Annotated in this window: 43 protein-coding genes and 2 pseudogenes (2 of these 45 running past the window's edge); 18 read left to right on the top strand and 27 right to left on the bottom strand. The window is 59.8% G+C overall.

The window, feature by feature from the left end; all coding sequences use genetic code 11:
* The 4 genes from ACYZT7_RS18255 to ACYZT7_RS18240 form a co-directional block, all read left to right on the top strand.
* Nucleotides 1–1,093, top strand: partial view of a sugar diacid recognition domain-containing protein gene (locus ACYZT7_RS18255; RefSeq protein ID WP_462037659.1) — the 3' portion only. The gene continues 41 nt to the left of window position 1, outside the view; only the last 1,093 of its 1,134 coding nucleotides appear in the window; its start codon lies beyond the left edge, outside the window; the stop codon is at nucleotides 1,091–1,093.
* 106 nt (nucleotides 1,094–1,199) lie between these two features.
* Nucleotides 1,200–2,342 (top strand): glycerate kinase, encoded by a 1,143-nt coding sequence (locus ACYZT7_RS18250; protein WP_462037658.1) that lies wholly within the window; start codon nucleotides 1,200–1,202, stop codon nucleotides 2,340–2,342.
* 370 nt (nucleotides 2,343–2,712) lie between these two features.
* Nucleotides 2,713–4,338 (top strand): methyl-accepting chemotaxis protein, encoded by a 1,626-nt coding sequence (locus ACYZT7_RS18245; RefSeq protein ID WP_462037657.1) that lies wholly within the window; start codon nucleotides 2,713–2,715, stop codon nucleotides 4,336–4,338.
* A gap of 41 nt (nucleotides 4,339–4,379) precedes the next feature.
* Entirely contained in the window at nucleotides 4,380–5,567 is a 1,188-nt protein-coding gene (locus ACYZT7_RS18240; protein ID WP_462037656.1) for a pyridoxal phosphate-dependent aminotransferase, read from the top strand.
* Between the two features lie 113 nt (nucleotides 5,568–5,680).
* Here the strand turns inward: ACYZT7_RS18240 and ACYZT7_RS18235 are convergent, their stop codons facing one another.
* From ACYZT7_RS18235 to ACYZT7_RS18215, 5 genes are read right to left on the bottom strand one after another with little or no spacing between them, the layout of a single operon-like run.
* On the bottom strand, nucleotides 5,681–6,658 hold the full coding sequence (locus ACYZT7_RS18235) for an NAD(P)-dependent oxidoreductase (RefSeq protein WP_462037655.1): 978 nt from the start codon (nucleotides 6,656–6,658) through the stop codon (nucleotides 5,681–5,683).
* A gap of 21 nt (nucleotides 6,659–6,679) precedes the next feature.
* Nucleotides 6,680–7,978, bottom strand: coding sequence for an MFS transporter (locus ACYZT7_RS18230; protein WP_462037654.1), 1,299 nt, complete (start codon nucleotides 7,976–7,978; stop codon nucleotides 6,680–6,682).
* A gap of 45 nt (nucleotides 7,979–8,023) precedes the next feature.
* Nucleotides 8,024–9,085, bottom strand: coding sequence for a sugar kinase (locus ACYZT7_RS18225; protein ID WP_462037653.1), 1,062 nt, complete (start codon nucleotides 9,083–9,085; stop codon nucleotides 8,024–8,026).
* A complete protein-coding gene (locus tag ACYZT7_RS18220; protein ID WP_462037652.1) occupies nucleotides 9,078–9,860 on the bottom strand; it encodes a sugar phosphate isomerase/epimerase family protein in 783 nt (260 codons plus the stop codon). The genes ACYZT7_RS18225 and ACYZT7_RS18220 overlap by 8 nt, the downstream gene beginning before the upstream one ends.
* 56 nt (nucleotides 9,861–9,916) lie before the next feature.
* Nucleotides 9,917–10,939 carry a LacI family DNA-binding transcriptional regulator gene (locus ACYZT7_RS18215; RefSeq protein WP_462037651.1) on the bottom strand — a complete coding sequence of 341 codons (1,023 nt, stop codon included), beginning with the start codon at nucleotides 10,937–10,939 and terminating at the stop codon, nucleotides 9,917–9,919.
* Between the two features lie 248 nt (nucleotides 10,940–11,187).
* Between ACYZT7_RS18215 and ACYZT7_RS18210 the strand changes: the two genes are divergently transcribed.
* Both ACYZT7_RS18210 and ACYZT7_RS18205 read left to right on the top strand, forming a co-directional pair.
* Nucleotides 11,188–14,007 (top strand): hypothetical protein, encoded by a 2,820-nt coding sequence (locus ACYZT7_RS18210; RefSeq protein ID WP_462037650.1) that lies wholly within the window; start codon nucleotides 11,188–11,190, stop codon nucleotides 14,005–14,007.
* 557 nt (nucleotides 14,008–14,564) lie between these two features.
* Nucleotides 14,565–16,781 carry an autotransporter outer membrane beta-barrel domain-containing protein gene (locus tag ACYZT7_RS18205; RefSeq protein ID WP_462037649.1) on the top strand — a complete coding sequence of 739 codons (2,217 nt, stop codon included), beginning with the start codon at nucleotides 14,565–14,567 and terminating at the stop codon, nucleotides 16,779–16,781.
* Between the two features lie 87 nt (nucleotides 16,782–16,868).
* Here the strand turns inward: ACYZT7_RS18205 and ACYZT7_RS18200 are convergent, their stop codons facing one another.
* The 5 genes from ACYZT7_RS18200 to ACYZT7_RS18180 all read right to left on the bottom strand — a co-directional run bounded on the left by ACYZT7_RS18200 (nucleotide 16,869) and on the right by ACYZT7_RS18180 (nucleotide 23,486).
* On the bottom strand, nucleotides 16,869–17,480 hold the full coding sequence (locus ACYZT7_RS18200) for a LysE family translocator (RefSeq protein ID WP_462037648.1): 612 nt from the start codon (nucleotides 17,478–17,480) through the stop codon (nucleotides 16,869–16,871).
* Between the two features lie 51 nt (nucleotides 17,481–17,531).
* Nucleotides 17,532–18,371 (bottom strand): AraC family ligand binding domain-containing protein, encoded by an 840-nt coding sequence (locus ACYZT7_RS18195; RefSeq protein ID WP_462037647.1) that lies wholly within the window; start codon nucleotides 18,369–18,371, stop codon nucleotides 17,532–17,534.
* 76 nt (nucleotides 18,372–18,447) lie between these two features.
* On the bottom strand, nucleotides 18,448–19,089 hold the full coding sequence (locus ACYZT7_RS18190; RefSeq protein ID WP_462037646.1) for a DUF1345 domain-containing protein: 642 nt from the start codon (nucleotides 19,087–19,089) through the stop codon (nucleotides 18,448–18,450).
* A gap of 125 nt (nucleotides 19,090–19,214) precedes the next feature.
* Nucleotides 19,215–22,313, bottom strand: a complete 3,099-nt coding sequence (locus ACYZT7_RS18185; RefSeq protein WP_462037645.1) for a multidrug efflux RND transporter permease subunit — start codon at nucleotides 22,311–22,313, stop codon at nucleotides 19,215–19,217.
* 15 nt (nucleotides 22,314–22,328) lie between these two features.
* Entirely contained in the window at nucleotides 22,329–23,486 is a 1,158-nt protein-coding gene (locus ACYZT7_RS18180; RefSeq protein ID WP_462037644.1) for an efflux RND transporter periplasmic adaptor subunit, read from the bottom strand.
* Between the two features lie 169 nt (nucleotides 23,487–23,655).
* On the opposite strand from ACYZT7_RS18180, the gene ACYZT7_RS18175 reads away from it, so the two are divergent.
* Both ACYZT7_RS18175 and ACYZT7_RS18170 read left to right on the top strand, forming a co-directional pair.
* Nucleotides 23,656–24,357, top strand: a complete 702-nt coding sequence (locus ACYZT7_RS18175) for a response regulator (protein WP_462037643.1) — start codon at nucleotides 23,656–23,658, stop codon at nucleotides 24,355–24,357.
* A gap of 4 nt (nucleotides 24,358–24,361) precedes the next feature.
* A complete protein-coding gene (locus ACYZT7_RS18170; protein ID WP_462037642.1) occupies nucleotides 24,362–25,663 on the top strand; it encodes an ATP-binding protein in 1,302 nt (433 codons plus the stop codon).
* 180 nt (nucleotides 25,664–25,843) lie between these two features.
* Here the strand turns inward: ACYZT7_RS18170 and ACYZT7_RS18165 are convergent, their stop codons facing one another.
* The 12 genes and pseudogenes from ACYZT7_RS18165 to glgA all read right to left on the bottom strand — a co-directional run bounded on the left by ACYZT7_RS18165 (nucleotide 25,844) and on the right by glgA (nucleotide 41,881).
* Entirely contained in the window at nucleotides 25,844–26,620 is a 777-nt protein-coding gene (locus ACYZT7_RS18165) for an anti-sigma factor family protein (protein WP_462037641.1), read from the bottom strand.
* Nucleotides 26,617–27,114, bottom strand: a complete 498-nt coding sequence (locus ACYZT7_RS18160) for an RNA polymerase sigma factor (protein WP_462041821.1) — start codon at nucleotides 27,112–27,114, stop codon at nucleotides 26,617–26,619. Before ACYZT7_RS18160 ends, ACYZT7_RS18165 begins: the two co-directional genes overlap by 4 nt.
* Before the next feature lie 54 nt (nucleotides 27,115–27,168).
* Nucleotides 27,169–27,432, bottom strand: a pseudogene (locus ACYZT7_RS18155) (tetratricopeptide repeat protein); the annotation flags it as partial.
* A 256-nt stretch (nucleotides 27,433–27,688) separates the two neighbouring features.
* Complete coding sequence (locus ACYZT7_RS18150; protein WP_462037640.1) at nucleotides 27,689–28,762, bottom strand: autotransporter domain-containing protein; 1,074 nt, start codon at nucleotides 28,760–28,762, stop codon at nucleotides 27,689–27,691.
* A 428-nt stretch (nucleotides 28,763–29,190) separates the two neighbouring features.
* On the bottom strand, nucleotides 29,191–29,991 hold the full coding sequence (locus ACYZT7_RS18145) for an endonuclease/exonuclease/phosphatase family protein (protein ID WP_462037639.1): 801 nt from the start codon (nucleotides 29,989–29,991) through the stop codon (nucleotides 29,191–29,193).
* Between the two features lie 72 nt (nucleotides 29,992–30,063).
* The gene (locus ACYZT7_RS18140) at nucleotides 30,064–30,822 is read right to left on the bottom strand and encodes a PIG-L deacetylase family protein (protein ID WP_462037638.1); all 759 of its coding nucleotides are present in this window, start codon (nucleotides 30,820–30,822) and stop codon (nucleotides 30,064–30,066) included.
* A gap of 187 nt (nucleotides 30,823–31,009) precedes the next feature.
* Nucleotides 31,010–33,169: a glycogen debranching protein GlgX gene (gene glgX, locus ACYZT7_RS18135; RefSeq protein ID WP_462037637.1), complete on the bottom strand. Its 2,160-nt coding sequence runs from the start codon at nucleotides 33,167–33,169 to the stop codon at nucleotides 31,010–31,012.
* 114 nt (nucleotides 33,170–33,283) lie between these two features.
* Nucleotides 33,284–33,601 (bottom strand): DUF2934 domain-containing protein, encoded by a 318-nt coding sequence (locus ACYZT7_RS18130; protein WP_462037636.1) that lies wholly within the window; start codon nucleotides 33,599–33,601, stop codon nucleotides 33,284–33,286.
* A 21-nt stretch (nucleotides 33,602–33,622) separates the two neighbouring features.
* On the bottom strand, nucleotides 33,623–36,409 hold the full coding sequence (locus tag ACYZT7_RS18125) for a malto-oligosyltrehalose synthase (protein WP_462037635.1): 2,787 nt from the start codon (nucleotides 36,407–36,409) through the stop codon (nucleotides 33,623–33,625).
* Nucleotides 36,406–38,484: a 4-alpha-glucanotransferase gene (gene malQ / locus ACYZT7_RS18120; RefSeq protein ID WP_462037634.1), complete on the bottom strand. Its 2,079-nt coding sequence runs from the start codon at nucleotides 38,482–38,484 to the stop codon at nucleotides 36,406–36,408. The genes ACYZT7_RS18125 and malQ overlap by 4 nt, the downstream gene beginning before the upstream one ends.
* Entirely contained in the window at nucleotides 38,481–40,277 is a 1,797-nt protein-coding gene (gene treZ / locus ACYZT7_RS18115; protein WP_462037633.1) for a malto-oligosyltrehalose trehalohydrolase, read from the bottom strand. The genes malQ and treZ overlap by 4 nt, the downstream gene beginning before the upstream one ends.
* A gap of 17 nt (nucleotides 40,278–40,294) precedes the next feature.
* Nucleotides 40,295–41,881: a glycogen synthase GlgA gene (glgA, locus tag ACYZT7_RS18110; protein ID WP_462037632.1), complete on the bottom strand. Its 1,587-nt coding sequence runs from the start codon at nucleotides 41,879–41,881 to the stop codon at nucleotides 40,295–40,297.
* A 563-nt stretch (nucleotides 41,882–42,444) separates the two neighbouring features.
* Between glgA and ACYZT7_RS18105 the strand changes: the two genes are divergently transcribed.
* A complete protein-coding gene (locus ACYZT7_RS18105) occupies nucleotides 42,445–43,257 on the top strand; it encodes a crotonase/enoyl-CoA hydratase family protein (protein WP_462037631.1) in 813 nt (270 codons plus the stop codon).
* A gap of 6 nt (nucleotides 43,258–43,263) precedes the next feature.
* Nucleotides 43,264–44,094, top strand: coding sequence for an NAD(+) diphosphatase (gene nudC / locus ACYZT7_RS18100; RefSeq protein WP_462037630.1), 831 nt, complete (start codon nucleotides 43,264–43,266; stop codon nucleotides 44,092–44,094).
* Here the strand turns inward: nudC and ACYZT7_RS18095 are convergent.
* The gene (locus tag ACYZT7_RS18095) at nucleotides 44,062–44,841 is read right to left on the bottom strand and encodes a TSUP family transporter (RefSeq protein WP_461971998.1); all 780 of its coding nucleotides are present in this window, start codon (nucleotides 44,839–44,841) and stop codon (nucleotides 44,062–44,064) included. The two genes, nudC and ACYZT7_RS18095, sit on opposite strands and share 33 nt — an antisense overlap.
* Before the next feature lie 348 nt (nucleotides 44,842–45,189).
* Between ACYZT7_RS18095 and ACYZT7_RS18090 the strand changes: the two are divergent.
* Nucleotides 45,190–45,555: pseudogene (locus ACYZT7_RS18090) on the top strand (dimethylsulfone monooxygenase SfnG); the annotation flags it as partial.
* A gap of 118 nt (nucleotides 45,556–45,673) precedes the next feature.
* On the opposite strand, the gene ACYZT7_RS18085 reads toward ACYZT7_RS18090, so the two are convergent.
* Together ACYZT7_RS18085 and ACYZT7_RS18080 are read right to left on the bottom strand one after the other, a co-directional pair.
* Nucleotides 45,674–46,150 (bottom strand): nuclear transport factor 2 family protein, encoded by a 477-nt coding sequence (locus tag ACYZT7_RS18085; RefSeq protein ID WP_462037629.1) that lies wholly within the window; start codon nucleotides 46,148–46,150, stop codon nucleotides 45,674–45,676.
* Nucleotides 46,151–46,206: 56 nt separating this feature from the next.
* A complete protein-coding gene (locus ACYZT7_RS18080; protein WP_462037628.1) occupies nucleotides 46,207–46,770 on the bottom strand; it encodes a TetR/AcrR family transcriptional regulator in 564 nt (187 codons plus the stop codon).
* Between the two features lie 216 nt (nucleotides 46,771–46,986).
* On the opposite strand from ACYZT7_RS18080, the gene pssA reads away from it, so the two are divergent.
* The 7 genes from pssA (at nucleotide 46,987) to ACYZT7_RS18045 (ending at nucleotide 55,362) form a co-directional block, all read left to right on the top strand.
* Complete coding sequence (gene pssA / locus ACYZT7_RS18075; protein WP_462037627.1) at nucleotides 46,987–48,330, top strand: CDP-diacylglycerol--serine O-phosphatidyltransferase; 1,344 nt, start codon at nucleotides 46,987–46,989, stop codon at nucleotides 48,328–48,330.
* Nucleotides 48,331–48,484: 154 nt separating this feature from the next.
* Nucleotides 48,485–49,501: an AraC family transcriptional regulator gene (locus ACYZT7_RS18070; protein WP_462037626.1), complete on the top strand. Its 1,017-nt coding sequence runs from the start codon at nucleotides 48,485–48,487 to the stop codon at nucleotides 49,499–49,501.
* 151 nt (nucleotides 49,502–49,652) lie between these two features.
* Complete coding sequence (locus ACYZT7_RS18065) at nucleotides 49,653–51,317, top strand: AMP-binding protein (RefSeq protein ID WP_462037625.1); 1,665 nt, start codon at nucleotides 49,653–49,655, stop codon at nucleotides 51,315–51,317.
* A 16-nt stretch (nucleotides 51,318–51,333) separates the two neighbouring features.
* Nucleotides 51,334–52,095 (top strand): SDR family NAD(P)-dependent oxidoreductase, encoded by a 762-nt coding sequence (locus ACYZT7_RS18060; protein WP_462037624.1) that lies wholly within the window; start codon nucleotides 51,334–51,336, stop codon nucleotides 52,093–52,095.
* A 12-nt stretch (nucleotides 52,096–52,107) separates the two neighbouring features.
* On the top strand, nucleotides 52,108–53,301 hold the full coding sequence (locus tag ACYZT7_RS18055) for an acetyl-CoA C-acyltransferase (RefSeq protein WP_462037623.1): 1,194 nt from the start codon (nucleotides 52,108–52,110) through the stop codon (nucleotides 53,299–53,301).
* A 145-nt stretch (nucleotides 53,302–53,446) separates the two neighbouring features.
* Complete coding sequence (locus ACYZT7_RS18050) at nucleotides 53,447–54,574, top strand: acyl-CoA dehydrogenase (RefSeq protein WP_074876733.1); 1,128 nt, start codon at nucleotides 53,447–53,449, stop codon at nucleotides 54,572–54,574.
* A gap of 14 nt (nucleotides 54,575–54,588) precedes the next feature.
* Nucleotides 54,589–55,362, top strand: a complete 774-nt coding sequence (locus tag ACYZT7_RS18045; protein ID WP_030131385.1) for an enoyl-CoA hydratase — start codon at nucleotides 54,589–54,591, stop codon at nucleotides 55,360–55,362.
* A gap of 109 nt (nucleotides 55,363–55,471) precedes the next feature.
* Here the strand turns inward: ACYZT7_RS18045 and ACYZT7_RS18040 are convergent, their stop codons facing one another.
* Together ACYZT7_RS18040 and ACYZT7_RS18035 are read right to left on the bottom strand one after the other, a co-directional pair.
* On the bottom strand, nucleotides 55,472–56,623 hold the full coding sequence (locus ACYZT7_RS18040; protein WP_462037622.1) for an acyl-CoA dehydrogenase family protein: 1,152 nt from the start codon (nucleotides 56,621–56,623) through the stop codon (nucleotides 55,472–55,474).
* A gap of 3 nt (nucleotides 56,624–56,626) precedes the next feature.
* A protein-coding gene (locus tag ACYZT7_RS18035; RefSeq protein ID WP_462037621.1) for an enoyl-CoA hydratase/isomerase family protein crosses the window boundary here: on the bottom strand, nucleotides 56,627–57,671 show its 3' portion. The gene runs 62 nt beyond the window's last position; 1,045 of the gene's 1,107 nt are visible here — the last part of the coding sequence; the start codon falls outside the window, past its right edge; the stop codon is at nucleotides 56,627–56,629.

The raw sequence follows: 57,671 nt of genomic DNA, 5'->3' as shown, positions 1-57,671 counted from the left end.
CCGGGCGATGGCCATCCTGCCGTACAACGTCAACGTCATGGACAGCCAGGGGCTGATTCTCGGCAGCGGCGAACCGGAGCGCGTCAACACCCGTCATGAAGGCGCGCAACTGGTGCTGGCCAACGGGCGGGTGGTGGAGATCGACGCCCAAACAGCGATTCATCTCAAAGGTGTGCAACCGGGCATCAACTTGCCGCTACTGCTCGATCAGCGCTTGATTGGCGTGCTGGGCATCACCGGTGAACCCGAGCAATTGCGCACCTACGCCGAACTGGTGCGGATGACCGCCGAGATGCTGGTCGGCCAGCGCAACCAGCAGGCTGAACAGCAATGGCGGCGGCAGCGTTGCGACGATCTGCTGGCGTTGCTGCTCAGTGAGGCCGGGGATTCGCCGCGGCTGATCGATGAAGCGCAACAGCTTGGGCTCAAGCCGCAGATGACGCGGGTGCCATATCTGTTCGAGTTAGGGATGGAACACGGTCCGGGGCAAACCGTCGAAGCACTCAGCGCCTGGCTGATGTCGCGCTACCCGGACAGTTGGTGTGTGAGTTCGGCCAAGTCCTCGTTGCTATGGTGCCGGCCGGCAAGCCCGGCGATCGAGAATGATCGGCTGTTGGAGAAACTCGACGGCCTGGGCTGGAACATCCTGCGCATCACCGTGGGTGGGCAGGCCGATGGGCTGTCGGGACTGCGCCGCTGCTACCGCCGCGTCGGCGACTTGCTGGCCTATGGACGAGATGTGTTGCCGCACTCCCGCTTGCTGACGCTCACCCGTTACCGATTACCGGTGATGCTCTGGCGGCACCGCAACGACGACGCGCTGGACGAGTTGCTCAAACCGCTGCGCAAAGTCATCGCCAAGGATGGCAACGGCCAATTGCTGGCAACCCTGCGCAGCTGGTGCGATCACGACGGCCAGAGCCAGGCCTGTGCCGATGCACTGGGCATCCATCGCAATAGTTTGCGTTACCGGATGGAGCGGATTGCCGAGCTCAGCGGCGTCGACCCGCTAAGGCTGGACGGGATGCTCGCGCTTTATCTCGGTGTGCAACTTTTGCCTCAAACCGATGCGCCTCCAACGTCTGGCGCTTAAGGTTTTGTGGAAATGAACAATAATCGGCATGCCCGCTTGTGCAGCGGACCGGCGTTATTGTTCTTGCCTGCTGGCAGCATTAGGGCATTGGAACTGGAGAATTCGCATGAAAATCGTCATCGCCCCCGATTCGTTCAAGGACAGCCTGAGTGCCCAGGGTGTGGCTGATGCCATTGCTCTGGGGTTGGCGCAGGTTTGGCCCGATGCGCTCCTGGTCAAATGCCCGATGGCTGACGGCGGGGAGGGCACCGTCGAGTCGATTCTGGCGGCGTGCGAGGGCGAACTGCGTCGCACCCCGGCTCGCGGGCCGCTCGGCGCGACGGTTGACGCCGCCTGGGGCTGGTTGCCCCAGAGCCACACCGCGATCATCGAAATGGCCGAGGCCAGTGGCCTGCAACTGGTTCCGCCGGGCAAGCGTGATGCGTGCTTCAGCAGCACGTTCGGCACCGGCGAATTGATCCGCGCGGCGCTCGATGCCGGGGCGCAACGGGTCATTCTGGCGATTGGCGGCAGCGCCACCAACGACGGCGGGGCGGGTGCAATGCAAGCCTTGGGCGTCAAACTGCTGGACGCACACGGTCGAACACTGGCACCGGGTGGTCTGGCGCTTGGACTGCTTGCCCGCATTGATCTGAGTGAAATCGATCCGCGTCTGGCCGAGGTGCGCTTCGACATCGCCGCCGACGTCAACAATCCACTGTGCGGACCTCATGGTGCCTCAGCGATTTTCGGCCCGCAAAAAGGGGCATCACCCGAGCAAGTCGAGCAACTGGATCGCGCGCTCGGGCACTTTGCCGAACGGTGCGCGCAAGTCCTGAGCAAAGACGTACGTGACGAACCGGGCAGCGGTGCGGCAGGCGGACTGGGGTTTGCCGCCAAGGCGTTTCTGGGGGCGCAGTTCAAGGCCGGTGTTGAAGTGGTCGCCGAACTGGTTGGCCTGGACGATGCGGTCAAGGGCGCCGACCTGGTGATCACCGGAGAAGGCCGTTTTGATGCTCAGACACTGCGCGGCAAGACGCCGTTTGGTGTGGCGCGTATTGCTCGACAGCACGGTGTGCCGGTGATCGTCCTCGCCGGGACGCTGGGTGAGGGTTATCAGGCGCTGTACGAACATGGCATCGATGCCGCGTTTGCCTTGGCAAGCGGACCGATGACGCTGGAGCAGGCGTGTGCCGAGGCACCGCGGTTGTTGCGGGAGCGGGCGAGCGATGTTGCGCGGGTTTGGCGGGTGGCTTTGCGTAAGGCTTGAGTCTTGCGTTGAAGTTTAGATCCACCCCTCCAGCCCAGCCCTCTCCCCACGGGGGAGAGGGGAAAAGGGAGCAGATCTTCAAGCTTTTCAGAACCTGAGTTCGGCTCAAAACTTTCAGGTCGCAGAACATCGGAAGAACAACACGGTCAGTTCCCTCTCCCCCTGGGAGAGGGTTAGGGTGAGGGGCAGTTCCAAACTTGAAATAAATTTCTCAACGCCCCGCAGGAATCCTCATCCCCAGCCGATACAGATAACAGGCCCACACAAACCTATTCCAACAGTGGCGCCAAACTGAAAGCGCGTGCGCCACCGCCCGCCCTTCAGCGATCACGCAAGGATGCTCGTAGCCCCATCACCCGAGAATCATCCTATGTCACTGCGTAATCTGAATATCGCGCCTCGAGCTTTCCTGGGTTTTGCTTTCATTGCCTTGCTCGTCATCGTGCTGGGTGTGTTTGCCGTAAACCGCATGACGACCATCCAGCAAGCCTCCATCGACATGGAAACCACACAACTGCCCAAAGTCGGGTTTCTCGGTAACCTGACGGAAAACGTCCTGCGTCTGCGCATTCTCTCTTTCCGGGTGTTGGTCAACCGTGATCTGAGCGCGTTGCAGGAAGCCCAGACGCGTATCGGCGTGCTGGTCGACAAGGTTCGCAGCGCACAATCGAGTTATGCCGCGTTGTCGGCCACCCCGGAAGAAGCTGCGCTGTACAAGACGTTCACGGCAACGCTGGACAGCTACCTGCAAGCCCAGACCCAGATGCTTGAGCTGTCGCGACAGAACAAGCTTGATGAGATGCGCGCGCTGATCAACACCCGGATCAAGGAAGGTACGGACCAGATGGGCGAGCAGCTGAACAAACTGGTGGCGCTGAATAATTCCGATGCGAAAACCGCATCGGCCGCAGCGGGCGAGCAGTACCGCAGCGCCATTACCGGCATCATTGCCGTGGCGGTCATCGCGGCGCTGATGACCGTGCTGCTGGCCTGGCTGTTGACCCGCAGCATCGTCACACCGCTGAACCGTGCGTTGCTGGCGGCGCAAACCATTGCGGGCGGTAACCTGACCAACGTCATCGAGGTCGACGGCAAGGACGAACCGGCCCGTTTGCTCGGTGCCTTGTCCGCGATGCAGGCCAGCCTGCGCAAAACCATCGAACAGATCGCCGGTTCCGCCACCCAACTGGGTGCCGCCGCTGAAGAACTCAGCACGGTCACCCAAGAAGCGTCCCGCAGTCTGCAACAGCAGACCAACGAAATCGAACAGGCCGCCACCGCGGTCAACGAAATGACCGCCGCCGTGGAAGAAGTGGCACGTAACGCGGTGTCGACGTCCGAAGCCTCGAACCAGTCGACCCAGGCCGCCCGCGAAGGTCGCGACCGTGTGGTGGAAACCGTCGGCGCGATCCAGACCATGACCCACGATGTGCAAAACACCTCGGTGATGATCGAAGGCCTGGCCGCTCAGGGGCGCGACATCGGCAAGGTGCTGGACGTGATCCGCGCCATCGCCGAACAGACCAACTTGCTGGCGCTCAACGCTGCAATCGAAGCCGCCCGTGCCGGTGAAGCCGGGCGCGGTTTTGCGGTGGTGGCGGACGAAGTTCGGGCGCTGGCCCATCGCACCGCGCAATCGACCCAGGAAATCGAAAAAATGGTCGCCGGCATCCAGAACGGCACCGGCCACGCGGTCGCGTCGATGCAGCAAAGCAATCAACGCACCCAAAGCACCTTGGAAATGGCCCGCGCCGCCGGTGTGGCGCTGGAGCAGATCACTCAGTCGATCCAATTGATCAACGAACGCAATCTGGTGATCGCCAGCGCGTCCGAAGAACAGGCTCAGGTGTCCCGCGAAGTTGACCGCAACCTGGTGAACATCCGCGACCTGGCCACCCAGTCTGCCGCTGGCGCCAACCAGACCAGCGCCGCCACTCACGAACTGTCGCGCCTGGCTGTGGATTTAAATGCCATGGTGGCGCGTTTCGTGATTTGAGATAGGGTTGAGGCTTGGAACCCGCGCGACTGGAGAATTACATGCGCTATTCAGCCTTGACCAAACGAATCGCCGGTGACGGCGCTGCGGCCTGGCAGATTCATGACCGAGCACTGGAATTACGTGAGCAGGGCATTGATGTGCTGCTGCTATCGATCGGCGATCCTGACTTCGATACGCCGCAGCCCATCATTCAGGCGTGCGTCGACAGCTTGCTGGCCGGCGATACCCACTACCCGGCAGTACGCGGCAGTCAGGGATTGCGCAACAGCATCGCCACCCGTCATCGACGCCGCAGCGGTCAAGTCGTGGATGCCGACCATGTGATCGTGCTGCCGGGTGCGCAATGTGCGGTGTATTCGGTCGCGCAATGCCTGCTCGACCCGGGCGATGAAGTGATCGTCGCCGAGCCGATGTACGTGACCTATGAAGGCGTGTTCGGTGCCTGCGCAGCCAAAGTGGTGCCGGTGGCGGTACGCCCCGAGAACGGCTTTCGGGTCGATCCAGCGGATGTCGCGGCACTGATCACGCCTAAAACCCGCGCCATCGTGCTCAACAGTCCGAACAATCCTTCCGGCGCCAGTTTGCCGCTAATGGTCTGGCAGGAGCTGGCGTCGCTCTGTGTTCGTCACGACCTGTGGCTGATCAGCGACGAGGTCTACAGCGATCTGTTGTATGAAGGCGAGCACATCAGCCCGGCGAGCCTGCCGGGCATGGCCGAGCGCACTGCGACCATCAATAGCCTGTCCAAATCCCACGCCATGAGCGGTTGGCGAGTGGGCTGGGTGATCGGGCCGAAACCTTTGGCCGAACACTTGGTGCACCTGTCGTTGTGCATGCTCTTTGGCATTCCGGACTTCATTCAGAACGCCGCGCAATTGGCGCTGGATGAGGATCTGCCGGAAGTGGCGTTGATGCGCGAGGAGTATCGCCAGCGTCGCGACCTGGTGTGCGCGAGCCTCAGTGATTGCCCGGGCGTCCGGCCGATCCGGCCTGATGGCGGGATGTTCGTGATGATCGATGTACGCCAGACTGGGTTGTGTGCCCAGAGTTTTGCCGAGCGGCTGCTGGAAGGTTACGGCGTGTCGGTGCTGGCCGGTGAAGCGTTTGGGCCGAGTGCGGCGGGGCATATTAGATTGGGGTTGGTGGTGGATCAGTTGAAGCTGGCGGATGCGTGCCAGCGGATTGCGTTGTGTGCGGCGGACCTTCTGGAGGCTCGTCGGGCCTGAAGGATTAGGCCTCATCGCGAGCAAGCTCGCTCCCACAGGGGATATGTGAACGTCGCAGATCCAGTGTGGGAGCGAGCTTGCTCGCGATGGCTGACTGACAGGCGCCGACGTCGTCAGGCCTGCCACGCCCCGACGTTCACCAGATTCCTCGGCCGCTCACCCGCCAGTGCCGCCAGCAGATTGTCCACCGCACACGTGGCCATCGCTTCGCGCGTTTCATGCGTCGCCGAGCCAATGTGCGGCGTCGCCACCACGTTGTTCAGCTGCAACAGCGGCGAGTCAGTGTTCAGCGGTTCACGTTCGAACACATCCAGCCCCGCAGCGCGAATCTGCCCATCGCGCAAGGCCTGAATCAGCGCCGCCTCGTCCACGACCTTGCCCCGTGAAATGTTGATGAAGATGCTCTCCGGGCGCATCAGGGCAAACTGCTCGGCCCCGATCAGTCCTTCGGTTTCTGCTGTCAGCGGCAGGGTCAGGCAAATGAAATCAGCCTGCTGCAACAAGGCTGTGAGGCTGCGGTATTGCGCGCTGAATCGCTGTTCCACCGCCGGTTTTGGCGCGTGGCTGTGATAGATAACCGGCATGCCAAAACCGAAATGCCCACGCTGGGCCAGGGCCTCACCGATCCGCCCCATGCCAATGATGCCCAGGATTTTACCGTGCACATCGCTGCCGAGCTGCGCCGGGCCGATGTTGCGGTTCCACTGACCGGCGCGAACCATGTTCGCCAGTTCCACTACGCGCCGGGCGGTCGCCAGAATCAGCGCGAAACCGGTGTCGGCAGTGGTTTCGGTGAGCACGTCAGGGGTGTTGCTGAGCAGGATTCGCCGCTCGGTCAGGTAGTCGATATCGTAGTTGTCGATCCCTACGGAGACGCTGGCAATGGCTTCCAGATCCGGTGCCAGATCGAGCAACCCGGCGTCCAGCTTCAGGCTGGCACCGAGCAACCCGTGGGCGCGGGGCAGGGCCTCACGCAGCGTTGCCAGGCCTTCCGCGTTGAGGTTGTCGATCAGCGTTACCTCGGTCTGCTCGTGAAGGCGAGCCATCAGCAGCGGCGAGAGTTTCTTGTACAACACAACCTGCTTTTTCATCGTAGTCCTCTCAACTTCAGTTCAGGAATGAGCAGCCGTCGGCCGTTGCACAACGGCCTTGGCCACGACCCGGTCGCTGGCGCCGGGCTTGAGGAGAATCGTCAGCACCACCGAGAGCATCAACGCGCCGCTCATCAACAGGTACGACGCACCCGGCGAACCGGTTGAGCTGTTCAGGTAGCCGACCAGGTAAGAACCGCCAAACGAGCCAAGCGCACCCATGCTGTTGATCAGCGCCATGGCGCCACCCGCGACGTTGGCCGGGAGGATTTCCGGGACGATGGCGAAAAACGGTCCATACGGCGCATACATGCAGGCGCCAGCGATCACCAGCAGGGTGTAGGACCACCAGAAATGTTCGGCGCCCAAAGCGTAGGAGCCGTAGAACGCAATCGAGGCGATCAGCAGTGGCGGCCAGACAAAGCGTTTGCGTTTCTGCAATTTGTCCGAGCCCCAGGACACCAACAGCATGCCGATCACGGCGGCCAGATACGGCAGCGAGGAGAGCCAGCCGGCCTCGATCATGTCCATCTGCGCACCGGCCTTGAGGATCGACGGCAGCCACAGCACGAAGCCGTAAACGCCAATGCTCCAGCAGAAAAACTGCAAGGCGAGGATGATCACCTTCGGCGAGCGAAAGGCTTCGGCGTAGTTCTTCACCGCTTTGATACCCACCTGTTCGGCAGCCAGAGCGCTTTCCAGATCCTGCTTCTCTTGATCGCTCAGCCACTTGGCTTGAGCGGGACGGTCATCGGCCAGACGCCACCAGATAAACGCCCAGAGTACGGCCGGCAAACCTTCGATGATGAACATCCAGCGCCAGCTGTAATGCTGCACCAGATAGCCCGACACCACCGACATCCAGAGCATGGTCACCGGGTTGCCAAGGATCAGGAAGGTGTTGGCGCGCGAGCGTTCGGCACGGGTGAACCAGTGGCACAGGTACACCAGCATCGCCGGCATCACCGCGGCTTCGACCACGCCGAGCATGAAGCGAATCACGATTAGCCAGTAGGCGTTGGAGACGATCCCGGTCAAGGTGGCCAAACTACCCCAGAGAATCAGGCTGACGAAAATCAGCTTCTTCACGCTGTGCTTCTGGGCGTAGATCGCGCCCGGAACCTGGAAGAAAAAGTAGCCGAGGAAGAACAGTGCGCCGAGCATCGACGACAGGCCCGGCGTGATCATCAGGTCGGCAGCCATCCCGGAGGCGGCGGCGAACCCGTAGTTGGCGCGGTCCAGGTACGCCAGGCTGTAGGTGATGAACACGATGGGCATGATGTACCACCAGCGGCGGGCGACGAGTGTTGCGGTTTTCATAGTGGTGCTCCTGAGCTTGTTGTTTTTGTCGCAGCAGGTAACGGGTTAAAGATTTTCGGTGATTGGGCGGGCCTCATCGCGAGCAAGCTCGCTCCCACAGGTGATTTGTGTTTGAACCCGATCCAATGTGGGAGCGAGCTTGTCTCCGGGCGGCGATCCGACGATGGCAGCCGCAAACTCGGCAGACATTTCGAGGCGATTGGGCAACCCCTCCATATCCCCACGGCTCTGCACCGCGCGGCTGCCAATCCAGTTGGCACGCTTCACGGCGTCGGCAAAGCTGTGGTTTTCCAGCAGGGCGCTGATCATGCCAACGGCAAATCCATCGCCGGCACCGACCGTGTCGACTACCGTTTCCACCGGCACGCCCGCCACGAAACCCTGGTCCAGATGGGTGCGGTAATACGCACCGTGAGGACCAAGCTTGATCGCCACGGCTTCGGCGCCCAGGTCGAGGTAGAACGCCGCGATGTCGGTGGGGTCTTCGAACCCGGTCAACAATCGGCCTTCGCTCAAACCCGGCAGCACCCAATGGGCGAGGGCGGCGAGGCGGTTGATCTCGGTAATCATCTGCTGCGTACTGGCCCACAGACTCGGGCGCAGGTTCGGGTCGAAGGACACGCTGCGCCCGGCATCACGCATGCGGCTCATCAACTCGAAAGACATTTCCCGAGCCGTTTCGGACAGTGCCGGGGGAATGCCGGTGGCGTGCAAGTGCCGGGCGTTGAGTAACTCAGGAGCGATCGACTGCCGCGACAGATGACTCGCTGCCGACCCACGGCGGAAATACTCGACCACCGGATCGCTGCCGTCGTCGGTGCGCGACTTGAGTTGAAAGCCGGTTGGGTGCGCGGTGTCGATGGCGACGTTACTGCAATCCAGGCCTTCTTTCTCCAGGGTGTCGATGACGAACCGGCCCAGAGAGTCAGCGCCAACCCGGCTCAGCCAGGCGACATTGAAACCTAGCCGCGACAAGCCGATCGCGACATTGCTGTCGGCCCCGGCAATGCGTTTGTGGAAGTGGCCGACTTCGGCGAGGTCACCGTTCTGTTCGGCGACGAACATTGCCATGGTTTCGCCGAACGACAGAATATCGAACTCAGACATGAGCGCTCTCCAACCGAGACTGACCGAGGTGGGCGAGGGTGGCGACATGCTCGGTGGTCAACTGCACCAGGTCGTCGCCTTGCAGCGAATATTCCGCCGCCCGCATGACGCCCTGGGCCATGTGCCTCAGCAGTTGTTCCCACAGATGCAAGTCACTGGCGGCAGGGGGTATGGCGACCAGTTTGCCGTCGGCCCGTCGCGACACGGCTTTGCAGTGCACATAGCCGACGTGACGACCGAGCAACCGTGCGGCGCTGGCCGCGGACTGGTCTTGCCAATGCCAGTTGCCGATATCGAAGGTCATTTTGACCGGCAGCTTGTGTTGCTCGACTTCAGTGAAAAAGCGCTGGAAGGGTTCGATACGGCCGCCGTGCAAGGTCTGATCGTTTTCCACCAACAGTTGCACGGCGCTTTTGCCCAGTACGCGGGCCAAGGTTTGAAGGTCGCTGTTGTCGGTGAAATAGCCCAGGGACACTTTCAGCCATTTGGCACCGAATGCCTGGGCGCGCTGCAACGCAGAGATCAGTTCGGGATTGGGTTTGGACTGGCCGGCCAGCCACAATTCCATCGGCGAGGAATACACGCTTTCGAGGCCTTTGGCCTGAGTGGCGTCGGCTAGTTGAGTAGGGTCTTCGACTGTCAGCAACTCTTCGCGCCATTCGATGCGTGTGGCGCCAGCGGCGGCCAACACGTCGATAAACGATCCCTGGCCGCGCTCGCGAACAAGGTCGGCGCTGTAGCTCGACAGGCTGATGGAAACGGGTGGTTTATTCATTGTTGTATACCTCTGAAACCGGTTTCATTTTTGTTAAAAAAAAAGGGGTTGCTGGGTTACGTGACGATTTTCGTCGACCCGCGCACAATCAACCGCGCCGAAAAATCCAGTGTCCGCACCGGCCCTACATCCCCACGCAAGCGCCTGAGCAAACACTCGAACGCACTTGCGCCAATCTCGGCCGTCGGTTGGGCGAGGGCGGTGATGCCGCTGCCTACCAGTGGGTACCAATCCAGATCATCGAGGGCAATCAGGCCGACGTCTTCGAACAGATTGCACTTCAGTTCACGCAACGAATGGGTGCTGGCCAGCGCGGCAATGCCGTTGGCGCAGAACAGTGCTTTCGGGCCGGGGCCGGGCGTTTCGAGGAAGGTTTTCAGCTGAGCGGTGAGTTCGCTGCCTGTTTCGATGAGGCTGCCGCGCAGGGTCGGGCGTTGTTCGATCTGCGCCTTGAAGCTGCTGACCCGCTCTATCCGCGAACTGGTGCCGTCATAGGGTTCAGTGACCAGCAGCACGTCGCGATAGCCGCGTTCTTCAAGGTGCGCGAGGGCGATCTCGACTGCTGCCGGATTGTCCAGCCCGACCAGATCACTCTCGAGTTGTTCGAGCTTGCGATCCACCAACACCAGCGGCATCTCCCGATGCAGCTCTCGCAATTCGTCGCGGTGATGACCAAGGGTGTTCACGATCAAGCCTTCGATGTTGTACGAGCGCAGCAACGCCAGGTGCTGACGCTCCTGCTCGTCATCGCGATCGGTGTTGCACACCACCAGGCTGTAGCCGTGCTGACGGCAGGCGGTTTCCACCCCGTGCATTACGGCAATCGAATAAGGGTTACGGATATCGGCTACCAGAATGCCGATCAAGCGGGTGCGCCCGCGTTTCAGGCCACGTGCCATTTGGTTTGGGCGATAGCCCAGTTCGGAAATCGCCTGCTCGATGCGCAAGGCAATGGCATCGGAGAGCAGGGCGCGATCGTCACCGATGAAACGCGAGACGCTGGCCTTGGAAACGCCAGCGTGTTCGGCGACATCAAGCATGGTGACGCGGCTGCGCTGGGCGGCGGAAAAGTCGTTCACGGTGGTGGACCTTGTTATTAGTGTTTTCGGAGATCCGGCTGCGAAAGCCTGAAACCGGTTTCAGGTAACACCATTTTATCCATTTGAGTCAAGCGAGCGCTTTCGGGGAACACCGTAGAGAGCGCCGGCATAACCGACGAGTGGTAGCAAAACCTGTCAGATATGACAGTAGGCAGCCTGAGTAGCTAAGTGCTTAATTTGTCCATGCAGAAGCCACATTTAATTCAGCCGCAACACGGGAGCCATTGATGGCATGTCCAAAGCCTCTATTACCCCTGAGCACTTCTATTGGGCTTTTTGCCGATCCTCTGAGTGTGGAGGGTGTTGATGATAACGATGCAAACGGCCATGTGCCGTTGGACCTGCTACAAAAAGGGACTCGCATTGTTATCCCGCTGTGGGCTGATCCTGGTGTGAAAGACGAACTTGGGGTGACGTGGCGTCAGGATGGAATTGAAACCCGGATCTTCACCGAGACATACGATCCACCGGAGAGTGATCCATTTATTTATGTTCCATTGACGCCGCAACAGATGGCCATCAACGGCGAAGCATTTGTCTATTACAACGTATGGAAAGGCGGTGGTGGTAATCCGGATGATTCTCCGCTTCGTAAGCTGACCATTGATCACACGCCATCGCTGGAAATGGAAGAACCCTATTTCCCCAATGCAACACTATGGGGGTACCTTAATAATAATACAGTCCCGCCATTGACTCAGGGTGTCTTTGTAGAAATCCCGCCTAGCAGCAATATTGCTCTTGTCGGTGATCTCAATGAAGTGCATTGGACGGGGTATTCAAGTCTTAATGGCACTGGCAACCCAGTGCCAGGTACTTATGGTGCATGGTCTAAACTATTAAATTCGAACGATATTGAAAAAGGCTATTTGCAGATAATTCCATTCGAAAGTCACGTGCGACCGCTGATTGATAACGACTCGGCAGTTGTTCTTTGTCGCCTGTTTAGAGGCAGTCGCCTGATTGCTAAATCAAAGAAAGGACTAGTAAAAATCGACAGGGTAACACCTGGAGAAAATGGGCCGTATGGCTCAGGCGTAAGTTCACTTTGTACACAGGGAGATGTAAAAATGAAATTTGAAATGTTGCCAGCAAAACTTCGGCCAATGTCAGTGCGCTCTGGAACGCTTGTGGTCGATGCTATCGTCGACAAACTGGCGGATGACTCTATTCCAGTCAGTGTTTTGGAAACGGGAAAAATCACTTTCAAGGCAGATAATTTTGCTGACCCCCAAGAGGGGGACGAAATTGATGTTTATTATAAGGTGGTGGGCGGCACAGAAAAGGCAGCGGGTACTTTTTCCTTGGGGGCAGCCGCCGGACGCAAATACCCGGTTGAACTTCCAGTCGATGCAAGCCTGTTTCCGGAAGAGCCGACGCCTGCTGCGCCAACCCGCTATGAAGTTCGTTATGAACTCTTCAAGGCCGGTGGCGGTAACGCCGACGATTCAAACGTGCTTGAGTTTGTCATCGACCGTACAGCCCCGTACGAAGTCAAAACCCCCGCGCGTCGAAAAAACAAACCAACCCCAGCCGTGACCATTTCCAACCTGCCTGCGGCGCCGGCACGTATTTTGGATGAGGAGTGGATGACCGCGAACCCCAAACTGCTGTGTAAGGTTCCAGTGGGCTACGCGTTACGGCGAGATGATGACGAGCTTGCCTATTTTCTGGTTTCGGGCGCCAGCGTGATTGAGGCTTTTCGTGGCACGGTACCTGCTACAGGCGATTTTGAGGTGGATAATGCTGTCCTCCGGCAACTTCCGAATGTGACGCGCGTCTCCCATTCGTATGAATGGAAGGATCTGCCTGGCAACGTAAGTTATCGCTCTGATGCTGCACCTGTATTTGATCTGAAGCTCGCTCAGGATCCGATTCTGCTTGCCCCTGAAATACCAAAGACCGATCCCAACCAAAGCGTTCCTTTATATCTTGATGACTTTGTGACGGGTGCAGTCGCTGTTCTCGCGGTGGTCCAACAGCCACAGCATGGTATCGGTACTGATGAGATCAAGTTGATCATCGAAGATGCCGCTGATCCAGCGAGCTTCGTAGAATTCGGTCCGCTACCGCTCGGTACTGCAGACGTCAGCTTCACGCTCGAGTACGCCAAACTGGCAACACTGTTTGCGAACGCGACGGATCCCAAAGAGGTCAGGGTTTTTTACGAGCACTCACGCGACGGGAAAACCATTGATAGCCCCGACATTTTCGTCTTTCTGAATTTTGTGCACGCAGGTCCCTCAAACCCTGATTTGCCGGATCTGACTAACTCTGATCTGGATGTTGTAACGGTGACAGGTGCCTCCGGTACGGATAACACCATTCTACCGGGCGATCGAGACAAACCTGGCAAAATCAAAGTTCCGGTTTGGTTTGGTTTACCGGATGTTGTGGGCGGTGAGCAAGTCGATTTCTATATCGACGGTAAGCACGCCGGTACTTTTCTCCCATTTGGCGGTGAGACTGAGTTTGAGGTGGACGTTACCAAGGAATTCCTTGGTGCATTGCCAGCCGCAACGGTAAAGGCGTCCTGGACGATAAAAAATGTGGGTAGCGACAAAAATATCATCAAGTCTCCTGAGCGGGATGTGGTGGTAAATGCCCGGAAAGTCTTGCTTCAAGTGCCGACAATTCGTATTCGAAGCCGCGACGAAATTGCCTGTTATGCCATGGATACTGCGACCACCAACTGGAAGTTGGCCGTTACAATCCCCAAGGATCCAGTGAACTTGCCACAAAGTAAATCGATTACCGTCTTTTTTGCTGGCGTTACAGATGTAACTGGCGCTACAGAAGTGCCGGGCACTCGAGATTCGGTTGTCTATACCATCAAAGCTCAAGGTACACCCGACATCGCGCAAGTGGGTACAGCAGATAAGTTTAAGTTGAACCAACCGGTACGAGGTGCCGTAGCGTTTGGCAAGTACTGGTATGAGACAGATATCGGCGGTACTCAGACTTCTGAGCCGGTGGTCAAACCATTCGACATTATCAATACCAGCTTCGACTATTGCGACAGATTGCCTGCTCCAGCGGCACCCTGATTCAAATAGCCGGTAAAAACTGCAATAAAGGAGCTAAACCGGTCATGGGGGGCCTCATTGCCCCCTGTGATGTGGAGATAAAGCTCACAAATCTTCGGATTTTTCATCGTGTCAATGAGGATTATTCCTACATCTAGCGGGCGAATTGGTCACTAGTCTGTCGGACGTTCTCGGGTGTGGTTGTTCTTTTCTCTCAGAAAAATCACTAAGCGATGTATGTCTAGTAGCAGGAAGTCAGAATGTTTCGCACGTCATCTTTGAGTCGTTGTACAGCAGCTATATATTTACTAACGCCAGCTTTACTTGTTTCTCCTTTGACTCATGGCGCAATACTCGCACCAGGCGCCAGTGCAACAGTCAACAATGCATCGCCATTAGAGGCCTGGGGCGTGTCGGCTGGCGGAACGTTGACGATCGATAATGGGCAAGCACTGACAATCAGTGCGCAAAACGCCAATGTCGTTTTCAACGGCGGTCAAAGTCAGCGCCTTGATGCCAATACCTCCACGTTGAATCTTTCCGGCGCTATCGTTAATAGCGCTTCTGGAAGAGGGGCGATGCAGTTGATCGACAGCACCGCCACTATCGATGACAGCACAATCACCAGTACCAACAGTTTTGGGCTGTTGTTGGGCCGCAACATCAACACTCCAGCATCGTCCGTCGCGACAGTCACTGGCGGGAGTGTCATCACCGGCGCTCCAGGAGGGGTGAATGCGGTTGGTTTCGCCGTGTTGAACCTCGCGAATTCAGAGGTGCGGGGGACGGGCGCCACCAGCTACGGCGTGCAATTGGGCGGCGCGACTATGTCCGCATCGGGCAGTACGATTTCGGGTGGGCAAGACGGGCTGCAAATCATCACCGACACCACGGGTGTCAACGCCAGCATTGTTACGCTCAACAGCACCCGCGTAACGGGCGGAACAGGTTCGGCGATTGTGCTCGGTTCGTCCGGCGACCCCGGTACTATTGCCACCATCAATGTCCACGGTAGTTCCGAACTGCTCGGCGGTAACGGCACACTGTTGCAGGCGACCAATCGTTCCACGGCCAACCTTAACGTCAACGCAAGTGCCTTGAGTGGCAATGTCATCGCCGATACCGGCAGTACTGTTGCGCTGCTGATGCAGAACGCGGCCTCGCTGACTGGCAATCTGCAAAACGTGACTCGGGTCAATCTCAATAGCCGCAGTACCTTGAACGGCAATGTGCAAGCGGTTGCGGGAACGGCGGCGACGGTCAACCTGGACAACGGTTCTGCAATCAACGGCAATGTCGAAAATGTCTTCAGCCTTTCGTTGAACAATGGCAGCAGCATGACCGGCGACGTGACCACCGACACCAATGGCAGCGTGCTGCTGGACAACGGCTCAGTGCTGACCGGTCAAATCAACAATTCGGGCAACCTGAATATCAACAACTCGGCGCAATGGGTGATGACCGGTGATAGCGCCGTGCAGCGTCTAGCGCTGAACAGCGGCGTGGTGCGCATGGGCTCCAACGAACAATTCCAGCACCTGGACGTGGGCGACCTTTCCGGTAACGGTACCTTTGTAATGGGCACCGACCTAGGTAACGGCAACACTGACTTCCTGAACGTCACCGGCAACGCCAGCGGACAACATCAACTGCAAATCTCCGCCACCGGCACCACGCCTGTTACAGCCGAGCCGGTGAAGGTCGGCAACATCGCGGCGGGCGATGCAAGTTTCTCGCTGGGCAATCGTGAAACGGTGGATGCCGGTACGTTTGTCTATCGACTGGCGAAGGAGGGGCAGGGCTTGTACTTGAATCCTGACAAGGAGACGGTCAGTACCTCGAGCAACACCGCTTTGGCACTGGCCGGCAGCGCGCGCAGTGTATTGAATGCCGAGATGTCCATGCTCACTGACCAGATCGGTGATCGCGGGCTGAGCGCGCGTCCTGAAGCTTCACTTCGCGCGGCCAGCGATGACTCCACCACGAAGCTGAACAACAGCGTCTGGGTACGCACTTACGGCAATCAGTACAGTGTCGATAACGCCTATGGCGACGGTTACACCCAGAACCAGACGGGCATCACCGGCGGTGCCGATACCTTGGTCGACCTTGGCGGTCGTGCATGGGTCTTGGGCGGGTTTGTCGGGACAAGCCGTACAGACATGGATCTCAAGTACGGTTCCAGTGCGACGGTAGATAGCGTGAATGTCGGTATTTATGGCAGTACCTTTGATGTCGAGAGCGGTGTGTTCGTCAACGTCATGGCCAAGATCAACCAGTTCGACAACAAGGCGAAAGTTGCCATGAGTGATGGCACGCGAACCAAGGGCGATTACAAGGCCTTGGGCGCCGGCGGTTCGGTGGCGGTGGGCAAGCATATTCGCCTGAAGGACAATTATTTCGTCGAACCCCAGGTTCAGTTGTCGACCGGTGTCACTCAAAGCGACAGTTATCGCCTCGATAATGGCCTTGAAGTCAAAGCCGACACCATGCGATCTGTGCAGGGTAAGGTGGGTGTCAGAGGTGGACGTGTGCTGACCCTCGACAATGGCAGCCTGCTGGAACCCAGCTTGTCGGCGGGGGTTAACCACGAGTTTGTTAAAACCAACGAGGTCAAGATCAACGACGACAGTTTCGATGACGACCGTGCCAGCAGTTCGGTCGAGTATGGAGCGGGTCTGAAGTGGACGCCGGCCGAACGCAACTGGCAGGTTTCCGCTCAGGTCGGGGGCAGCAAAGGCACGACTGTCAGTCAGGACTGGAGCGGTAGCCTCAGACTGAGCTATTTCTTCTGATAAAAATGGCTTCGTGTCATTAACCTAAAAAATGCCCCGAATGTATCGGGGCATTTTTATGTCTGTGCGTTTAGCTGAACGAATGCGTCATATCAGCACCGTCAGCCAAGCCGAAACCACCAGCAATAGAGCCATTGTCTGATTGAAACGCTGGATGCTGTTTGCCGAACGAAACCACCTGGCTGTTCCAGCGCCCAGCATTGCCCAAACGCCCAGGCACGGCAGCGAGACGAAAAAAAACAGCAGCGACAGGCAGACGACTTGAAACTGGCGATCATTGCCGGTTCCGGCAAATACACCGACCACGGCAAACGCCATCATCCAGGTTTTGGGATTGATCAGCTGCAAGCTCGCAGCAGCCCACCCTCCAAACTTTCGTTCCAGTCCCGCACGGGTATCGAAGATCGTGACCGGTGCGTGGAAAATCTGCCAGGCCAAGTAGCTGAGCCAGATGATCCCGGTCCATTTCATCAGCGATTGCACCAGTGGCAGTCCGGCAAGCGACTGACCGACACCGCTGCCCACCAGCAATACGATCAACGCCGCGCTGGCACACGCTCCGAAGATGATCGGCAATGCAGCTTTGAAGCCATAACGTGCGCTATTACTCAGCACCAGAATATTGGTCGGTCCCGGCGTAATAGAGGCCACAAAAGCGAACAGCAAAAAGGGTAGCAGCGGGGGAAAGGTGGACAGCATGACAGCGGACTCCGTGAATGATCTCAGGAGCCGATCCTCACAAAACCGGGGTCATGCGTCTGGAAGATTTGAGCAGCGCTTGCGATACAGCGCCGGCGTCAAACCATAAGCCCGGACGAACCAGCGCCCCAGATGGCTCTGATCGGCAAATCCCAACTCCATCGCCACCGTCGCCGGTTGCTCACCACGGGCCAGCATTCGCCGGGCGGTGGTCAGGCGCAATTGCACGAGGTAGGCGTGGGGCGCCATGCCATAAGCGGCTTTGAAGGCGCGGGTCAGGCGGAAGCGGTCGACGCCGGTGACGGCGGCCAGTTGATCGAGGCCGATGTCGTATTGAGCGTTGGCGTGCAGGTATTCCCGAGCCTTCTGCGCCACCAGCGGCAGGCGCGGGTCTTCGCCGTCGCGGGCGCGCCAGTGCAGATGGCGGGTCAGGCGTTCGAGCAAACTGTCGAGAGCGGTCTGGCGGACGATTTTCAATTCACTATAGTGCAGGGCTTGGAACGCCAGACTGGTGGCATGGGCCAGTCGTAAATCACTGGCCAGGGTGTTGGCGAAACTCAATTCGCTGTTGTCGGGGGCATTGTCGAATACCGCGCAGAGTTCTCGCTTCAGCCACTGCGGGTCGAGGTACAGCATGCGGTAGGTGAAGCCGTCTTCGGTCGGCGCTTCGCCGTCGTGGATGTCGCCCGGCTCAAGCAGAAATACCTTGCCCGGCGTGCTTTGGTGTTTCGCTCGCCGACAGTTGAACTGCTGAACCCCTTGCTCGGTGACGCCCACCAGATAGCTGTCATGCCAGTGCGGATCGTAGGCGTGACCTTCGAAATGCGCGCGCAGGGTCTCGATGCCGGTGTCGGCGTCCTGGGCCAGGTCGATCCAGTTGTGAGTCGTCATGCTGCACCTGCGAGTCGGATTGCCGACTCATTTAACCCCCGCGTCGAGGGTGATGACTAGAACGTTTGTGCACGGATCAATTGAACAGTCCTGCCGCGATGTTGATCGAAAACCCGAGAATGGCCGTGTTGAACAGAAAGCCGATCAGCGACTGCGCCAGCACAATCTTGCGCAAATCCCGAGTTGCCACGCCGACATCGGACGTCTGTACCGCCACGCTGATGGTGAACGAGAAATACAGGAAGTCCCAGTAATTGGGCGTTGTCAGGCCTTCAGCGAAACGCAGTGCGGGGTCTTTGCCGCCGCAGGTGTAGAACAGACGGGCATAGTGCACGCTGAAAATCACTCCGATCAGCAGCCAGGAACCGATCACCGTCAACGCGGTAAACCCGTAATGCAGCAGCTTGCGAGTGGTTTCCAGGTCCCTGCTGCCCGCCAGCTCAAAGGTGATGGTCGCCAGGCTGGCAATCGCGGCGATGCACACAACGAATAGCACCAGCCCGGCGTTTTCGTCCTCGACTTCGGCAATTCGTTTCACGTCCGGCGCTTTGGCGCGCGCGGTGAGCCAGAGCATCAGGACCAGGTAAGTCCAGACCCCGGCATTCCAGCCAAAAAGGATTTTGCTGATGATCGAGTCGGCCGGAATCAGAATGCCCACTGCGACGCCGAGCGTGGCAGCGGCGGACAGGCGAGGGTGGGTGCGGGCGAGGAAGGGCATGTGAACTCGATGCGTCAGGGCTTTGCAAACACCTTAGCCCGGGTGATCGGTTGTGACCATAACCCTGAGGTCGATGCAAACCCTTGTGGGAGCGAGCTTGCTCCCACAGGGGTAGGTGGTGTGGGTTAGAGGTCTTTATGCCGCTTGCGGACTAACTTCATCACCACCACAAAAAACACCGGCACAAACACCACCGCCAACGTTGCGGTAATCATCCCGCCTATCACCCCGGTACCGATCGCTTGCTGGCTCGCCGAACTGGCCCCGGTGGCAATCGCCAACGGCACCACGCCGAGGATGAACGCCATCGACGTCATCACAATGGGCCGCAGTCGCAGGCGCGCGGCTTGCAGCGTGGCGTCGATCAGGTCGTGGCCTTCGTCGTACAGACTCTTGGCGAACTCGATGATCAGGATCGCGTTCTTCGCCGACAGCCCGATGATGGTAATCAGCCCGACCTTGAAGAACACGTCGTTGGGCATCCCGCGCAAGGTCACGGCCAGTACCGCGCCGAGTACGCCCAGCGGCACCACCAGCAGCACCGAGGTCGGAATCGACCAGCTCTCATACAGCGCCGCCAGACATAAGAACACGATCAGCAGCGACAGACCGAGCAGGATCGGCGCCTGACTGCCTGACAAGCGTTCCTGCAATGACAACCCGGTCCATTCCTGGCCCAACCCCGCCGGGCCTTGCGCCACCAGCCGTTCGATTTCGGCCATGGCTTCGCCGGTGCTGTGACCGGGTGACGGTTCGCCGGAAATGCTGATCGCCGGGTAGCCGTTGTAGCGAGTCAATTGCGCCGGGCCCTGGGTCCATTTGGCCCGGACGAAGGCCGACAGCGGCACCATTTTCCCGGTGTTGTTGCGCACGTGAATCTTCAGCAGATCGGCGACCTGACTGCGCTGATCGCCTTCAGCCTGAACCACCACCCGCTGCATCCGCCCCTGATTGGGGAAGTCGTTGATATAGGCCGAACCGACGGCGGTGGACAGCACGTTACCAATGTCGGCAAAGGACACGCCCAGCGCGTTGGCCTGTTTGCGGTCGACTTCGAGCTGCACCTGCGGCGCTTCAGCCAGGGCGCTTTCGCGCACGTTCATCAGGATTGGACTTTTCTCGGCGGCCGCCAGCAACTCGCTACGCGCCTGCATCAGCGTGGCATGGCCGAGGCCGCCACGGTCCTGCAAGCGGAATTCGAAACCGCTGGACGTGCCGAGGCCATCCACCGGTGGCGGCAGAACCGCAAAGGCCACGGCGTCCTTGATCTGGCTCAACGCGATGTTGGCGCGGTCGGCAATCGAGCTCGCCGAGTCGTCGCTGCCCCGATCAGACCAGTCTTTGAGCGTGGTAAACGCCAACGCCGCGTTCTGCCCGCTACCGGAGAAACTGAAGCCGAGAATCACCGTGCTGTCGCCAACGCCGGGCTCAGTGGCGTTGTGGGCTTCGATCTGCTCGACCACCTGCACCGTGCGGTTCTTGCTCGCGCCCGGTGGCAATTGGATGTCGGTAATGGTGTAGCCCTGATCTTCCACAGGCAGAAACGAGGAGGGCAGGCGACTGAAGCACACGCCCAATCCGATCAGCAGCACGCCGTAGATCAACAGGTAACGGCCCGTGCGTTTCAACGCATAGGCGACCCAGCCTTGATAACGCGCGGTCAGTTGCTCGAAACGCCGGTTGAACCAGCCAAAGAACCCACGTTTCTCGTGATGCTCGCCCTTGGCAATTGGCTTGAGCAGCGTCGCGCACAGCGCCGGGGTCAAGGTCAGGGCGAGGAACGCCGAGAACAGAATCGAGGTGGCCATCGACAGCGAGAACTGCCGGTAAATTACCCCGACCGAACCCTGCATGAACGCCATCGGAATGAACACCGCGACCAGCACCAGCGTGATGCCGATGATCGCTCCGGTGATCTGCTTCATCGCCTTGCGCGTCGCTTCTTTGGGCGACAGGCCTTCGGTGGCCATGATCCGCTCGACGTTTTCCACTACCACAATCGCGTCATCCACCAGGATACCGATCGCCAGCACCATGCCGAACATGGTCAGCACGTTGATCGAGAACCCCAGCGCCAACATGGTCGCAAAGGTGCCCATCAGCGCCACCGGCACCACCAGGGTTGGAATCAGCGTGTAGCGGATGTTTTGCAGGAACAAAAACATCACCGCAAAGACCAGCAACATCGCCTCGCCGAGGGTGTAAATCACCTTGGTGATCGAGACTTTGACGAAGGGCGAGGTGTCATACGGGATCTTGTACTCGACGCCTGCCGGGAAGTAGCGCGCCAGTTCGTCCATCTTTGCCCGCACCAGCGTCGCGGTGCTCAAGGCATTGGCGCCCGGCGCCAGCTGCACACTGACGGCGGTCGACGGTTTGCCGTTCAGGCGGGTGGAGAACTGATATTCCTGACTGCCGATCTCGACCCGCGCCACATCGCCGATGCGCACGGTGGAGCCGTCGGGATTGGCTTTCAACACGATGTCAGCGAACTCTTCAGGGGTAGACAGCTGCCCTTTGACCAGAATGGTCGCAGTGATTTCCTGAGTGGTGCGGGTCGGCAAGTCGCCGATGCTACCCGCCGAGACCTGCGCGTTCTGCGCGACGATGGCGGCGTTGACGTCGGCCGGGGTCAGGTTGAAACCGATCAGCTTCTGCGGGTCGATCCAGATCCGCATTGCCCGCTCGGCACCGTACAGCTGTGCTTTGCCGACGCCGTCCAGACGCTTGATCTCGTTCATCACGTTGCGCGCCAGGTAATCGCTGAGCGCAACGTCGTCGAGCTTGCCGTCACTGGACGTGAGAGTGATCAGCAGCAGGAAACCGGCGGAGACTTTTTCTACCTGCAAGCCCTGCTGCGTCACCGCCTGAGGCAGGCGCGACTCGACCACCTTCAGGCGGTTTTGTACATCGACCTGAGCCATTTCCGGGTCAGTGCCCGGCTGAAACGTCGCGGTGATGGTGGCGCTGCCGAGGCTACTCTGGGATTCGAAATACAGCAGGTGGTCAGCGCCGTTGAGTTCCTCCTCGATCAGGCTGACCACGCTTTCGTCCACGGTCTGCGCCGAGGCACCCGGATATACGGCGTAGATTTCGACTTTCGGCGGCGCGACGTTGGGGTATTGCGCCACCGGCAACTGTGGAATGGCCAGGGCGCCGGCCAACAGGATGAACAGGGCAACCACCCAAGCGAACACCGGGCGGTCGATAAAGAACTGCGGCATAAATAAGCGTCCTGCTTACTGACCAGAAGCCTGGGCAAGTGGAAGAGGGGTGTCGTCGATCTGCACCTGTTCGCCGGGACGGGCGTGCTGGAGGCCTTCAGTGATGATTTGATCACCGGGCTTGAGGCCGCCGGTGACGATCCAGCGATCGTTCTGCACGGCGCCCAGTTCGACCGGTTGCTGGCCGACCCGCTGTTCGGCGTCGAGCAACAGCACGTGGGCGACACCGGCGCTGTCACGCTGGATAGCCCGTTGCGGCACGCTGATGCCGTGCTGAATGACCGCCTGCTCTAGACGCACGCGAACAAAGCTGCCCGGCAGCAAGTCGAGGTCCGGGTTGGGGAATTCGCTGCGCAGGATGATCTGACCGGTGCCCGGGTCAACGGTGATGTCGGCGAACAGCAACTTGCCGGGCAACGGATAGAGACTGCCGTCGTCCTGGATCAGCGTGGCTTTGGCCTGGTCCTGACCGACCTGTTGCAACTGGCCGGAACGGAACGCTCGGCGCAGGTCGTTGAGTTCGCGGGTCGATTGGGTAAGGTCGGCATGAATCGGGTTCAGCTGCTGAATCAATGCCAGTGGTGTGGTTTCGTTCTGCCCGACCAGTGCGCCTTCGGTCACCAGTGCGCGGCCGATGCGTCCGGAAATCGGTGCTGTGACGGTGGCGTAACCGAGGTTGAGTTTCGCCCTTTCCACAGCGGCTTTGTTCGCGGCGACGTCGGCGGCGGTTTGCCGGACGCTGGCCCGGGCGTTGTCATAATCCTGGCCGCTAATGGCGTTGCCTTCGATCAACTGCGCGTAACGCTGCTCCTGTAATCGTGCCTGGAATGCGTTGGCCTCAGCTTTGCGCAGCGCCGCTTCCGCGCTGTCCAGGTCTGCCTTGAACGGCGCCGGGTCGATACGGAACAGCACCTCACCTTTTTTCACATCGCTGCCTTCACGGAAGGCCCGTTGCAACACCACGCCGGCAACCCGCGCCCGGACTTCGGCTATCCGTGGCGCAGCAATCCGCCCGCTCAGTTCGCTGGTGATCGACAGGGGCCGGGCTGAGAGGGTTTCTATGCGAACCGTGGCCAGAGGCGCCTTTTCTTCAGCAATGGAGGACTTGTCACAAGCGCTCAGCGTCAGCGCCAGTGCAATCAGGCTGAGCCTGGCAAGCAGATTCTTTGACATGTAAAAACCCCAATAATGACCCCCGGCATCCTACGGGGAGGCGACGAGGGTAGCGGTGAAGCTTTGTAGGCGCTGTGTGAAATTGTGTAAGGGTTTTACTCAGGCATGGGTGAGGGCGTATATCCTTGGCAGCTTGATGACTTTGCGACAGCACCTTCTGGAAACACCCATGCCCAACATCCTCCTGGTCGAAGACGACACCGCGCTCTCCGAACTGATCGCCAGCTACCTGGAACGCAACGGCTATTCGGTCAGCGTGATCAGCCGTGGCGACCCTGTGCGCGAGCGTGCGCGGGTCAGCCCGCCGGACCTGGTAATCCTCGACCTGATGCTGCCGGGGCTCGACGGCCTGCAAGTCTGCCGCTTGCTGCGCGCCGATTCGGCAACGCTGCCGATCCTGATGCTCACCGCCCGCGATGACAGCCATGATCAGGTGCTGGGCCTGGAAATGGGTGCTGACGACTACGTCACCAAACCCTGCGAACCGCGCGTTCTGCTGGCCCGGGTGCGGACCTTGCTTCGGCGCAGTAGCCTGACTGAACCACAGACGGCCAACGACCGCATTCTGATGGGCAATCTGTGCATCGACCTCTCCGAGCGCACCGTGACCTGGCGCGAGCAATTGGTCGAGCTCTCCAGCGGCGAGTACAACCTGCTGGTGGTACTTGCTCGGCATGCCGGCGAAGTGCTGAGCCGCGACCAGATTTTGCAACGTCTGCGCGGCATCGAATTCAATGGCACCGACCGCTCGGTGGACGTGGCGATTTCCAAGCTGCGGCGCAAGTTTGACGACCACGCCGGCGAGGCGCGCAAGATCAAGACCGTGTGGGGCAAGGGTTACCTGTTCAGCCGTTCCGAGTGGGAATGCTGAGGCGATGTTCAGAATCCTGTTTCGCCTGTACCTGGTAACCATTGTTTCGTACAGCGCGGCGATCTACCTGGTGCCGGATCTGGTGATCAAGATCTTCCAGGAGCGCTTTGTCACCTACAACCTCGATTACTCTCGCGGGCTGCAAACCCTCATCGTCAAACAGTTTCATGCCGTGCCCCCGGCGCAATGGCCGGCATTGGCCGCAGAAATGGACAAGGAATTCCAGCCGCTGCACATCGTCTTGACCGATAACGACGATGCCGATTTCACCCCTGATGAACGGCAACGTTTGCAGCGTGGCGAGAACGTCGTGCGCATTGGTGACTGGGGCTGGCGCACCCTGGCGGTGTCGCCGCTGAACGAGCGGACGGTGGTGGAGATGGTCGTACCGCCGGACCCGATGGACGTCAGCTTGTTGTATTGGAGCATCAACGTGCTGATCGGCGCGACCATGCTCGCCTGCCTGTTGTTGTGGCTACGCCCGCACTGGCGCGACCTGGAACGCCTCAAAGGTACGGCCGAACGTTTCGGCAAGGGGCATTTGAGCGAGCGCACACAGATTTCCCAAAGCTCCAACATCGGCAGCCTGGCCAATGTCTTCGACACCATGGCCGGCGACATCGAAAACCTGCTCAACCAGCAACGCGATCTGCTCAATGCCGTCTCTCACGAACTGCGCACGCCCCTGACACGACTGGATTTTGGCCTGGCGCTGGCGCTGTCAGACGATTTGCCCGCCGCCAGTCGCGAGCGTCTGCAAGGTCTGGTCGCGCACATTCGCGAACTCGACGAACTGGTGCTGGAACTGTTGTCCTACAGCCGTCTGCAAAACCCGGCGCGGCTGCCAGAGCAGATCGAAGTGTCGCTGGATGAATTCATCGACAGCATTCTGGGGAGTGTCGATGAAGAATTGGAGTCGCCAGACATCGTCATCGACGTGCTGCTCCACGGCCAGCTCGAACGCTTCAGCCTCGACCCACGCCTGACTGCCCGCGCACTCCAGAACCTGCTGCGCAATGCGATGCGCTACTGCGAAAAACGCATTCAGATTGGTGTGCGGGTGTGCTCGAAGGGATGTGAGATCTGGGTCGAAGACGATGGGATCGGTATTCCGGATGAGGAGCGGGAGCGGATTTTCGAACCGTTCTATCGGCTGGACCGCAGTCGGGATCGCGCGACTGGCGGGTTTGGTCTGGGGTTGGCGATCAGTCGGCGGGCGCTGGAGGCTCAGGGCGGTACGCTGACCGTTGAAGCATCGCCGCTGGGCGGCGCACGGTTCAGATTGTGGTTGCCCACCTCAGCCTGACGCCCACTGTGTAGCAGCTGTCGAACCTGCGAGGGTACCTTCGAGCCGGGGTCGCGCTCGACCGAAGTCCTCGCAAGTCCTGTGTGCGCGGTTTGCCTGATAAACCTCGCTGCCTGTTATTACCGACTGCTGCGTCCGAATGCGGCCAAACCGAACGCAGCCTCGCGAGCTCGACAGCTGCTACGCGCTCAGCCGACGTCTCAACAATTTCGCCATGTCCTCCAATTCCGCCGTCGGGTTATGCCCGATCAGCATCCAGGCATGTTCCATGTCAGCCCAATAGACAATGTTCATCCCGTGCCGGCGCTCTTGGGCGAAATGCCGGCTGCCGCTGTTGGAGCGGGTGACGCACAGCGCCATGGGGCCGTGCGCCGGGTCCAGATAGGTGATCTGGGCAATGGCGACGCCGTCGTACTCGAGGATTTGCGCGCGCTTGAACTCGGACCGCGGCAAGGCCAGTTGCGCCGGCACAAGATTCAAACCCAGACGCGCATCGATGGTCCGCAGTTGCGCCCGGTGAGCGGCTTCGTCACTGGGCAAGTGGTCCAGGGTTTGCGGCACGTAAAGCGACATGTAGTCGGCCACCAACCCGCGCCAGTTGTTATTTTGCTGACTCAACTGCCAGCCGAGGAATAGCCGATCCGCCACCACGCCACTCACCACCAACCCGGCGGCCGCGGCGAGAAACCAACGCCGATTCATGGCCGGACGTTCAGGCGAAGGCAAGGTGTCGAGCATCGATTGCAAGCGATCCATGGGCGCCTGTCGATCTAATTCATCGTAGGCCTCCTTGAACGGCAGGCTGCTGCGGGCTAGCCATTGCAGGCGCAGGTTGAGCGTCGGGTCCTCGGCGATAGCTGTGTCGATGCGGGTGCGCTGTTCGGTGTCGAGCTGGTCGTCGAGGTAGGCCACCAGTTGCTCATCCGAGGGTCTCGTCGGGGGTGCGTGGTCGTTCATCGACGTTCTCCAGTGGAAGGGTTCGGCACGGTGTGCAAGGGCGGGTACTCGGCCAGTTTTGCGCGTGCAGTGGCCAGGCGACTCATGACAGTGCCAATTGGCACGTCCAGCACTTCGGCCACTTCGCGGTAGGACAAACCCTCGACGTAGGCGAGAAACACCGTTTCCCGCTGGGTTTCGGGCAGGGCATCCACACGCCGGATCACCTGGGCCGCGAGGACATGGGTTTGCGCCGCGTATTCGCCATCGAACGACAAGGCGTTGTCGGCATCCACCAGCCCTTGTCCAAGGCGCACCCTTCGGGCACGGACTTCGTTGAGCCAGATCGAATGCAGAATGCTCAGCAACCAGCGGTCCATGCGGGTGCCGGGGATAAATTGCCCGGCACGTTCGAGCGCCCGCACGCAGGTCGCTTGCACCAGGTCCTCGGCGACATGTTGTTGCCGGGACAACAGCAGGCCGTAGCGCCATAGTCGCGCCAGGTGCTGGCCCAGTTCTGCCCGTATTGCCTGATCGCTGGCGATGGCGACCTCCGTCTGCTCGGTGTGTCAGGTTTTCGATGAATCGTTGATGGCTTCCGCCAGGTCCTGGTATTCGTCGCAGGTGTTGCCGCAGATCGACTTGATCTGCTTTAACTGTTCCTGAGCGAGGTCCAGCTGACCTTTGATGACATAAGCTTCGCCGAGGTATTCATGCACTTGCGCGTACTTTGGGTCGAGTTTGACCGATTGCAGGTAATAGCCGATGCCTTCGTCGGTTCGCCCCAGTTTACGCGTGGCATAGCCGCGATAGTTCAAGGCCTTGCCGGTGTTTATGCAGGTTCATGGTCAGGCGGTCGTAACGTGTCGGCGAGTTCAGGCTTGGATTGTTCATTGGCAATTCTCATGGGCGATGAGAGGTGAACACCACAGGGTGAACAATTATTCATTTCTTTGTGGCGGTCTTTGCAAGGAAAGCTCAAATGCGGCATGTGTGGCGGTGCGGGTTAGTTAGATGGGTGGTGGGGCCAATCGCGAGCAAGCTCGCGATGGCGTCAGCCCTGACAAAACATTTCTTCAAGCCGGATCTTCACCAGCGCATCCGCACACCCAAACTGCCGATCAACCCGTTCAAATCATTTTCATCCACCGCACTGCTGTAGTCGGCGCTGAGGTAAAGACTCACGGCAGGTGTCACTCTGGCCACCAAGCCCAAACCCACTTCGACGGTCGATGAATAGCGGCTGCTGCTGATCTTCTCGACCTGATCGAGGTTCACGGTATTGCCGGTGTACACCGTGTGCCACAAGTTGGTTCGCACATAGGGTTCGACCCCCAGGCCGTTGATGTCGTAACTACCTTTCAACCGTGCACCGACCCGGCCGCTCCAGGACGTCAGCTCGCTGGACGAGGCATTGCCTGACCCGGCATACGGGGTGTCCAGGGTGATGCGTTGATTGATCAACTGCGCCTGCGGTTCGACTACCCAGTTATCGCTCAGACCAATGGGGAAACCACCTTCCACCGACAACGTCACCGCACTGCCTTCAGTCACTTGCCGAGCACCCTGGTCATTACGGCTATAGCCGTTGACCCGGCCGCCGCTGGCCGTCAAGTCCACGTGCCAGCCTTGGGGCCCGGTCAGGCTCCAGTAGGCGCCGAGGCTCTGGCCTTCGAGGTTGAGGGTGTCATGGGCGGGGTCGGCGAGGGCGCGACTGGTCAGCAGCCCGTTGTTGTTGCCTTGTAACTGAGTCATGCCGCCGACCAGTCCGACCCGCTGGGTATGACCGCTACCGCTTTGCAGAGTCAGGATCGCCGGGCCTTTGAATTCGCTACTGCCAGGGTTAGAAGAACCGTGAGCCAGAAAATCGGTTTGCGCCTGCCGCGAAGCCTGCCCATATAGCTGATCCCAGGCCGAAGGTGCGGCGTCTTCGATGGTCAGGCGTGAACTTCGTGTATCGGAGGCGGCGCTGAAATGGCCGGGGTAGGGGGCGGTGATCGTGACGGTGGGCAAGGTCATGACCGGAACATCCTGGCGGTACCAGGGCGTGGTTTCATCCTCTGCCGGCCCTGCCTGTACTTCCATGGATGAGCACAGAAGGAGTGAACTCGAGACAGTGCAAAAAGTGACTTTGATCTCTTGTTGGGTGAATGAAGTTTTCATGGAGGTCTACCTTGCAATCGCATGCCGTATCTCGCTCTGGCGTCTCTCCTACCCCGAATGAGGGGCGACCGAATGTAGTGGGGCAAGCCTCTGACCGCCCGATTTTGCGGGTGTCTGGAGGTTTGCCCCTGATGGTATTTCCGGGGGTAGTACCGTGAAGCTAAGAAGACCGATGGCACTGCGTCAAGAAAATGGACGATGAGCGGTATGGTTAATTTAGCCGTTGCAACTGTTTGTTTTTATGCGTTTATCTAAGCTCTTGTTTGTACGAAAAATCATCGCAAAACCCGCGAATCAGAGACGTTCGCCAGCCGACAGTCGGTCTTCAAACTGCTTGGATTGAGCCAATTGCTGACTGATTCTCGCTGTTTATTACTGTCAATAATGAGGTTGAAACCGACGATTCGTTTCGGCTCGTGGTTGAACCGCTACAGATGCACTTCCACCGCCAACGGCAAATGATCCGACAAATGCGTCCAGGGTTTGTGCCCCAGTATTCGCGGCTCATGACTGCTGGCATTGCGCAGATAGATCCGATCCAGACGCAGCAGCGGGAAGCGCGCCGGATACGTCTTCGCCGGACGACCGTGGTGGCGCTCGAAGGCTTCATGCAGGTAGTCACGTCGGGCGAGGGCTGTGTTGCCTTGCAGCTGCCAGTCGTTGAAGTCGCCGGCGATAATCACTGGCGCATCGTCGGGTAACGATTCGAGCAATTGGCAAAGTAGCTGGAGCTGCAGTTGGCGATGGCTTTCCAGCAGACTCAAGTGAACGCAGATCGCATGGACTTCGGTGTGCCCCGGTACGTCCAGTACGCAATGCAGCAGGCCGCGACGTTCGGGGCCGGTGATTGAGACGTCGAGGTTGCGGTGTTCGCGGATCGGGTATTTCGATAACAGGGCATTGCCGTGGTGGCCGTTGGGGTAGACCGCGTTGCGACCGTAGGCGAAGTCGCTCCACATACTGTCGGCCAGAAACTCGTATTGTGAGGTCTGCGGCCACTCGTTGTAGCGAGAGGAATGGCGGTCGTGTTCACCGACGACTTCCTGCAGGAACACCAGATCCGCCGACGTACTGCGTACCGCTTCACGCAGTTCCGGGAGAATGAAACGTCGGTTGAGTGCGGTAAAACCCTTGTGGGTATTGACCGTCAGCACTCTCAGTCGATGAATCGCCGGGGGCGTGTTCAATGGAGATGATTCGACGGCCTGCCACTTGGAATCACTGGTCACGCTTCACTCCTCTGAATCAGGGCTGCTTATGTATGCGACTGATACGGGGGCGAGCAGTTCAGCGTCTTTCGTTCAAACAAACACAATTTCATAAGGCAACCGCATCCGCTCCAGAAGCACCGGGGGCAGCAGCGGGGCGAGGCCGATGGCCGGTTCGCCGTCGAGCTGGCTGGCGTAGGCGTGGGTGGCGTGGCTTTTACGCGCGACGGTCCAGGTATCCAGGCGCACCTTGCGCGCACGATGCCACGGGATGAGCCCTCGATCGCGAGTTGGCCAGTGCCAGGCCCAGACCGGTACTTCGTTGAACGACGCGCCGACCATGGCCGCGGCCTTGACGCTGGCCCGGCCGACGGCGTCATGGTCAACATTTCCATCCTTGCACCAGGTGCTGAACACCACATCCCCGGGGCGTAAATAACGGGCAATGAATTGAGTCAATTGAAACTCCCGTTCGGCCAGGGCGTTGTCGGTGAAGCCGCCACGAATCCACTTCAGGCTGTGCATCGGCAACCCGAGCCGGCGCAAGGCTTCGAGGCTTTCCTGGGGGCGGAACACGCTCAAGCGTTTTTCCGACCACTGTTGCGAGCCCGGATGGCTGGCGCTGCCATCGGTAATCGAGATCAATTGCAGGGGATGACCCAGGGAGCTGAGCAACTGAAGCAGGCCGCCGCAGGTCACCACTTCATCGCCGGGATGCGGGGCTATCACCACAGCGCGAGCGCCGGCGGGAACCAGGGTCTGAGTGCTGATGACAGGAATGTTGTCCAGTTGCGGGGCGCTGTTCCAGATCTGTGTTGGCAGGCTGCTTTCGTTGATGGAAACCGATTTCATGGGTTACGTCCTTGTTCTCGTTGGATAGCAATGTGCAGCGCTCCAAACCCTGGATTGCCGCGAGCAGAGTATTGCTCATGTCAGTCTATTCGTCGCCTCGATGTTCCATCCGGTATGTTTTTTATCCGGTCAGCGGTTGCCGGGATCATCCGCTGGCCGACGCTGGAGAAATTCCTGAAGGTCCATTTCACTCTTCTTCCTCACGCTGCAATTCGAACAGCAGCAGCGAACGGCCAGTGACCGAATATTCGTGACCGAACTCGAAGCGTTCCTGTCCCCGAATCGACGGTTGGTTGGTGTCGATCATGCAGGTCCAGAAACCACCGTCAGGCACTTCCGGAAGAAGGAAATTGACGATGTCGTGATGCGCGTTGACCACCAACAGCAGGGTGGCGTCTGCGCCCTTGCGGCGGATACCGGTTTCCTGGGCGCGGCCATCGAGCAGCATGCCGAGGCAGCGGCCATGGCCTTCCTCCCATTGCTCTATGGACATTTCGCTGCCATCCGGCGCGAGCCAGGTGACGTCCTTGACGCCGATGTCCTCGTTGTAATTGCCCACCAGGAACCGTCCACGACGCAGGATCGGGTAGGCCAGGCGTAACTTGATCAGGCGTTTTACAAACTTGAGCAGGGCCTTGCCGTCTTCGCTCAGGTCCCAATTGACCCAACCGATCTCGCTGTCCTGGCAATAGGCATTGTTGTTGCCCTCTTGGGTGCGGGCGAATTCGTCGCCGGCCACCAGCATCGGCGTGCCTTGCGACAGCAGCAGCGTGGCGAAGAAGTTGCGCATCTGCCGCTGACGCAGCTCATTGATCTCGGGATCGTCGGTCGGGCCTTCGACGCCGTGGTTCCAGGACAGGTTGTTGTTGCTGCCGTCCTGATTGTCCTCGTCGTTCGCTTCGTTGTGTTTGTCGTTGTACGACACCAGGTCGTTAAGGGTGAAACCGTCGTGGGCGGTGATGAAGTTGACCGAGGCATACGGCCGCCGACCCCGCTGATTGAACATCTCGCCGGAGGCGGTCATGCGACTGGCGAAGTCCGCCAGTTGGCCGTCGTCGCCTTTCCAGAACGCACGCACGGTGTCACGGAATTTGTCATTCCACTCGACCCAGCCCGGTGGAAAGTTACCGACCTGATAACCACCAGGGCCGCAATCCCAGGCTTCTGCAATCATCTTCACCTGGCGCAGCACCGGGTCCTGACGGCAGGCGACGAGGAAGCTGTGACGTTCGTCGAACCCATCGTGGTAGCGCCCGAGAATGGTCGCCAGGTCGAAGCGGAAACCGTCCACGTGCATTTCCGACGCCCAGTAGCGCAGGGAATCGGTGACCATTTGCAGTACGCACGGGTGACTCAGGTCCAGGGTGTTGCCGGTGCCGGAGTCGTTGATGTAGAAGCGCTTGTCGTCGGGCATCAAGCGGTAGTAGGAGGCGTTGTCGATGCCGCGCATGGACAGGGTCGGGCCTTGCTCATTGCCCTCGGCGGTGTGGTTGTAGACCACGTCGAGGATCACTTCAAGATTGGCTTCGTGCAGGTGCGCGACCATCTCCTTGAACTCGGCGATCTTGCCGCTGGCCAGGTAGCGCGGGTCGGGGGCAAAGAACGCGATGCTGTTGTAGCCCCAGTAATTGGTCATGCCTTTGTGCAACAGATGTTGGTCGTTGACGAAGGCATGAATCGGCAGCAATTCCACCGTCGACACGCCGAGCTTGCGGATGTGTTCCAGCACGTCATCGACCATCAACCCGGCGAAGGTGCCACGTACATTCTCGGGGACGGAAGGGTGGCGCATGCTGATGCCGCGTACGTGAGTTTCATAAATGATCGTCTTGTCCCACGGCACGCTGACCCGATGGTCGTGGCCCCAGGTGTGAGCCGGGTCGATCACCTTGCACTTGGGAACAAACGGGGCGCTGTCGCGTTTATCGAAACTGAGGTCGGCGTCGGGGTGGCCGATGGTGTAGCCGAACAGCGCTTCGGACCATTTCAACTGACCGACCAATTGTTTGGCGTAGGGGTCGATCAGCAGTTTGTTGTGGTTGAAGCGATGACCGTTGGCCGGGTCGTACGCGCCGTAGACACGGTAGCCGTAGATCATCCCCGGATGGGCGTCGGGCAGGTAGCCGTGGTAGATCTCGTCGGTGTATTCCGGCAGTTCGATGCGTTCCAGTTCGACCTCGCCGGCATCATCGAAGATGCACAGCTCGACTTTGGTGGCGTTGGCGGAAAACAAGGCAAAGTTGACCCCTAGGCCATCCCAGTTCGCGCCCAGCGGGAAGGGCAAGCCTTCTCGGATTCGCGAGGCCTCGACGTGAGGTTCTGGCGCGGCTTTTTTTGGACTGCTCATAGGTGCTCCTGCAAAGGGGGGACAGTTCTTGGCTCTGGTTTTTTTTGAGGGCGAGCGAGCCCTCGGTGGCGAGAGGGCTCGCCACGAAATCAATCAGGTCAACGGTGAGAGTCGTCAGACAGCGGGCGGTTTACGCGCTGCTCGAGGCTTTTTCTCGTTGGCTTTTTCGCCCGGCGGGATGACCTTGGAGGCAGCGGCGGGCTTGGCTTTGGTTCTTGGCTCCGCTGCCTTGCCATTGGTTTTGCTGGCCGGGGCCTTGGCGCCGGCGGTTTTGCTGCCAGCGGCTTTGGGCGACTTGCTCGGTGCCAGGGCTTCGGCTTCAGCCAGTTTGCGGGCCATCTCCCAGTGGCGGGCTTCGTGACCCTCGGGTTTTCCTTCCGATTCCCAGATCTGATAGGCAAATTCGCGGATGCGTTTTTCGTCGGTACTCATCGCAATGCTCCTGAACTGAACTCAAGTTGGGGTAGTTTGGATAAAAAGATTGATCGGGAAATCCCCCAGCGCGGTGCTGATGTCCAGCTCCCTTTGGGGTGTGACTGCCACGCTGAAAAAAAGTCCCTTCAAATTTTCATCAGGGGTGGTGAACGGCAATTTGACCCGTGTATCGCCCCACAGCGGCGCGTCAATCCGTGGTTCGGCACTGTTTTTCAGCCATTCGGCGCAGCGTATCGGTACGATCACGATGGCTCGTTTTCCTTGCAGCGAGCGAGCAAATGCCAGCACCCGGTGAGCCTGGCTGCCGACGACTTCAAGGGCTTGATACGCCCCTCGTCGAAACAGTTCGGTGTGCTCGAGCCGCAGGTTCAACACATGAGCGATCAGGGTTTGCTTGATGCGCCCGTCGCGCCAGTTAGTCAGCAGCTCAGGCAATTCCAACGGCACCTGCATCGACTGCTGACGGCTGGCGTAATCCACCGGCCGGCGGTTGTCAGGATCGACCAGCGAGAAGTCCCAGTACTCGTTGCCCTGATACAGGTCCGGTACCCCCGGCACGGTCATGCGCAGCAAGGTTTGCGCCAACCCATTGAGTGCGCCGGGGACGGCGATGCTCTTGGCTGCTTTGCCGAGGGCAGCGCGTAGCAGTTCACCTTCGGGACTCAGAAGCAGACGGTGCAGGAATTGCTGAACTGCTTGTTCGTACGCCTCGTTCGGCGCGCTCCAGCTGCTTTGCAACTTGGCTTCGCGCAAGGCTTTCTGTTGCCACTGCCACACACGTTGAGTGTAGTGCTCAAGCGCTGCTTGATCGTCACTGCGCAAATCGAGCGGCCAGCTGCCAAGGAGCGCTTGGTAGAGGATCAACTCATCGCCCGTCGTCGGCATTTGGTCGTCGTCCCGCAGGGGCCGGGCGAGGGCTTGCCAGAGCGGGACTTGCTCGGCGTACCAGGCACTGCGCTCGCTCAGCACCGCCAGGCGTGCGCGGGTGTCTTCGCCGCGTTTGTGGTCGTGGGTCGCGGTGGCCAGCAAATTATCGGGGAACGCTTCGAAACGGCTGACGCAAGCCGCATGGAAATCGGCCACCGGCGCGCTGAACTGCTCGGTGCTGAAGCCCACGTCATTGCGCGACAGCAACGTCGCCGAGCGATAGAACGCGGTGTCCTCCACAGCCTTCGCCGCCGCCGGCGACGTCAGTTGCTGAAAACGCACACAGGCATGCTTGAGCATCTTGCGCGGCCGGCCCAGCGGGCGTTTGCGCCATGACTCACCACCCAGCCAGCGGGCCAGACAATCGAGTACCGGCCAGTCGGCCTCGCCGAGGGTTTGCCTGGCGCCGTCCATGGCTTGCTGGAAAAACACATCGTCTTCAGCCGAACGCCCACGGGGGCTGATGTAGGTGCGGTACACCGGGAAATGCACGATCAGTTCCTGCAACGCCCGACGGATCGCACCGAGGGTCAGGTCGCGGGTCATCAGGTCATCCCGGGCCACTTGCAACAGGGCCTGGGCGACGCTTTCGAAGTCTCCGGCGAGGGAGCCGTTGAGGATCTGCTGGCGGGCCAGTTGCGCTTCCTGACGGAAATCGGCGGGCCGTTCGCTGTAACGATTCCACAGTTCGCCCAAGGTGTCGGCGCCTTCGGGCGCATGTTGCAGCAGCGACAGCTGATTCATGAACTCGTAACCCGTGGTGCCATCCACCGACCAGTCACGGTGCAGGGTTTCACCTTCGCCGAGGATCTTCTCGACAAAGATCGGCAGGTGCCGATCCGGCGACAGGCTGTCGACCCGACGCCGCAGTTTGCGGCAGTAACCCCGAGGGTCAGCGAGGCCGTCGATGTGGTCGATGCGCAGACCGTCTACCAGGCCTTCGGCCACCAGCTCGAAGATTTTCGCGTGGGTGGCTTCGAACACCGCGGGGCGTTCGACGCGCAGGCCGCCCAGTTCGTTGATATCGAAAAAGCGCCGCCAGTTGATGTCATCTGCCGCCGTGCGCCAACTGGCCAGGCGATAGCTTTGGTGTTCAAGCAACTGGTGCAGGCGCTGGAAACCTTCGGCGGAGAGCGAGTCGTAAGCGCTGAGGTTTTGCTGGATGGCTTGCAGCATCGCCGGATCACTGGCCAGTTCACGCAGCTCTGCTTTCAGCGGTATCGCCAGGCCATGAGCGTCGGTCTGGTAGCTCAGGGTGCTGAAACGGTCTGCCAGCGACTTGAGCGATTCGGCGTTCAGTGGGTCATCGGTTCTGAGCAGTTCGCCGTAATGGGTCGGGCAGATCGGGAAGTGATGCTCATAGTGCTCGACATAAAATGCGCCCTTCTGCGCATCGAAGCGCAAGGGCAGGGTGCCGTCTTGCAAGGCGATGCCGTAGTCGCTGCCGAGGAAGGGCAAGAGCAACTGGCCTGTCATCAACGGATCGGGCGAATGCCACTGGATATCGAAGAACTCGCCGTAAGGGCTCAGACGTCCCCATTCCAGCAAATCCTGCCACCAGGGATTATCGCCACCGCCGACGGCCATGTGGTTGGAGACGATGTCGAGGATCAGTCCCATGTTCTGTTCGCGCAATGCACTGACCAAACGCCGCAACGCTGCTTCGCCGCCCAGCTCGGGATTGACGGTGGTCGGGTCCACGACGTCGTAGCCATGCATGGAACCGGCGCGGGCGCTCAGCAGTGGCGAGGCATAGACATGGCTGATGCCAAGCCTGGCGAAGTACGGCACCAGCGGCACCGCATCGTCCAGCGTGAAGCCTTTATGAAATTGCAGCCGCTGCGTCGCCCGCAGCGGTTGGATAATCGTTTGTTTCATTGGTCACGCTCGGCCGCCTGAAGTCGTGCACAGGCGAGCAGTTCCAGGCGTCGGGCGGCATCCGGGTCATCGAGCAAGGCTTCGCTGTTGCCGGGCAAACGTCGGGACCAGTTGGGGTGCGTGTCGGTGGTGCCGGGCAAGTTGGCCTGCTGTTCGATGCCCAAGGCATCTTCCAGCGGCAGCAACACCAGCGGCGCACGGGTATGACCGAGGAAACGTATCGCGGCGTCGAGCACCTGATCGGTTTCATGGGACTCTTCGCGAAAGTTCTGCGGATCCTCGCTCAACACCCGACGCAGGCCTTCGCGCTCGCGTTCACGGTGGTGGCGCCATTCGATTTCGCCCGGGGCGTCGACCAGGCCCAGTCGGGCATTCCAGTCGATATCGCGGCCATGCCACCAGCCATTGAGCGTCGGCAGGTCATGGGTGCTGGTGGTCGCGAGGGCGTTGTCCGGCCAGTCGAGAATCGTTTTGAAGTGCGCGTTGTCCTGTTCGAACAGCAGCACGCGCATGCCAAGGATCGAACGCGCGATAAGCTTTTCTCGCAGACCATCCGCCACGGTGCCGAGGTCTTCACCGAGGACGATGGCTTGATGACGATGGGACTCGAGGGTCAGCAAACGCAGCAGGTCGTCCACCGGGTAATAGAGGTAGGCGCCGTCGGCGGGTGACGCGTCATTGGGGATCACCCACAATCGTTGCAGGCCCATGACGTGATCAATGCGCAGGCCACCGGCGTGGGCAAAATTGGCGCGGAGCATTTCGATGAACGCACGAAAGCCGTTGCGTACCAGGCCCTCGGGCGAGAACGCGGAAATCCCCCAGCCCTGACCGGTGCGGTTGAGGATGTCCGGTGGTGCGCCCACGGTCAGCGAGGCGAGCAATTCGTCCTGACGACTCCAGGCCTGGCTGCCACCGCCATCGGCACCGACGGCCAGATCGGCAATCAGACCAATGCTCATGCCACTGCTGCGGGCGGCGGTTTGCGCGCGCTCCAGGCAGCGGGTGATCAACCATTGGCAGAAGGCGAAGAAGCCAATGCGTGCGGCGTTCTCTTCGGCGAATTCGGCCAAGGCCGCGCTGCGCGGGTCTTGCCATTGCTCGGGCCACTGCCGCCAGTCGAGGTTTTCGCCCTTGGCGGCGCGGGCTTCTTGAATGGCTTCGAAACGGCAGTGGTTTTCCAGGGCTTCGCCAGCAGCATGGCGGAAGCTGCTGAAGTCGGCATGCAACGGGTGTTCGCCCTGGACAAACCCTTCGTACAGCGCCTGTAACAGGCGATGTTTGGCTTCGGCCGCCACCGGCCAATCAATCAACGGCGATGCTTCGAGTTGCTTGAGTTCTGCCGCCAGGCCGGTTGCATCAATCGCGGTACGCAACGCTCGTTCACCCAGGATGGCGCCCGGTGCGGCGTACAGACTGTTGAGAAACAAACGGCTGGACGGCGAATAAGGGCTGTAACGCTGGGTGTCGTTGCTGAACATGGCATGCAACGGACTGATCGCCAACGCTTCGGCACCGCGCTCGCCGGCCACACGGGCCAGGTCTTCCAGCGCCTGCGTATCGCCGAACCCGCCATCGCCGCTGCGACGCAGTGAGTACAACTGCACGCTCAGGCCCCAGGTACGCGGAATCGGACTGTCGACGGCATCGCCGACGCTGTAGCAGCGCGTCGGCGCCACAGCCAGGGTAAATGATTGTCCATCAATGCTGACGTGCTGATAACCGACCGGGACCAGACCGGGCAGCATCGCCTCGGCATCCAGTTTCAGGTTGAGCCGCGCGCCATCTTCAAGGTGGATCTCGCACGGTGTTTCGGGCTCAAAGTAATGCGCCAGGCTTAGGCCGACACCGAAGTCTGCGGTGAGTAGCGGTGGCAGGTGCCGGGTCTGTTGCACTTCCTGCAATTGCAGCAGGCTGGCGTCGATTTCCTGTGCGGTGCTGGCGGGGTGGCCGAGACCGGTAAGGACGTTGCGTAATACCGATGGAGCGACTTTCTGTGGGCGGCCGTTGGCGTCGATCCAGTCGACAGCCAGGCCAGCTCGGCTGGCCAGTATTTCCAGTTGCGCATCACTCATTGGCGCTCTCCATCCGGGGGTAGCATAGGGGCTGCGGCCGTGAGGCTGACTAGCGCGCAATACGGGGCAAGGGTGCCCTGATCCAGCAGGTCGGCGGACTTCGAGGGATGTTCGTACAACAACGAAGCACCGGCCTGTGGGGAGTGGACCACAGGCTTGTCGCTGAGGTTCAGGTCAATGCGCAGCTCACTGCCGTTGCCCAGTCGCCAGCGCGCAGTCACAGCACCCTCGGCCAGTACCTCGGCACCCAATGGGTGGGTATCGGGCAGATGCGGGATGATCTGCTCATGGCGGATCTGCAACAGCTGGCGATACAGGTCATGCATCGCGCAGCCCTGGGGTGCCGTCAGCGTCGGTCGGGAAGCTTCAAAGGTCTGTGGCGCGTTCGGGTCGGGAATTTGTTTGCGCTTGTGAGGATCGGCAAACGCGCTGAATGCGGCAAACTCGTTACGTCGTCCTTCGCGAACCAGTTCCGCCAGTTCACCGTGATGGCTGGTGAAAAAGAGGAATGGTTCTTTGGCGGCGAACTCGTCGCCCATGAACATCAGTGGGATCATCGGTGAAAGCAGCAACAGCGCTGTCGCTGCGTGTAACGCGTCCAGGTTGGTCAGCTGATGCAGCCGTTCGCCGAAGGCGCGATTGCCGATCTGGTCGTGGTTTTGCAGAAACAGCACGAAAGCACTGGGCGGCAAATGACCGCTGGGCTCGCCACGGGACTCGCCGTGTCGGTCGATATGGCCCTGAAATACGAACCCCTGGCTCAAACACCGCGCCAATTGTTCGGTGGGATTGTCGGCATAGTCGGCGTAATAGGCATCGGTTTCGCCGGTCAGCAGCACGTGCAAGGCATTATGGCCGTCATCGTTCCACTGCGCGTCGAACCCTTCTTGCAGCAAGCTGGCCTGGTTGTGTTCGTTCTCGATCGTCAGCCACACATGCCGCGCCGGATCGGTCTGCTGCCGGATCCGCTGCGCCAGTTCCTGCAGAAAGTCCGGGTCTTCGATGGCGTGCACCGCGTCCAGGCGCAACCCGTCGAAGCGGTACTCCAGCAACCACATCAGCGCGTTGTCGATGAAGAAGTCCCGCACCTCGCGCCGCCGGAAGTCGATGGCCGCGCCCCACGGGGTGTGCTTATCTTCGCGAAAGAAGCCCTTGGCGTAGTGATGCAGGTAATTGCCGTCCGGGCCGAAGTGGTTGTAGACCACGTCGAGAATCACCGCCAGGCCATGGCCGTGGGCGGTGTCGATCAGGTGTTTGAGTTGTTCGGGAGTGCCATATGAGGCTTGGGGGGCGTAGGGCAGAACCCCGTCGTAACCCCAATTGCGATCACCGGGGAACTGCGCCAGCGGCATCAATTCGATCGCGCTGATGCCCAGCTCCACGAGGCGCGCCAGGTGCTGCTCGACTTCGCTGTAGCCGCCGAGCGCACCGACGTGCAATTCGTAGATTACCGCCTCATTCCACGGCCGCCCAAGCCAGGCGCTGTGTTGCCATTGATAGGCAAGTGGATCGACCACCACGCTGTGGCGGTCGATATCACCGGCCTGCGCGCGGGAGGCCGGGTCGGGCACCGCAAGCTCGCCGTCGATGTTGTAGCGGTAACGCGTGCCAGCGGGGCAGCAGGTGTTGATCACGAACCAGCCATCGGCCTGAGGCATTAGCGGCAAGGATTGTCCATCTTCCAGTTCGACGCTGACGTACAACGCATCTGGCGCCCACAAGGCAAAACGCGTGTGCTCTGCGTCCAGCATGATTGCGCCGTGGGGCCAGGTCTCAAGGGTCCGTAACGGCATCTTTGAAAACCTCTTTCTTAATGTTTGCCCGATTTACCCAATGCCTTAGTGACAAGCTGTTCGTAGAGTTCGGCGTACGGTTCGACCGCCTTGCACCAGTTAAAAGGCGCCGCCATGGCCCGGCAGCGCATGGCATTGAGCAGGTCGGGGAAGGCAAATATCTTAAATGCCCGGCTCAGGGCTTCCTGATAGCTCTCGGCCGTGGATTCATCGAACAGGAAACCGGTCACGCCGTTTTCAATGGTGTCGGCCAAACCACCGGTGTTGCGTGCCACCGGCAACGAACCGAAGCGCTGGGCGTACATCTGGCTCAAGCCGCAAGGCTCGTAACGCGAAGGCATCAGCAGGAAATCACTGCCGGCGAACATGCGACGGGCGTCGGTTTCGTTGAAACCGATGCGCACGCCGATCTGGCCGGGGAAACGCAGGGCCAGTTCACGCATGGCTTGTTCTTCTTCCGGCTCGCCACGACCGATGATTGCGATCTGCCCGCCAGATTTGACGATGTATTCGGAGACGGCTTCGGTCAGGTCCAGGCCCTTCTGATAGACCAGTCGCGACACCACGGCGAACAGCGGACCTTCGCTATCGTCAAGGCCAAACAGCTCACGGACGTGTGCAGCGTTGACCGCTTTGCCATCCCAGTCGCCGATGCTGAAGGGGCGGAACAGGTGCGTGTCGGTGGCCGCGTCCCAACTCTCATCGATGCCATTGGGAATACCACTGAGCAGACCTTGCTGGGTCTTGGCGGCGAGAAAACCGTCGAGACCGCAGCCGAAGGCCGGGGTGGTGATTTCCTGGGCATAGGTGGCACTGACGGTAGTGATGTGGCTCGAATAGGCCATGCCAGCCTTGAGGAACGACATCTTGCCGTAGAACTCCATGCCTTCCTGTTGCAAGGCATGCATGGGAATACCCAGTTCCGGGCACGACCCAAGACTGGTCACGCCCTGATAGGCGAGGTTATGAATGGTGAACAGCGTCGGCGTGCGTTGTCCGCGCCAGTGCATGTAGGCGGGCGCCAACCCGGCTGGCCAGTCATGGGCGTGTACCAGGTCCGGGCACCAGTGGATTTGTGCAAGATTGGCGGCAATGTCGGCGGCGGCCAGACCCAGGCGGGCGAAACGAATGTGGTTGTCCGGCCAGTCACGGCCGTTGTTGGCACCGTAAGGCGAACCTTCGCGCTCGTAGAGTTCGGGGCAAATCAACACGTAAATGACCAGACCGTCGGGCATGTCCATGCGCCCGATCTTGCAGGGGGGCAACGCGGCGTGACCCCCGAGCTCACCAATGATATGAATCGGGTTTTCGCTGTTCAGCACTTGCGGGTAACCGGGAATCAGCACACGCACATCATGCAGATGCGCCATGGCTCGCGGCAGCGCTGCGGAAACGTCGCCCAGACCACCGGTTTTCACCAGATCGGCGATCTCCGAGGTGACGAACAGCACTTTCTTCTTGTTGGGGTTCTGACTGGCCACCGGTGTCAGCGTCTTGGTGCCGGGTACGCTGATCGATAGGTGACTGGGGGCGCTCACAGTGCTCGTTTCGCCGACCTGCTGATGAGCACGTTCTCCCTGAATATCTAAAGCCGCACTGATCATATGAATCTCCCGTGTTGTTGATCTAATTCTTAGGTCTGGCACAAACGGTGTTTCGTGGCCAATTCCTGTGGCCGGGCGCAAACGCGCTACGCATCGGAGAGCAAGCGCTGCCAATGCGTTGAAGCAGAATGGCTGGAGTAGACGCTGCAAGGATTGCACCAGTTGCAACGCACTTACCATTAACCTGACCCGTCACGAGCGACAAAAGTTTCGACTTTCTTTGCGCTTTGTGACCCGCCGGTTTCGCCCCGCGGAAATGAGTCTAGGCCAGAACTTAGAGCGGGGGAGGTCAAATGGCAAAATTGTTCGACAATCGGTTTAAAGAGGTACGGACGTACCGTTTAGAGGGAGAAACGCACCGACGAAGGGCCTGTTTTTTCACCGTTTTGCCTCAAAAAATAGTCGAGATGTCACATGAATGTGCGAAGCGCGGCAATGCTCGCGCACTGTTGTGGTGCGCAACGGGCAAGTCCCGTTTTTGTCCGAACCGCTGCCTTACGGCCTGCCTGGATGCCTTGTTATAGTTCGGGCCTCATTTTCTGCCCGGTAAAAGGATCACTGCCATGTCTCAGTACACTGCGTTCACCGTCGAACTGGCCGATAAAATCGCCCATGTGCAGATCAACCGGCCGGAAAAAATCAATTCGATGAATGCCGCGTTCTGGAGCGAGATCATCGAGATTTTCCAGTGGGTCGACGACACTGACGAAGTCCGGGTGGTGGTCCTCAGTGGTGCGGGCAAGCATTTTTCTTCTGGCATCGACCTGATGATGCTGGCTGGCGTGGCCAATGAACTGGGCAAGGACGTGGGGCGCAACGCGCGCCTGCTGCGCCGCAAGATCCTCGCCCTGCAAGCGTCTTTCAATGCTGTCGACAATTGCCGCAAGCCGGTACTGGCGGCGGTTCAGGGTTATTGCCTGGGCGGCGCCATTGATTTGATTTCGGCTTGCGACATGCGTTACGCCGCCGAAGACGCACAATTCTCGATCAAGGAAATCGACATCGGCATGGCGGCCGACGTTGGCACTTTGCAACGCTTGCCGCGGATCATTGGTGACGGCATGCTGCGTGAACTGGCTTACACTGGTCGCACGTTCGGTGCCGAAGAAGCGCGTGGCATGGGCCTGGTCAATCGTGTTTACAACGACACCGCCAGCCTGCTCGACGGTGTCATGGGCATTGCCCGTGAGATCGCCAGCAAGTCACCGATTGCGATCACCGGCACCAAAGAGATGATCAGCTACATGCGCGACCATCGCATCGACGACGGCCTCGAATACGTCGCCACCTGGAACGCCGCCATGCTGCAATCCACCGATCTGCGCGTGGCCATGGCCGCCCATATGAGCAAACAGAAACCCGAATTTCTGGACTGATTAAAAATGATTTCACGCTGGACCACCGCAGTACTGGACACCGACCAACCCGGCGGCTGGGCCGTGGCCCGCAGCCCCGAAGGTTTTCTGTTCGATGACAATGGCGCGCTGTTCCCCCGCGAATGGCTCAAGCGCCAGGATTTGTCGATTCTCGCTGAACATGGCATCGGCCATCTGGATGGCGAGCCGGTCTACCTGCTGGAACTGCGCAGTCACAGCGAAGTGCCGGGCTGCAACTGGAAAGGTCTGCGGGCGTTCATGCTCGAAGGCGATCATACGGTGTTCAAGGTGCTTGGTTATGCCGCGCAAATCGGCACCTGGGCCCGCGAACACCGCTTCTGCGGTAACTGCGGGCAGGCGATGACCCAGGTGACCCGGGAACGGGCGATGTATTGCGAACCGTGTGATTTACGCAGCTACCCGCGCATTTCGCCAAGCATGATTGTACTGGTGACCCGTGGCGATGAAATCCTGCTGGCCCGTTCGCCGCGCTTTGTCACCGGGATCTACAGCACGTTGGCGGGGTTTGCCGAACCGGGCGAGTCGGCCGAAGACTGCCTGATTCGTGAGGTTCGCGAAGAAGTGCAGATCGAGGTCAAGAACATCCAGTACATGGGCAGCCAGTGCTGGCCGTTCCCGCATTCGATGATGCTGGGGTTTCACGCCGAATACGCCGGTGGCGAGATCGTGTGTCAGGAAGACGAGATCGAAGACGCCCAGTGGTTCAACGTACGCGACTTGCCGCCGTTGCCGGCGTCACGCTCGATTGCCCGATACCTGATCGACGTCTATGTGGCGCGGCGCTCAGGCCACGCTGAACCAGTGTTGCCAGGCTAACCGCACGGTCAAGCCCAGCACCACGGTGATGAACACCGGGCGAATGAACTTCGCACCGCCGCTGATGGCGGTGCGAGCCCCGAAGAACGCCCCGACCATCACCGACAGGCCCATGCTCAGGCCGATGATCCAGTCCACCTGCCCGGAAAACACGAACACCGACAGTGCCGCAATGTTGCTGACGAAGTTCATGCTGCGCGCCACGCCGCTGGCCTTCACCAGGTCGATGGGGTACATCAGCATCGTGCTGACGGTCCAGAACGCACCCGTGCCGGGGCCGGCCACGCCGTCGTAAAACCCGAGGCCGAAGCCTTGGGTCGATTGCCACTTTTTCTTGATCGGTGCGTCGCTGTCCAGCGGCGCTTTCGGCGTGCCGCCAAACAACAGGTAGAGGCCACAGGCGAAAATGATCACCGGGAGCATCTTGTTCAGCCACTCTGCTGGCAGGTAGTGAGCGACCACGGCGCCGGTCAGCGCGCCCACCAGCGTGCCGACAATGGCGTGCATCCACTGCCTGGGATGGAACAGCTTGCGTCGGTAGAAGGTGAAACTGGCGGTGGCCGAGCCGAATGTCGAACTAAGTTTGTTGGTGCCCAGCACCAGGTGCGGCGGCAGGCCTGCGGTCAGCAGCGCCGGGGTGGTCAACAGACCGCCGCCGCCGGCAATGGCGTCGATGAAACCGGCAATGAAAGCGACAAGGGCCAGAATGGCCAGGGTGGTGAGGTCAACACTGAGTTCGAAAGGCATGGAGTCTGCTTATTCGGCGGGGTGCAGGACAGGGCTGCGGGGAAGGGCCGATATCTTACCTATAAAGTTGTCCTCCTACAGCTGATTGCCCATCGTCCGCGCATTGCGCCAATGCCGATCCAGAGACTTGCTCTCGCATTGAACAGTTGGGGGATTGCACGGTCCATTCCGGGAACGCGCCGCAGGATTTACGCAGTGAAACCGGTCCTTAGCCGCGCCCAACTGTTGCTCCGCCAACAGTCCATCAGCAAGTCGCCCTGATCGCTCACAGCAAACCATCCATCGATCAACTGACTAACTGCCGGGTGGTGGTGAACATCGTCAGTGGCTGGTTCAAGGGTGAGTTCCACTGAAGCAGAAGCGCAAGCAGTGCTGGCGCAAATCATTGATCAGGCCGATCCGGAAGCGGTGAACGCTTTAGGTGATGCAGCCAAGCAGGCGGGCAGGGCGCCGCCTGAGGGGGAGGGGAACTGGGCCAAGTCGACGTTCGAGGATCTGGTGCAGTACAACGACGGCTTCAAGACCAACCTGATCGGTACGCCGCAGCAAATTGCCGAGCGGATCGTGGCGTTGAAAGCCGTGGGCGTGGACCTGGTGTTGGCGGGGTTTCTGCACTTTCAGGAAGAGGTGGAGTATTTCGGTCAGCGGGTATTGCCGTTGGTGCGTGAGCTGGAAGCTAAAGCAGATGTAACACCCCAAGCTGCAGTCGCCTGAACACCACAAAACCCTGTGGGAGCGAGCTTGCTCGCGATGACGGTTGAACATTCAACAAATTAAGTTGCCTGTTACACCGCCATCGCGAGCAAGCTCGCTCCCACATTTGGATCAGTGTTTACAGGCCCAGGTCGGACAGACTTGGATGGTCGTCAGGACGACGGCCCAGTGGCCAATGGAACTTGCGGTCGTTTTCCTTGATCGGCATGTCGTTGATGCAGGCAAACCGATTGGCCATCAAACCGTTCTCGTCGAATTCCCAGTTTTCGTTGCCGTAGGAACGGAACCAGTTGCCCGAGTCGTCGTGCCATTCATAGGCGTAGCGAACGGCGATGCGGTTGCCGGTAAAGGCCCAGAGTTCTTTGATCAGGCGGTAATCCAGCTCTTTTGCCCATTTGCGCGTCAGGAAACCTTTGGCTTCTTCGCGGTTATAGGCGAACTCGGCGCGGTTACGCCATTTCGTGTCCAGGGTGTAGGCCAGCGACACGCGTTCCGGGTCGCGGGAGTTCCAGCCGTCTTCGGCCAGGCGTACTTTTTCGATGGCCGACTCACGGGTGAATGGCGGTAATGGCGGACGAACTTCGGTGTTAGACATTGAAAGTCTCCCTATAAAATTAAAGTTCAAACACGTTGTCGGGCTTGATTAAAGTGTTACAGGTCCAATAACTTTCGCGCCATGCATTGCGCATTATCGGCGGCACTGTGATCACCCATGACAAGCGCCACGGTAATGGCACCGTCGATCAGGATCAGCAGCTGTTTGGCCAGCGTCTCCGGGTCTGTTGCGCCATATTCAGTACAGAGCTCGCGCACGTAGTCGAGCAGCTTCTGTTTGTGGTCTTTGGCGACCAGGCGAACCGGGTCTTGCGGGTCACCGGTTTCGCCGCTGGTGTTAATGAATGCACAGCCACGAAAGCCTTCGGAAGCGAACCAGGCCTTGAGCACGGTAAACAGGTTGAGCAGCCGGTCGGCCGGGGTTTCAGCCTGGTCGACTGCGCTTCTGTACCAGTGCATCCAGCGCAGGTCTCGCCGTTGCAGGGCCGCGACGGTGAGCGCCTCCTTGTTGGCGAAGTAGCGGTAAATACTCTTTCTGGAGACGCCGGCGGTTTTCACCAGAAGGTCCATCCCGGTGGCCGCGATGCCACTTTTGTAGATCAACTTTTCGGTGACATCCAGAATGATGTCGCGAGTGTCGTTGCTGCTTATTTCGTTCATGTGGCGAACAGTAGAACGATCGTTCTCCTTGGTCAAGTGAATAGTGTTTACTCAGTGAAATTGCCTTCGCGGGCAAGCCTCGCTCCTACAGTTGATCGCATTCCCCTGTAGGAGCGAGGCTTGCCCGCGAAGAGGCCATTACAGACAGTAACAAGACCCAAACGGATCCATGGTGTAAGCTCTCGGGTTCTTCGGATTCGACCCATTGCGAGCCCTATGCCGTCGCTTTTCAAACGCCCTCTGCTGCCCAAACTGCGCAGTTTTCCGCTGACCGCCGATGCCGTCACTATCCTTTCTGGCGCTGCCGAGTTCCGCCGTTGCCTGCTGGAAAAGATCGCCAGTGCCGCCCAGCGCATCTATATCGTCGCGCTCTATCTGCAACAGGACGAAGCCGGCCAGGAAATTCTCGATGCCTTGCACGCGGCGAAGCTGGCGCGTCCTGAACTGGACGTGGTGGTGGTCGTTGACTGGCTGCGCGCCCAGCGCGGTTTGATCGGCGCCGGCAAGCAGCCGGGCAACTCGGCCTGGTATCAGGAAACCACCCGGACTCATGCCAGTGAAGTCCCGGTGTATGGCGTTCCCGTGCAGACCCGAGAGTTGTTTGGCGTGCTGCATTTGAAAGGCTTCGTGATCGATGACTGTGTGATCTACAGCGGCGCGAGTCTGAACAACGTCTATCTGCACAAGTTCGACAAATACCGCTACGACCGTTATCACCTGCTGCAGAACAGCGCCCTGGCCGATTCGATGCAGCACCTGATTCAGCACGGCCTGATCGCCTCCAAAGCGGTGCATCGTCTCGATTTACCGAACCTGCCAACCACTCGCAGCCTGCGCAACGACATCGGCGACTTGCGCAGCCGCCTCAAGCATGCGACGTACGACACCACCACGGGCACCACGGACAAGGGCGGTTTGTCGGTCAGCCCATTGCTCGGTGTCGGCAAGAACAATCCGCTCAGTCGAGTGATTTGCGAGTTGATCGCCAGCGCTCAACATCAACTGACCATCTGCACGCCGTACTTCAACCTGCCGCTGGCCGTGACCCGGGAAATCAACCGGGCACTGGCGCGGGGTGTGAAGATCGACATCGTTGTCGGCGACAAGACGGCCAACGATTTCTACATCCCGCCGAGCGAGCCGTTCAAGGTGATCTCGGCGCTGCCGTACCTTTACGAGATCAGCCTTCGGCGTTTCGCCAAGCGGCATCATCGCAGCGTCGACAGCGGCCAGTTGAACCTGCATCTGTGGCGTGACGGCGACAACACCTATCACCTCAAGGGCATGTGGATCGATCAGCGCTTCACCTTGCTGACCGGCAACAACCTCAACCCGCGGGCGTTTCGACTTGATCTGGAAAACGCCTTGCTGATCGATGATCCCAAAGGCGAGCTGCTGGAGCCGCGTCGTAAAGAGCTGGCGGAGATTTTCGAGAACACCCGTCGCATCGAGCGTTACCAGGACCTGGACACACTGCTGGAATACCCTCCGGGGGTGGCCAAGTTCCTCAAGCGCGTGAGTCGGGTGCGGATTGAGCGGTTGTTGTACCGGATTCTTTAAGGATTAAGGCAAAAGATCGCAGTCTATGGCAGCTCCAGTGGGATGACGTGCACCGTGGCAGGAGCTGCCGAAGGTTCGGGCCGCGTTCGGACGATCTTTTGATCTTGACGGGCTAATATTCCCACCACTCAAAGAACAGGGCTTGCCTCGGTCAATGTCGGAAAAAGACACCATCTCCATTCATCTGGTGCGTGAAGCGCTGTTGCAAAGCTGCGCCCCAGGAGCCGCTACCGCAGAGGTGTTGAACAAAGTCGGCATCGATCCGGCATTGCTCGAAAGCAGCGATGCACGCGTCCCGGCCACCGCTTATGCGCGTCTGTGGCGTTTGCTGGCACGTCGTGGAGACGATGAGTTTTTTGGCATGGACCCGCGCAAACTCAAATCCGGCAGCCTGGAGTTTCTCTGTCGCTGCTCCATGGTCCAGCCGAGCCTGGCCGCTGGGCTGACCTCGGGTTTGAGCTTTTTGTCGCTGATGCTCGAGCACACGCCCGCACAGTTGGTTCGTCAGCAAAGCCTGGCGGAAATCGTCCTGCTCGAAGACGACCAGGACCCACGCCGCGCCTTCACGTATTTCACTTACTGGATGATCGTCCACGGCGTCGCCTGCTGGCTGGCGGGGCGACGGATTCCGATCCTGGCCATCGAGTTGCGCTGTCCGGCACCGGACTTCTGCGATGACTACCAGGTGATGTTCTCCGAGAACCTGCGTTTTGACCGGCCGCGCACGCGGATGATTTTCTCCGCCGAGTGCCTGGATTTACCGATCAAGCGCAGCCCGGAAGAACTCAAGCGTTTCCTCGCCCATGCGCCGGCCAATATTCTGGTCAAGTACCGTGATCCGGAAAGCCTGGCCAGCCGGATCAAGCACGATTTGCGGCAACGGCCCGCCGAGCACTGGCCGGAAACCGAAGCGCTGGCGCAACAGCTGTGCATGTCGGCGTCGACGTTGCGGCGGCGGTTGGCGGAAGAAGGCCAGACTTACCAAGGGCTCAAGGACAGCGTGCGCAAGGAGTTGGCGATTGTTTGGCTGGCCGAGCCGGCCATCAGCTTCGCCGAGATCGCCACGCGTTTAGGGTTTGCCGACACCAGCTCGTTCTACAAGGCGTTTCGCAAGTGGTCGGGGTCAAATCCGGGGCATTACCGGAGTTTGATCCTCAACGAAGCGAGCTAGGCACTGATCATTGGCGCACCTCTCGAGTCTTGGCCAAACCAGTCACGCAACTTGATAGCTTTGACCATTGTCCCGCGCTCCGCGCAGAGCGAGTATTTCCCTGTTAATTACGGTTCCCCCAACCTAATAAAAATACAGAGGGATTCTGGCAATGCGCGATTATTTGTCTGCGACATCACAGTTCAATTATCAGCACACCGTCGACGCCGCACTCGCGGGCGATTTGACTGCCCTCAATGCCTGTGTCGAGTGTTGCGACCGGCATGCCTTGCCGGGGCGCATCGCGCTGTTCTGGGAAGGCCGCGATGGCGCCAGCGCGACCTACACCTTCAGCGACTTGCAGGACAAAGCCGCGCGTTTCGCCAATTTCCTGCTGGCCCAAGGCGTGAAAAAAGGCGACAAGGTTGCCGGTCTCCTGCCACGTAACATTGAATTGCTGATCACCGTATTCGCCACTTGGCGCATCGGCGCGGTCTACCAGCCGCTGTTCACGGCATTCGGCCCGAAAGCCATCGAACACCGCCTCAGCTCCTCTGGCGCCAAAGTGGTGGTCACCGACGCCGGCAATCGCTCCAAACTCTCTGAAGTCGCCGACTGCCCGACCATCGTCACTGTCGCCGGTCCCAAAGGCCAAGGCATCGTCCGCGGCGATTACAGCTTCTGGGCCGAACTGGCCAATTATTCTCCTGAGTGCGAACCGGTCCTGCTGACGGGCGAAGACCCGTTCCTGCTGATGTTCACGTCAGGCACCACCGGTCCGTCGAAAGCGCTGTCCGTACCGCTCAAGGCCGTCGTCGCCTTTCAGAGCTACACCCGTGACGCCGTGGACTTGCGCCCTGAAGACGCCTTCTGGAACGTCGCCGATCCGGGCTGGGCCTATGGCATCTATTTCGGTGTCACCGGGCCGATGGCCATGGGGCATCCGATCACCTTTTACGATGGCCCGTTCACCCTCGAAAGCACCTGCCGGGTGATCAACAAATACGGGATCACCAACCTCACCGGTTCGCCGACGGCCTATCGCCTGTTGATCGCCGGTGGCGACGAATTCGCCCGCTCGATCAAGGGCAAGCTGCGCATCGTCAGCAGCGCCGGCGAGCCGCTGAATCCGGAAGTGATTCGCTGGTTCGCCGACAACCTCGGCGTGGTCATACACGACCATTACGGCCAGACCGAACTGGGCATGGTCCTGTGCAATCACCATGGCCTGGAGCATCCGATCCACATGGGCGCCGCCGGTTTCGCCTCGCCGGGCCACCGCATCGTGGTGCTGGATGACGAGTACAAAGAACTCGGCGTCGGTCAGCCGGGCATTCTGGCCATCGATCGCACCCAATCGCCGATGTGCTGGTTCGCCGGTTACGAAGGCGCACCGACCAAGGCCTTCGTCGGCAACTATTACCTGAGCGGCGACACCGTCGAGTGGAACCCGGACGGCAGCATCAGCTTCGTCGGTCGCAGCGACGACGTGATCACCACCTCCGGTTACCGGGTCGGTCCGTTCGACGTGGAAAGCGCGTTGATCGAACACCCGGCCGTGGTCGAAGCGGCCGTGGTCGGCAAGCCCGATCCGGAGCGCACCGAGCTGGTCAAAGCCTTTGTAGTGCTCAGCGCGCAATACCGCGCCGCGCCGGAACTGGCCGAAGAACTGCGCCAACACGTGCGCAAACGACTGGCCGCGCACTCGTACCCCCGTGAAATCGAATTTGTCAGCGAGTTGCCGAAAACCCCTAGCGGCAAATTGCAGCGCTTTATCTTGCGCAACCAGGAAATCGCAAAGGCTCAAGAGGCCGCCGCGAAGAACGTTTCAGCTTGAATCCAAGGAAACAATGATGCAGATCGAAAACAAGGTTTTTCTCGTCACCGGCGGTGCGTCCGGCCTCGGTGCTGCCACCGCTGAAATGCTGGTCGCGGCCGGCGCCAAAGTGATGCTGGTGGACATGAACGCCGAGGCCGTTGCGGCCCAGGCTGAACTTCTCGGCGCACAAAGCGTGGTGGCCGATATCAGCAACGAAGCCGCGGCCGAAGCTGCTGTGCAGGCGACGGTCAAAGCTTTCGGTGGCCTGAATGGTCTGGTCAACTGCGCCGGTATTGTGCGCGGTGAGAAGATCCTCGGCAAGAACGGCCCACACGTGTTGGCCAATTTCAGCCAGGTGATCGACGTCAACCTGATCGGCAGTTTCAACATGCTGCGTCTGGCCGCTGCGGCGATTGCGCAAACCGAAGCAGATGCCGACGGCGAGCGCGGCGTGATCATCAACACCGCCTCGGCCGCAGCCTATGACGGCCAGATCGGCCAGGCCGCGTATGCCGCGTCCAAAGGCGCGATCGTCAGCCTGACCTTGCCCGCCGCCCGTGAACTGGCGCGCTTCGGCATCCGCGTGATGACCATCGCCCCGGGCATTTTCGAAACCCCGATGATGGCCGGCATGACCCCGGAAGTCCGCGCGTCCCTGGCGGCTGGCGTGCCGTTTCCGCCACGTTTGGGCAAACCGAGCGAGTATGCCGGGCTGGTCAGGCATATCATTGAAAACAGCATGCTCAATGGCGAGGTGATCCGTCTCGACGGCGCCTTGCGCATGGCCGCCAAGTAAGGAGGATTTGTCATGACTATTTCCAACGATCCCATTGTTATCGTCAGCGCCGTCCGCACCCCGATGGGCGGTTTCCAGGGCGAATTGAAAAGCCTGACCGCACCGCAACTCGGTGCTGCGGCGATTCGCGCCGCTGTTGAACGCGCCGGTGTGGCGCCAGACTCGGTTGAAGAAGTGCTGTTCGGTTGCGTACTGTCCGCAGGTCTCGGCCAGGCCCCGGCACGCCAAGCCGCATTGGGCGCCGGGCTGGATAAATCGACCCGCTGCACCACCCTGAACAAAATGTGCGGTTCGGGCATGGAAGCGGCCATTCTGGCACACGACATGCTGGTGGCCGGCAGCGCCGACGTGGTTATCGCCGGCGGTATGGAAAGCATGTCCAACGCGCCCTATCTGCTGGACCGCGCCCGCAGCGGTTACCGCATGGGCCACGGTCGTGTGCTTGATCACATGTTCCTCGACGGCCTGGAAGACGCTTACGACAAAGGTCGCCTGATGGGCACCTATGCCGAGGATTGCGCTGAAACCAACGGTTTCACCCGTGAAGCCCAGGACGCTTTTGCCATTGCCTCGACCACCCGCGCGCAGCAGGCGATCAAGGACGGCAGCTTCAAAGACGAGATCGTGCCGCTCACCGTGACCGTCGGTAAAGAGCAGGTGCTGATCAGCAACGACGAACAACCACCGAAAGCCAAACTGGATAAGATCGCTTCCTTGAAACCAGCGTTCCGCGACGGCGGCACAGTGACGGCGGCGAACTCCAGCTCGATCTCCGATGGCGCCGCCGCACTGGTGTTGATGCGCCGTTCCGAAGCTGAAAAGCGCGGCCTGAAACCACTGGCAGTAATTCACGGTCACGCCGCGTTTGCCGACACCCCGGGCCTGTTCCCGGTGGCACCGGTGGGCGCGATCGAGAAGCTGATGAAGAAAACCGGCTGGTCACTGGACGAAGTCGATCTGGTCGAAGTCAACGAAGCCTTCGCCGTGGTCAGTCTGGTCACCATGACCAAACTGGAAATCCCCCACGAGAAGATCAACGTTCACGGCGGCGCTTGCGCCCTCGGTCACCCGATCGGTGCGTCTGGCGCGCGGATCCTCGTGACCTTGCTCTCGGCCCTGCGCCAGAAAAACCTGAAACGCGGCGTCGCAGCGATCTGCATCGGCGGCGGTGAAGCCACGGCCATGGCCGTGGAATGCCTGTATTGAAACTGATGCAAGTCCATGTGGGAGCGAGCTTGCTCGCGATAGCGGTGTATCAGTTGATAGAAATGTTGAATGTGAGTCCGCCATCGCGAGCAAGCTCGCTCCCACAGGGTTTTTCGCATTCACGCTCAATTTTTAAGGATTTGGCATGATTCCCAATGACGAACAACTTCAGATCAGCGACGCGGCCCGGCAATTTGCCCAGGAACGGCTGAAACCGTTCGCCGCCGAGTGGGACCGCGAGCATCGCTTCCCCAAGGAAGCCATCGGCGAGATGGCCGAACTGGGCTTCTTCGGCATGTTGGTGCCGGAAGAGTGGGGCGGTTGCGACACCGGTTACCTGGCCTATGCCATGGCCCTGGAAGAAATTGCGGCCGGCGACGGCGCCTGCTCGACCATCATGAGCGTGCACAACTCGGTGGGTTGCGTACCGATCCTCAAGTACGGCAACGACGACCAGAAAGAACGCTTCCTCAAACCGCTGGCCAGCGGCTCTATGCTGGGGGCCTTTGCCCTGACCGAACCGCAGGCCGGCTCGGATGCCAGCGGCCTGAAAACCCGTGCCCGTCTGGAAGGCGATCATTACGTGTTGAACGGCTGCAAACAGTTCATCACGTCCGGGCAGAACGCCGGGGTGGTGATCGTGTTCGCCGTGACTGACCCGAGTGCCGGCAAGCGTGGCATCACGGCGCTGATCGTGCCGACCGATTCGCCGGGCTACAAAGTCGCACGGGTCGAAGACAAGCTCGGCCAGCACGCCTCCGATACTTGCCAGATTCTGTTTGAGGACGTGAAGGTGCCGGTGGCCAACCGCTTGGGCGAGGAGGGCGAAGGTTATCGAATCGCCCTGGCCAACCTCGAAGGCGGGCGTGTCGGCATCGCTTCGCAATCGGTGGGCATGGCCCGCGCAGCGTTCGAAGCGGCCCGCGATTACGCCCGCGAGCGTGAAAGCTTTGGCAAGCCAATCATCGAGCATCAAGCGGTCGCGTTCCGCCTGGCGGACATGGCAACCCAAATCGCCGTCGCCCGGCAAATGGTGCATTACGCGGCGGCGCTGCGTGACAGCGGTAAACCGGCACTGGTCGAAGCCTCCATGGCCAAGCTGTTTGCCTCGGAAATGGCCGAGAAAGTCTGTTCCTCGGCGTTGCAAACCCTCGGCGGTTACGGTTACTTGAACGATTTCCCGCTGGAGCGGATCTACCGCGACGTGCGGGTCTGCCAGATCTACGAAGGCACCAGCGATATTCAGCGCATGGTTATCTCGCGCAATCTTTGAGAAGGAAGCTACTTGTGAACTACGAAACGATTTTGTTGGAAACCCACGGCCGTGTAGGCCTGATTACCCTGAACCGTCCGCAAGCCTTGAACGCGTTGAACGCGCAGATCGTCAGCGAGCTGAACCACGCCCTTGATGGCCTCGAAGCCGATTCGAACATTGGCTGCATCGTGCTGACCGGCTCGAAAAAAGCCTTCGCCGCCGGCGCCGACATCAAGGAAATGGCCGAGCTGACTTACCCGCAGATCTACCTCGACGACCTGTTCAGCGACAGCGATCGCGTGGCCAACCGCCGCAAGCCAATCATTGCCGCCGTCAACGGTTTTGCCTTGGGCGGGGGTTGTGAACTGGCGCTGATGTGCGACTTCATCCTGGCCGGCGACAACGCCAAGTTCGGTCAACCGGAAATCAACCTCGGCGTACTGCCGGGCATGGGCGGCACCCAGCGCCTGACCCGCGCCGTGGGCAAGGCCAAGGCCATGGAAATGTGCCTCAGCGGCCGACTGATCGATGCGGTTGAAGCGGAGCGTTGCGGGATTGTCGCGCGGATTGTTCCGGCGGATGAGCTGCTGGAAGAAGCGTTGAAAGTCGCGGCGCTGATTGCCAAGAAGTCGTTGCCGATTGCAATGATGATCAAGGAAAGCGTCAACCGCGCGTTTGAAGTGAGCCTGTCGGAAGGTGTGCGCTTTGAGCGTCGAGTGTTCCATGCGGCGTTTGCTACGCAGGATCAGAAGGAAGGGATGGCGGCGTTTATTGCCAAGCGTGAAGCCGAGTTCCAAGGGAAGTAATGCGGCGTTTTCAGTGACGGCATCGCGAGCAAGCTCGCTCCCACAGTAGATCTCCAGCGTTGAGGAGATCTCTTGTGGGAGCGAGCTTGCTCGCGATGCTTTTAGGGCATCACACCAGGTAGTTCTTGAGTTCCCGGGCAATCACCATCCGCTGTATCTCGCTAGACCCTTCATAAATTTGCGTAATCCGCGCATCCCGGTAGTAACGCTCCACCGGGTAATCCTCCAGATAGCCATACCCGCCATGAATCTGCATCGCCGACGAACACACTTTCTCGGCCATCTCGGATGCGAACAACTTCGCCTGTGAAGCCTCCGACAGACACGGCTTACCGGCACTGCGCAAACGCGCGGCATGCAGGATCAACAGTCGTGCAGCATTCAATCGGGTGTGCATGTCGGCCAGCATGTTGGCGATACTCTGGTGCTCGATGATCGGCTTGTCGAACTGCACCCGATCCCGCGAGTACGCCAGCGCTGCTTCAAATGCCGCGCGAGCAATGCCCAACGCTTGTGCCGCAATGCCGATGCGGCCGCCTTCAAGGTTTGACAGGGCAATCGCCAGTCCCTTGCCGCGCTCACCCAACAGGTTGGCTTCGGGAATCGTGCAGTTGCTCAGGGTTACCGCGCAGGTGTCGGAGGCGCGGATGCCCATTTTGTGTTCGGTGCGATCAACGATGAAACCCACGGTATCGGTCGGCACCAGGAACGCCGAGATCCCGCGCTTGCCCAAGTCCGGATCGGTCACCGCGAACACGATGGCCAGCTTCGCCCGTTTGCCGTTACTGACGAATTGTTTGGCGCCATTGATGACCCACTGGCCGTCGCGCAGTTCGGCGCGGGTGCGCAGGTTGTGGGCTTCGGAACCGGCCTGGGGTTCGGTCAGGCAGAAGCAGCCGATGGTCTGACCGCTGGCCAGATCCGGCAGCCAGGTCTGTTTCTGTTCTTCAGTGCCGTAGTTGAGGACCGGACCGCAGCCCACGGAGTTGTGAATGCTCATCAGCGCGCCAGTGGCGCCATCGCCGGCAGAAATCTCTTCCACCGCCAGGGCGTAGGCGACGTAGTCGACATAGGTGCCGCCCCATTCCTCGGGCACCACCATGCCCAGCAGCCCCAGCTCACCCATCTTCGCCACCAGACCATCATCGATCCAGCCGGCTTTTTCCCAGGCCTGGGCGTGGGGCGCGATTTCGCCGCGGGCAAAGTCCCGGGCCATGTCGCGGATCATGACTTGTTCTTCGCTCAATTCGATATCGTGCATGGCTCAGCTCCCGCTCTGCTCAAAACCCGTGAAAAAACTCGCGACGTGCTCGGCGTCCAGCGCCTGCAAGGTCGGCGGGTTCCAGCGCGGGCTCTTGTCTTTATCGATCAGCAAGGCGCGCACGCCTTCGATCAGGTCGCCGCGCTCGAACCACTGACGGTCCAGGTGCAGCTCCAGGGCGAAGCAGTCTTCGAGACTCAAGCGCCGACCACGACGGAGCATTTCCAGGGTCACGCCCATGGCCAGCGGTGAACGGCTTTCCAGCAGGTCGGCGGTGGTCGTGGCCCACTCGTGACTGTCGGCGACCGTTACTTCACGCAGTTGCTCAACAATACTCGGCACATCGGGCAGGGCGAAGAAGTGATCGATGGCCGGGCGTAGCTTGCTCAGTGGCGCATCGGGTAATTGCTGCACGGCAAGTTTTGCCAGCAGACCTTGCAAGTCCTTCAGCGGTGTCTCATGCCATTCGAGCTGATCGAGTCGCTCGTCCAGGGTGCCCAGCTTGTCGCTTTCGAGGTACCAGTCGGCCAGGCCGCAATAGAGCGCATCGGCCGCGCGAATCTGCACGCCGCTGACACCGAGGTAAATACCCAGTTCACCGGGAACCCGCGGCAGGAAATGGCTGCCACCGACATCCGGGAAATAACCGATCGCCACTTCCGGCATCGCCAGACGGCTTTTCTCGGTGACCACTCGCAAGTCGGCGCCTTGCACCAGGCCCATGCCGCCGCCCAGGACAAAACCGTCCATCAAGGCGAGCACCGGTTTGCGGTAATGGTGAATCGCGAGGTCGAGGGCGTATTCCTCGACGAAGAAATCTTCGTGCAGCGTGTCGCCGTTTTTGAAACTGTCATACAGCGAACGGATGTCGCCGCCGGCACAGAAAGCCTTCTCGCCAGCGCCGCGCAAGACCACCGCGTGTACGTGCGGATCCAGCGCCCAGGCGTCGAGCTGACGCTGCAGATTGCGCACCATGTCCAGGGTAATGGCGTTGAGGCCGGCGGGGCGATTGAGGGTCAGGTGACCGATGTGGTTGCGAACCTCGGCC

It is taken from the genome of Pseudomonas sp. RT4P38 (assembly GCF_054897765.1).
Note: the sequence above shows the minus strand (reverse complement) of the source record. Positions and strands in the feature narration are given on the sequence as shown.

Coding starts and splice junctions, on each gene's coding strand:
- ACYZT7_RS18250 (WP_462037658.1), top strand. CDS start 1,200: ATGAAAATCGTCATCGCCCCCGATTCGTTCAAGGACAGCCTGAGTGCC.
- ACYZT7_RS18245 (WP_462037657.1), top strand. CDS start 2,713: ATGTCACTGCGTAATCTGAATATCGCGCCTCGAGCTTTCCTGGGTTTT.
- ACYZT7_RS18240 (WP_462037656.1), top strand. CDS start 4,380: ATGCGCTATTCAGCCTTGACCAAACGAATCGCCGGTGACGGCGCTGCG.
- ACYZT7_RS18235 (WP_462037655.1), bottom strand. CDS start 6,658: ATGAAAAAGCAGGTTGTGTTGTACAAGAAACTCTCGCCGCTGCTGATG.
- ACYZT7_RS18230 (WP_462037654.1), bottom strand. CDS start 7,978: ATGAAAACCGCAACACTCGTCGCCCGCCGCTGGTGGTACATCATGCCC.
- ACYZT7_RS18225 (WP_462037653.1), bottom strand. CDS start 9,085: ATGTCTGAGTTCGATATTCTGTCGTTCGGCGAAACCATGGCAATGTTC.
- ACYZT7_RS18220 (WP_462037652.1), bottom strand. CDS start 9,860: ATGAATAAACCACCCGTTTCCATCAGCCTGTCGAGCTACAGCGCCGAC.
- ACYZT7_RS18210 (WP_462037650.1), top strand. CDS start 11,188: ATGGCATGTCCAAAGCCTCTATTACCCCTGAGCACTTCTATTGGGCTT.
- ACYZT7_RS18205 (WP_462037649.1), top strand. CDS start 14,565: ATGCAGTTGATCGACAGCACCGCCACTATCGATGACAGCACAATCACC.
- ACYZT7_RS18200 (WP_462037648.1), bottom strand. CDS start 17,480: ATGCTGTCCACCTTTCCCCCGCTGCTACCCTTTTTGCTGTTCGCTTTT.
- ACYZT7_RS18195 (WP_462037647.1), bottom strand. CDS start 18,371: ATGACGACTCACAACTGGATCGACCTGGCCCAGGACGCCGACACCGGC.
- ACYZT7_RS18190 (WP_462037646.1), bottom strand. CDS start 19,089: ATGCCCTTCCTCGCCCGCACCCACCCTCGCCTGTCCGCCGCTGCCACG.
- ACYZT7_RS18185 (WP_462037645.1), bottom strand. CDS start 22,313: ATGCCGCAGTTCTTTATCGACCGCCCGGTGTTCGCTTGGGTGGTTGCC.
- ACYZT7_RS18180 (WP_462037644.1), bottom strand. CDS start 23,486: ATGTCAAAGAATCTGCTTGCCAGGCTCAGCCTGATTGCACTGGCGCTG.
- ACYZT7_RS18175 (WP_462037643.1), top strand. CDS start 23,656: ATGCCCAACATCCTCCTGGTCGAAGACGACACCGCGCTCTCCGAACTG.
- ACYZT7_RS18170 (WP_462037642.1), top strand. CDS start 24,362: ATGTTCAGAATCCTGTTTCGCCTGTACCTGGTAACCATTGTTTCGTAC.
- ACYZT7_RS18165 (WP_462037641.1), bottom strand. CDS start 26,620: ATGAACGACCACGCACCCCCGACGAGACCCTCGGATGAGCAACTGGTG.
- ACYZT7_RS18150 (WP_462037640.1), bottom strand. CDS start 28,762: ATGAAAACTTCATTCACCCAACAAGAGATCAAAGTCACTTTTTGCACT.
- ACYZT7_RS18140 (WP_462037638.1), bottom strand. CDS start 30,822: ATGAAATCGGTTTCCATCAACGAAAGCAGCCTGCCAACACAGATCTGG.
- glgX (WP_462037637.1), bottom strand. CDS start 33,169: ATGAGCAGTCCAAAAAAAGCCGCGCCAGAACCTCACGTCGAGGCCTCG.
- ACYZT7_RS18130 (WP_462037636.1), bottom strand. CDS start 33,601: ATGAGTACCGACGAAAAACGCATCCGCGAATTTGCCTATCAGATCTGG.
- ACYZT7_RS18125 (WP_462037635.1), bottom strand. CDS start 36,409: ATGAAACAAACGATTATCCAACCGCTGCGGGCGACGCAGCGGCTGCAA.
- malQ (WP_462037634.1), bottom strand. CDS start 38,484: ATGAGTGATGCGCAACTGGAAATACTGGCCAGCCGAGCTGGCCTGGCT.
- treZ (WP_462037633.1), bottom strand. CDS start 40,277: ATGCCGTTACGGACCCTTGAGACCTGGCCCCACGGCGCAATCATGCTG.
- glgA (WP_462037632.1), bottom strand. CDS start 41,881: ATGATCAGTGCGGCTTTAGATATTCAGGGAGAACGTGCTCATCAGCAG.
- ACYZT7_RS18105 (WP_462037631.1), top strand. CDS start 42,445: ATGTCTCAGTACACTGCGTTCACCGTCGAACTGGCCGATAAAATCGCC.
- nudC (WP_462037630.1), top strand. CDS start 43,264: ATGATTTCACGCTGGACCACCGCAGTACTGGACACCGACCAACCCGGC.
- ACYZT7_RS18095 (WP_461971998.1), bottom strand. CDS start 44,841: ATGCCTTTCGAACTCAGTGTTGACCTCACCACCCTGGCCATTCTGGCC.
- ACYZT7_RS18085 (WP_462037629.1), bottom strand. CDS start 46,150: ATGTCTAACACCGAAGTTCGTCCGCCATTACCGCCATTCACCCGTGAG.
- ACYZT7_RS18080 (WP_462037628.1), bottom strand. CDS start 46,770: ATGAACGAAATAAGCAGCAACGACACTCGCGACATCATTCTGGATGTC.
- pssA (WP_462037627.1), top strand. CDS start 46,987: ATGCCGTCGCTTTTCAAACGCCCTCTGCTGCCCAAACTGCGCAGTTTT.
- ACYZT7_RS18070 (WP_462037626.1), top strand. CDS start 48,485: ATGTCGGAAAAAGACACCATCTCCATTCATCTGGTGCGTGAAGCGCTG.
- ACYZT7_RS18065 (WP_462037625.1), top strand. CDS start 49,653: ATGCGCGATTATTTGTCTGCGACATCACAGTTCAATTATCAGCACACC.
- ACYZT7_RS18060 (WP_462037624.1), top strand. CDS start 51,334: ATGCAGATCGAAAACAAGGTTTTTCTCGTCACCGGCGGTGCGTCCGGC.
- ACYZT7_RS18055 (WP_462037623.1), top strand. CDS start 52,108: ATGACTATTTCCAACGATCCCATTGTTATCGTCAGCGCCGTCCGCACC.
- ACYZT7_RS18050 (WP_074876733.1), top strand. CDS start 53,447: ATGATTCCCAATGACGAACAACTTCAGATCAGCGACGCGGCCCGGCAA.
- ACYZT7_RS18040 (WP_462037622.1), bottom strand. CDS start 56,623: ATGCACGATATCGAATTGAGCGAAGAACAAGTCATGATCCGCGACATG.